A 57,671-nucleotide genomic window follows, 5' to 3' on the forward strand; every position below is an offset into this window, starting at 1 on the left:
TTTACGAATCCCTTACCTTCGGTTAATTTATTGATAAGTTGTTTACGTGGCGGCGGTGTTGTAATTAATGACGGAGATGACGAAGTGGACAATGTACAAAATACCGGACTTAATTTTATTCGCCTCGATGCCGTTGGCGCGCTAACCGCCATGCAAAACAGGTTTGCTATGTTTTTTTCGTCAAACCGAGACTTTCAAAGCAGCGAAGATTGTATTACCGAACGCGGCGGCGTTAAAACAAACTGCAATTTTGATTACACGTATCTGTTAGACGACGAGGTAGAACAAAATTAGCTGACAACAGCTACAACAATACATTAATTTAATTTACCTCGATATCTTTTTCTCTTAAAAAACAGTAAAGGGGCACCTGTGTATCAACTACAAGTGCCCCTTTGTTTTTTCCGGAATTTTGTTTCCTAAACTGACTTCAATCCGGAGCCGCAATATGGTAAACTATTGCTTGCTAACAACATTTTTTCAGGTGTTAATCTACCTCAAAAGTAATTTTTAAGGTTACGCGGTACTCGGTAATTTTGCCACTGCTTACTACTACGCTTTGGTCTTGCACGTATGCCGACTTTATGCCATGCACACTTTCACTTGCCTTTGCAATGCCCGTAGCGGTGGCATCTTCCCAACTTTTTGTAGAATTCGACAAAACTTCGATAACTTTTAAAACAGACATTTAGGTAAAATTTAAAATATCAAAAAATAGTATGTTATTATTTTTTATTAGCGGTAACAACAATATTAGAGACTAAAAACGTGCCAAAACCTGCAGCTTCACTATTGTTTAATTAACATTTAAACACCTCATCAACACAAATGTTTAGCTTATGACGACAATTATGTTTCCACGTAACAAAAAATCACCAGCAATCTTATGAAGTAAATTGTCCTATCTTTGCACAAACAAACTAAAAAACAAACAAACAATATTTGCCCGTCTGGCTTTGCTTACAACATGAAACTTATAAGCTACTATAACCAAACCGACCAATTAGAACAAGCCGCTATTTTAGTAGGTAGCATGGCCTACGATTTAAACCTTTTAGACAAAGAACTGCCCCCCACTATGGCCGAGTTTTTGTTTGGCGAAGATGAAACAATGGTGCTTGCCAAAGCCTACGATGCACAAATTAAAGCCGGCAACAAAGTTCGGGCAACACCCAAGCCCATTCAGTCGTTAGCTTTACTTGCGCCCGTACCGCACCCCCCCTCGCTGCGCGATGCCTATGCTTTCAGGCAGCATGTAGCCGCTGGCCGCCGCAACAGGGGTTTAGATATGATTCCGGAATTTGATGAGTTTCCGGTTTTTTATTTCAGCAACCACCACGCTATTAATGGTCCTGGCGATATTGCCGTAATGCCCGACCATTTGCATCAACTTGATTTTGAATTAGAAATTGCCGCCGTTATAGGATGGGCGGGGTATAATATACGCGCCGAAGAAGCCGATGATTTTATTGCCGGATTTATAGTGATGAACGATTTTAGCGCACGACTTTTACAAATGATCGAAATGAAACTTAACCTTGGACCAGCCAAAGGTAAAGATTTTGCCACCGCCTTAGGCCCCTACTTGGTTACACCCGATGAATTACAGGCCTTTGTTTGCCCCACACCTAAAGGACATATTGGCAAACAGTATAATTTAAAAATGCAATGCAAAGTAAACGGAGCGTTGGTTTCGCAGGGAAGCACTGCCGATATGAACTGGACGTTTGCCGAAATTATTGAGCGCATTAGTTATGGCACCGAAATGTATCCGGGCGAAATAATTGGCTCGGGAACTGTTGGCACCGGATGTTTCTTAGAGTTAAACGGTACTGCCAAACATCAAAACCCAAATGCGTTCGAAAATTGGCTAAAATTAGGCGACGAGGTAGAACTTTCAATCGAAGGTTTAGGCGTACTTTATAACCGCATTATTAAAAGCGAAGACGACTTTTCAATTTTAGCACAACAAAAAAAATTCCGGAAATAAAAAACCCAAAGACCAACTAATTAATAATACTACCGTTTAGAATCAGCTAAATATGTCCTATAACCCATCATTAGCCGTTAACTTTGTGTGCTGTACCAACCACTCGGCATTAATTAGCAAAGTTTCATGTGTTTCGGGGTTGGGTGATAGTTTGGCAAATTTTACCAAATCGGCGGTTTTTAATATTTCGCTTAGGTATTGGGTGGCTATGGCATCTTTAAAGTCAAGGGTGGCTGCTTGTTTTAAAATATCGGTGGTAACAGCCTCTAAGGCCGGTATTTGGTAGCGATTTTCTAAATACTCGCGGACAATAAAGCTCAATTCGCTGTAATAAGCCTTTACCTTGCCTTGTTGCCAAAGTTTAGCCTGTGCAAGTTCGTTTAGTTTTTTCAAAGCAATTTCGTGGGCAGGGCGCGGCTCAATCTGCTTATCTTGGTCAGTTATAACGGGCAGTTTATTTTTTTTGCGTTTTTTATATTTGTAATACCACCAGAACAATACCAGCAAAACAAATAAAAGTGCTAAAAATGGCCAATAAGGTATTAACTCGCGCCAGCTAAAAGCCACCTCTAAATTGCCTTTATTGGGCATAATATCTTGTTGTGGATTAACAGTTACTAAATTTACGCGCAAAGTCAACGAATCGGTATAGTAAGTTTGCGTTGCACTGCCCTGTTTTACAATAATTGGCAAAGGTGGCACTGTATAATTGCCCGAGTCCCAAGCCGTAATATATACAGTTTGATATTGCATTTTATTGGCTACTGATAAAAGGCTGTCTCTAACCGGATTTGTTTTTACTATTTCGAGGCCGTTAAGCAAAGTGGTATCAGTCCAATTAGGCCAGGTTTGCACGGCCATCTCAGGTGATCCTTGTGCTTGTTGCAATTGTACCGCCACTTGTAATTGTGCTTGTTCGCCTATGGCCAACAGGCTACGGTTTAACGAGGCTGTTGCCAATGGTTTACCTGTTATTATTTGCGTAGTTTGCGCCATAGCCAAGCCTATTGCACTGCTAACAAGATAAAAAATTCCCAAGCCCATGCTAATACTAAAAATTAACACAATATGGGTAATTATGTCAGTTGCATTCGTAATTTTTCTCAAGCACATACCTCTATTTTTTTGATTAGCTGTATTTAAGCACCATGAACCGTTTTAAAAAACTAACCGCCCTTTGCTGTTACCCATCCGGATGAACAGTAAAAGGGCGGTTGGTTGTGGGTTATCTACATATGTATATACATTAAAGTGTATGGTAAACTTAGCAATCAAAACACTTAGCTATATACAAAGTTTAGCTTATTATGCTATATCAGTTATTTTAACGGCGAACAGCAAAGCGATTGTCTGTGATGTCGGCTTTTTTAACTAAGGCGGGCAATACGCTCATATCAACCGGTTGGCGTGCCATATTGTTCAAATTAGCTTTTTGTTGAGTAATATCGCCACTTTGTGGGGCGTCAGTTAGCGAACTTAGCTCAACAACGTACACGCCTTTTTCGCCTTCAATAGGTTTTGATACTTGTTTGGGCTGTAAACCAAAAATAGTGCCTTGCAATTTGGGTTCGCGCCCAATATTTGGCAAGTTTGGCGATTTAAAGTCTAAGCCGACAGCAGTTTGCACTTGTTGGCTTGTTGCGCTGGCAACTTCATCTAGGGTAGCTGCGCTTCCAATTTTAGCGGCAATTTGTGCCATTTTCTTTTGGCGTTTTACCAAAGGTTCAACTTTTGCTCTCACATCTTCGGGGGTGGATAAACCCTTGGTTTTAACTCCGGTTAAAGCAGCAATTACATAATCCGTTTTAGCACTGCCATTTTCGTTTTTCCCGTTAATTTGGAAGACCGACTCACTAACGCTATTCAGTTTCCCTTTAAATGCCCAAGCCACTACATCATTAGCAACACCAAGTCCGGGTATATTATAATCGCTTCGTTTAAGGTCGGTTGCATCTTTTAAGGTAAGGCCGCGTTGTTGCGCTGCCGACTTAAGTTCTTCGTAGGTTTTATTTGCCGTTACTATGGCCGATGCTGTATTGTATATAGAGTCGGTAGTAGCTTGGCTGGCTTCTATATTTTTAGTTAATATAGCCAATTTTAAGGCTTGTTTGCTGGGTTTAGCATTTAAAATTTCGACAATATAAACGCCATCCTCTGCTATAATTTTAAATATATCGCCTTGTTGTTGCTTGGCAAAGATTGCATTATTTAAAACATTGCCATTAAAGCCACCGAATTTGGTATAGGGCAGTTTACCGCCTTGTGTCTTTGAGCCTTCGTCTTGCGAGAACTGTGCAGCTAAGGCAGCAAAATCGCCACCATTTTTAACAACTGCAAGAAGGCTGTCAATTATTTTTTTGTCTGCTTCAAATGCTTCCTTAGTGTTGGGGCGTCTTACAATTTGCCGGATTTGGGCAGAGTCGGCCACCATTTTTTTATCGAGTATTTTAGCAAGCCTATATGAGTTGGCTTCAAAATAAGGGCCATAAACTGTTCCGGCTTCAAAGGTAAACAAGGTGTCTTTAACCGATGTAGTCAATTGGTCTTTGGTTTTATACAACGAATCGTATGGGGTATCTGAAAACTGCACCTGCATAAAATTGTCAATATCGGTGGTCGTTTTCATTTGTTCGGCTTTTTCGCGCATTTCGTTTTCTAATTTAAGGCGGTCGGCTTGCGAGGCCTCTACCGGAAAACTAAGATACGCAATGTTGCGGGTATCAAATTTATTTTGATAAAGGTTGGCGTTTTGGCTGATATAAGATTTTAAATCGCTGTCAGTTACAGTAATATCGGCGTCGGCTACGGTTTCGTAGGGTACTAACACGTAACGAATATCGGCTTTTTGCCCTGTTTCGCGGTTGTTTTCTTGGGCAAAAAACGCGGGAGTATAAACTGCTTTTTTAATAAGCGAAGTATAACGCTTGCGAAGTTGTTCGGCATAAACCGACTCTTCAAAACTTTTCCAACGGGCGCGGCGTTCGGCGGCATCGGCAACGTTTTCGTCGTTAAATGAGTTGACGTATTCGCGCATTTTTTCGATGCTGAATTTTCCGGTTTCGTCAAAAAAAAGTGTTGCCTGCCTTAAAGACGGATGCAGGTTTTTTTCGTCGGTAAACAGTGCGCGCAACTCATCGTCTGTAATGTCGAGCCCCAACAGCTTGTACTGGCGCTGGGCAATTGATTCTTGTACCATATTATCCCACGCCGATTCGCGCATTTGTAGGCGGTCAGCTTCGGTAACATCGTTGCCGCGGTTATCAATTACCTGCTGGGCTTTGTTTTCGTAGTCTTGCATGGATATTTTTTCTCCATCTACGGTGCCCGCGTACATACCCGCACCGCTGCCAAATATACCTGTGCGCGAGTCGAAGGCATCCATTACCAAAAACATAACGATAGCAAGCGCAATAAGAAATACCAACAGACCAACCCGTTGGCGAATTTTACTAATTAAAGCCATTTTTTAATGTATTTTTGCAAATAGAGCGCAAATGTAGCAATTTTTCTCGAATTTTCACCTTGCTTTTTTTACTTGCGTAATTTGAAAGTAAATATTTTTCAAACATGCTTTATTTACGACCTATTCTAATTGGGTTAAACAATATTGTTTTATTCAATTTTTAATCGGGAATTGGGCTTGGAGGCAATAAAAAATAAGATTTTAACTATTTTAGTCTTATAAAATTAAAGGACAAGCTAAGGTTTTTCTCCGGATAATGGGAGGTTGTAATTGCCATCTTGGGCATTTTCCGGATCAATTTTTGTAATTTCTTCAAGCTATGCTTCAAAACAGCCAGCCGTATCAACTTTTATTGTTCTATTTGCATATATCTTTATTTGGCCGATGCTTTCTGTAAAGCAAACTGTAAAATTGCATCTATAAATTGGTAGGGCGTGTAGCCTGCTAAAGCGCACTGATGAAAAATAGCGGTTGCGGGGGTCATGCCGGGCAACGAGTTTATTTCTATCGGAATGGTGGTTACCTGGCCATTGGCACTTATTTTTACAAAGGCATCAATACGGGCGTAGCCGCAAACATTAGCTAATTGCGCCGCTTTTTGCAAGGTTTGCCGCACCTGTGCCGATATGCGTTGCTGCTCGTTAGGGGTTTTAGCATAGCGCGCAGGGGTTATATTTTGCCCTTCGCCAGCCAAAAATTTTTCTTCGAGCGACAGCACCTCATCGGCTGCCAAAGTTTCTGAAGGTTCAAACATTTCGAATTGCAGCGTAGTAATATTTTTCTCCTCCGGATATTTTGTGAGCAACCCGCCTGTAACTTCTAAAAAATGTAGGTCGTCGGGCTCTTTTTCTATTAATCGCTCGGCCAGAAAAACGGTTTTTTGCGGAAATTCCTCGTTAGGTTTCAGACGCAACACCTCGGCGGGTTGAGGTAGTAGTTTGAGCTCCTCTCTAAAAATTAGGCTACAATAGGCAGCCAGTTCGCGCTCATTTTTAATCTTTTTAACTGCGCTGCTACAGCCGTCGTCTGTTGGTTTGGCAATAAACGGGTAGCCGTAACGCTGCTCAAGGTCGGTATAAACGGCATTAGGGTTTTGCAGCCAAGCAGTTTTTTGTACCAAATACTGTTGCGCAATGGCAATACCATTTTTGGCTAATAGTTGGTTGGTTGCGTATTTATCAATAGTAAGTTGCGAGCTTTCGACCCCCGACCCGTTATAGGGCAGCCCTATTTTTTCGAGTTCAATTTGTAAGTAGCCATCTTCACCAGGGCGGCCATGTAGGGCAATAAATACCACATCTGTTTGTGCTTTTAGCTGGGCAAAACTTAGGCGTATAGGCGCGCCCATTTGTGCATTAGGGGCATAAGTAGCTGTTATAGCGGCGCATTCGGTTTTTATAGATTCAATAAGTGCGTTTGCCGAGTAAAAGTCAACTTTTTCTTTAATATCGTCTGCATTATCTTTAAGCATTATATTTACTGGAATCCGGAATAATTGCATGTCATCGGCACTTCCGGTTAAAAATACCGGAAAGGGGGCATATTTATCGCTCGAGGCCAATTTTTCGTAAATATTGCGGCCACTTTCTACCGAAATATGGCGTTCGCTTGACCAGCCTCCCATAATTACAGCTACGTTTATTTTTTTGGATTTTGCTGTTCTAAGGGCTTCAATTTTTGCATCTAAATGTTGTAATTGCGCGGTAAGTTGGGGTAAATTTCGGCCTAAATGCTGCCGCTCGGCCAACGAATTACGAATAATAAAAGTAATAAACTGCGAAGGGTTTAGCCCAATTTCGGCTGCCTGATGAAAAAAGAACGAGCTGGGCAACATGCCCGATGTGGTGTTGGGGTCGTTTAGGTAAATGCGCCCGTCTGTATTAATAAACCCATCAATACGTGCATACACCTCGAACCTAAAAAAGGTAAACAGTTTTACACACTCGCTGCGAATGGCATTAACCAAATGCTGCGGCAAACGAATGGGTGTTAGTTTGCGCGACATTCCGGGCAAATATTTCGAACGATAATCGTACAAATCGGTGTTTTTTACAATTTCGGTAGGGGGCAAGGCAATGGGCTGGCCGTTGTTATTGCGCACTACAATGCACGAAAACTCTTGGCCATGCAAAAACTCTTCGCAAATTATTTCGGTTTCGCGTTCAAAGCCTTGCAACAGCAGGGTTTGGGGTGGTATGGGCTGGTTAAAATACGCTTCAATATAGTTTAATAAAGTCTCGGGGTGGTATAGTATTTTTGCACTTGCGTCGGTTAGGGTTGTTTGTTGTTCTGGCGGAATTATTTGTGCGGGCAGGCCTACCCCTTCGCGAATATCGGTTTGCTGTGCTACCCATTTTATTTTATCGGTAAGGGTAAATTTTTGCCATTCTTTGTAGGTAATTTGGGCTATAAATGCGGCATCGAGCACATATTTTTTAAACAGTTCGAGGCTGTGTTGCCTTAAAAACCTTGCGCCTATACTACTGCCTTGGTTGGAGGGGCGAATGACCATTTGCTGGCCACCTACCGCCTCAAGGGCTTGTTGGTAGAGTTGCTGCCATTTTTCAGGATTTTGCAGCGCTTCGCGCATCCGGATGATATAGTGGCGCGGGGTGGCAAATCCGCCTCCGGGCATAGTTGCCTTTTGAAAAGCTTTGCTCATGCCTATCGCCGAAGGTAAAATGCCCGATGCTGTGTATGGAATGCCCGCCCATTGTAAAATGCCCTGTATGCTGCCGTCTTCGCCATTTGCGCCGTGCAGGCATAAAAAGGCAAAATCAATGTATTGTGAAAGTTGGTGGGGGTAAATGATAGTGCCTATTTGACTGGCAGCAGCAGTGGCTTGTTGGGGGTTAAGCGACTCGGCATAAATTTGAAATTTGTTGGGCGATTGGGGCAGAGTGTTGGCGGGGGGGTAAAAGTCGCGGATGCTGCCTTTATAGATGTATTGCCATTGCAACAAAATAAAATTGCCAAACGAGTCAATAAATATAGGTACGGCGGTAAACAGCGATTTGTCTAAATTATCAAAAACCGTACGGCCCCCGGCAAACGATATTTCGCGTTCGCGGCTTTGCCCTCCAAAAAAAATTCCTATGCGCATATAAAAAACTCGCTTATTAACAAGTATGTTTTGCTGAATTTAAGGCACAAAGGTACGGTTTTTTAATTTTAGTGCGATTTGATGCTTTAAGGGGGCTGTGTAAATGAAGGAAGCTAAAAAATGCAAACAAACAGTATAAATTGGCGCTTGATTATTTTAGAACAAAACAAATGCGAGGCATACAAACACCTCGCATTTATTTATTTGATTATAATTTGGTAAAACGATAGGTTTTTAGCGAATAAATACCATTTGTGACCTAACAAAATTGCCGTTTATTAACGATATTATTACCTGTTGGTTGGCAGAATTTTTTAGGTTTATGTATTCTTTGTTGCCCGTGGCTTTTCCGTTATATAATACAGCGCCTTGTATATTTGTAATTTGCAAACGCGTGTCTTGCGGGGCAGTTACCCATATTCCGGAATTTTCGGCGTGAGCGTAAAATATTGATTGAGGTATTTTGACCTCGTTTATATTTGTAATATAATTTGGATAAAAATAAAGTTTACCAATTAAATTCCATTCACCTCCGGATGATTGTTCGTAAACTTTGTAGTACCAAGGGCAAAGGCTGTTATTGAGGTAAACTATTTCAACCCTAAGTCCATCTTCAAAAACTCCCATAGGTTTTTCCACAAGTTCAACCACTTCCAATTTGCCTGAAGCATCGTAGTCGGCGAAGGCGTAAATTGTTTCAATAAGTTGTTGTGTGCTTTCGTTCCATTCGTAAACTAAGGCTGTAGTTGTATTTTCGGCTGTATTGTAGCTCAACTCTAATTTGCCGTCCATAATTCCGGTGGCAATATTTGTTGCGGTAAGGGTTTTGAGCGAATCATTGGCATCGTAAGTAGGTTTGTAGGTTGTTTCTAATACCAAGTTTGTTCCGTTCCATTCGTATTTTTCAACGCTATCAAGTTGCTCGGCGGCAGTATAATAGTAAGTCATTTTGGAGGAGGGGTGCCAACTCATATCTATTTGACTCCATTGGAAACTCTGCTCTGTTTTTAATTTTCCGGATGGCGAATATTCGAATAATTTCTTTTTGTAAGGCTCCATCAATCCGGTAACATAGCTTTTTATATGTGTTTCAAGCGAGTCGAAGGCTACGCCGTCTTTAAAGGATGGTTCGGTAAATTTTGTTATTTCTTCGGGGAAAAAAAAGTTTGGTTGTACGGTGCCGGCGTGCGGGTAACAAAAACTACGCTCTTTGAGGACAATGGCATTTGAGTCGGCAGAAAATTCGTGGTATTCGTTGTAAACCGGTTGCCCTAATCCATTAAAACTCGTACTGTCAATGCTTACTAAATCTTTAAATTCGTAAGTATAAATTGCTTTTGCATCACCATCGTATTGATGAAAAATTTTAGACCCTGCATTCATAGAGTCTATAGGTGATAGAAAAAAATAGCTAACAATAGAATCGGGTTCGCACAGACTACCCTCTTGCACCGCGTTAGTTTTAAATGCCGCAGATTTGTTTTTTTGAAATTTAGATATAATTTGAAATAAGTTTTGACCATTAGTTTCAAACAAAGTGAAACATAAAAGACAAAGAAAGAGTATCTGTTTCTTCATATTTATAGTATTAAAATAATTAACAATTTCAAATAAGTATTTATTTGGCTTACTCCAAACTATTGTGGCAAAGTTAAGTGAATTTTAGGCTATAACCAAACTATATTCGTAGGGGCAAAACTAAGAAAATGTAAATCAGTCTTGATGAAATAACAGTAGGTAGGATTTTACCTACTATAAGATAATTTTTTTAAAATTTGATAAAGTTTTAAAGTAACTTTGCAAAAAAAACACTAAACGTACTAACTTTATTGTACAAATTGCATGAGTAAAGAGGAAGGAACAAATTTTATAGCGGCGTTCAGGCAAAATAATACTGCCCTTATTGAAGCCGCCCGTAAAACATTACAGCCAAGAATGGTAGCCTACTTAACGAGGTACAAACATTTAATTAAAGGCAATATTTTTGATGAGGCCGAAGAATGGGTGGCCGAAGGAATTAATACTTTTTGGGAGCTTTGCCAAAATCCGGATTTTACTTTAACCGGCTCGCATTTAGCCTATTTATGGGTAACTTGTAAAAACAAATGGCTCGACCACCTACGGCGGAAAAAAAACTTTTTAACTTTGCCAATTGACAGTTTACCTAACCTCGAAACTATAGAACAAACCGACAATCAGATAAAATTAGAATTACCAAATATAATTGACGATTTACAGCAAAAAGTACTCGAAACTATAAACAACAAACTAAGCCTAAACTGCAAACAACTTTTTTATTGGCGATACGTTGATCATAAAAATTTTAAAACTATTGCGCAAAAACTTAACACTTCAGAAACCGCCGCCCGGCAACGATTTTTTAACTGCAAATTGAATATGGAAAAAATTTTTCCGGAAAATATACAACAAGTTATTGCCAATATAACTCCTACCACATTAGCCGAACTTTTATCGGCAACCAAATTTTTAGACGATTGGGCTTCAGAGTTTAGCATCTAATTTTAAATAAATACACTTAGCAGAATAAATTATACCGTTACCATTATTCCACTCTTCAGCAAATGAATAATTCTGACCAAATATTGATAGAAAAATATATCAACAACCAATTGACGGCAGCCGAAAAAATCAGTTTTGAACAACAACTAAGCGTTGATACCGACTTGCGCGATGCAACTTTTAAAGCCAAATTGTATTGGGCTATGCTTCAGCATCCGCTTGGGAAAAGCCTTTTAATAGACAACGTGTTAAACAATAATAATACCGTCGAAACTGCCCTTTTACAGCAAACTTACACCTTAGAAGAAATTTTAGACATGTTTACCCCCATTGATTATTTAGAGTCAGAAGCGATTACGCGAGGTGCGGCACCAAAAAACCAAGCTACTTTGGTAAACTTAGTTGTTGCCCCACCAAACAGTATTGATTGCACCAACATGCCATTGTCATTTATACTTCATAACGCACTGCCATACCCCTTGTTTATTGTTGTTTACGATAATCTTGAAGAAGAGGTTTTACGCCAAACAATACCAGCCGACAGAACTAATTTTGAAGTAGCGGTAAACAATTTAGCACCCGGACGTTATTATTGGCGCATACAACTTGACAAATCGGTTAATAACGAAACACTGCGCCGGCAATATGGCACAGCCACCGGCAGTTTTACCCGGTTTGGGCATTTATACCAGTCGTAAAAATTGAATTTATATTGGTTTAGCTCAATTATTCGCCAATTAACACATAACCCGCCCAGTTTTGTGGTAGATACCCTTGTGTAATTAAGCTAAGTTTTGCTTGCCTAAGTGCTTGGGCATAAGTTTGCCCTTTTAAAATATTTATAAACAACTGTTTTGTAAGTAAATACGATTCTTTGTCGTGAACTTTAAACAAAGTAAAAATCACATTTCTTGAGCCGGCATATAAAAACCCTCTGTTCATTGCCAAAACACCCTCGCCTTGGGTAAGTTTTCCTACGCCGCTATCGCAACAACTAAGCACCACCAAGTCGGCATTAAGTTGTAAATTATAAGCATCGGTTAAACGCAGCACATAATCGAGGTATTGGTTGTTATCGGCAGGGCTAAATAAAAAACCCGACAAATTGGGGCAGTTGGGGTCGTAGTCGCCATGCCCTGCAAGCAGTACATATTTATATTGCCCCACTTTTCGAATAAAATTTGGCAAAGTAGCCGCCTCGTGCAAAACCGACTCGGCGGGCAGTTGGTGGTGGCTAAAAATTTGATGTACTTCGGTAATTTCGAGTTCGCTGTAGGGTAAAGCAGCGCAATTTATGCCATTTATTTGCGTTGAACGATAGGTATTTTTCCGGAAAATTTGACCTATATTTTTGCGTTTTCGCCTCTTAGAGCGCAGCATTGCAATAGCTTGAGTTTGCGTTATTAGTTCGTCGGCATCTTGAGCATTATTATTAATATTTAATGCTGGAGCGGCAGCAGGCGGGGCAGCATATACGGGGGCAAAACCAATAAACCCTTGCTGGCTGATAGGTTTTTGCGCTTGTTTGTTTTGTTGGTAGTAATGCCAAAGCGTAGCTGAAAAATGGTAACTAATATTAAACAAGTTGATTAAATAGGGCATGTTCAGGTAGGGCGTGCGGCGTGCGGTAGGCTGGGTAAGTAGCGCTTCAAAGGGTAGTTTGGCTAAAAAATCATCCGGAATTATAATCAGCGAAGTATCGGCTTCTACCATAAAATGTTTAACAACCGGCTCAACTAATAATTGGTAAAGTTGGTAGCCTAAATTTTCATATTCGGTTTTGTGCTTATCTTCAATACCAAACAGCAAAAAGTTTTCAATAGCATCGTTTAATGATAAATTGCCAAATTTATTGGTGGTTGTTTGTTCAATAAAAAACACTTCGTTGCGCGAAATAGCAAAAATATACACCTCGTTGTTTTGCGCTACATGATATTCAATTAGAATTTGTTGAGGTGCTAATGCGGCTTGTATTTCCGGAATTGAGACAGTCTCCGTTTGGTATTTTAGTAAGTAATAGTCCGGATACTCGGTTTCAAAGCGGGCAATTAATTCATCGTAAGCCAATTTATGCGTAAAAAATTGCGCTTGCAAGTTTTGTAAGGTTTCATTGGCTTGTTCTAATGTGTGCTTGGTATTTCTTGTTTTTTCTTGTTGAATGCACTTTTCTAAATAGGTTAACTCGATGCGCAAATTACGCGCTTGCTCAATTAACGCTTCCGGAATATTACTGCCAAATTGTGCTGTGCGCTCTTTAACATTACCCAATAATGCTGCGGCCTTGCATTGCTCTGTGGTTCTAAAAGCCAACTCGTAGGCGTGGTTGGGCAATGTATAACCCATTTCGGCACCTGCTGGCGTTAGTTGTATTTTTTTTGAACTAATAACCTGCTGGGCGTGGTGGCAAACATGCAAAACAGGGTCCAATTCTTTTTTGACTTTTTTGGCAAAGACCATTAAATTATCGGTATCTAAAAACTGTTGCCTCATATTATCAACAATATGCCCTGCCGCCACGCCGTGCCCCAATGCAGCTAACAAATAGTTAAAATTTTGTTCTTCGTCTTCTTCATAAATTGAGTAAACCACTTTTATTTTACAGCTAATTGTTTCTAAAAATGTAATACCATCCATGTATTGATGGTATTTAGGTAGTTGGTAATAATTGGTTGATGCGGGTGCTGGGTCAAAAATTACATTGTTTTTATAAAGTGCTTGCTGCAAATAGTGTAATGCTCCGTTATAATCATCTTTAAAAAACAACATTGCCCCCAAAAAGAAATAGCTACTGGCAGTATAGGGGTGCATACTTCCAAAATGAGCATCAAAAATTTTTATTGATTGTTTAAAGTAATGCTCAGCAAGGCGATTTTTCCTTAAAAAACTAAATATTAGTCCTATCGAGCGCAAAGTACATCCCCCTAAATCGCTAACATGTTGATTAATGGCAAATAGCACCGCTAACGCTTTTTTAGCCAGTTTTAATGCCTGTTTAGGGTTAGTGCAAAAATTAGATTTTAGGTTCAAGCTATTGGCCAAATAAAAATCTTTACTGCTCAAGTGCTCTTTAATTAAGTTTATAGAATTGTCAATGCTTGCCATAGCTAATTCTTTCTCGTCTAAACCAAAATAACACGAGCCCAATATGGCATAACAATTTATCAAGGCCAAGGGGTTTTGCGAAGCCTGGTGTTTTTTATTATAGTTAAAGGCTTGATTTATATAAGAAACGGCATAACTTAATTGCATTTTCTTTTCGTAGGCAGTTGCAATATTAATATACAATGAGTAAATTAAGCCATGTTTAGCCGGCGATTGCAATTTGCATAGTTGTAACGTTTTTTTAAAATATATAATTCCCTTTTCGTAAAAACCTTTGGTGGCATAAGCAGCACCTAATAGGTTGTAGCAGTTTATTAATAACGGATAATCTTCGCCCAAATATTTTGTTATTACGGCAATTGCATTATTGGCTGTTTCAATAACTTTATTTTGCTGGTTGGTAGCGTAGTGGGCATTACCTAAAGCTATAGCTGCTGTAGCCCATGGCTCGTAAGTTTGGGCTTGTTGGTAAACAGGTAAAATTTGGGTGCAAAGCGATATAATTTCGTTGTGTTTGGCCAATGGCACCAAAGCGGTTATTTGTTCTAAAATGGCATTGGCTGCCTCAACGCTGCGTGTTGAAGTGAGTGGGGGGGTATTTTTGAGCATAGAGTTTGGTGAGTTTGGACTGATATTTTACACAATACAAAATAATATTTTGGGAAAAAATTAGACAGCTATACACCCATAATTATGAAGTTCGTTAATTTTGGGCATTTTATTTCAGTTAATGGATTTTTGCTGTAAATATTAATTAATTTATCGAACTTCTGTTTGTTGATATGTTTTGTTTTAAGGTTTGACATAAAGAAATATTCGTTGGTATGTTTTGAAAAGCAAGGTAAGAAATCGTTTTCATTCAAAAATGCTATTTTTACCGATAGGAGCAAACATAATAGGACTTTAGTCAAATAGAAAGTATTATCTTTTTTGACCAAACTATTGATAAACACTTTATATTACAATTAATTTTCCGGTTAATATTTGTTTATAATTAAGCGTCAATTGACAAAGATAAATTCCGGAGGGCAAATTATTTTGAATAATTTCATTAGGTAATACATTGTTTTGAGTATAAACAACCTCACCAAAAATATTAAATATTGTAAATGCCGATGTTTTTATTGATGTGCTACAATGGTAGTTTAGAACAAAACTTTGCCCTTGTAAAACAAGCTTAGGATATATTGTTAGCCAATTATATTTATTGGTTTGCCAATTAGTTTGCAAACCAATAGTTGTTATCGTTAGTTCTTGTTCAAAATAACTGGTGTCGTTACAAGCAATAGCTGCTAATTGAACAAGATAGGTGCCATTCTCTGCATATTGATGCGTAGGATTTATGTCGGATGATGTTTGTCCGTCTCCAAAATTCCATATATATTTTCCTAATGGGTCTGAATTAACATTTTGGCTTAAATTGGTACAAACTATCCCTCCAGTACCGTTGTCGATAACGTCAAACAAAGCAATAGGATCGGGTAAAACGCCTATTAGATACATACTATAATTACTTTGGCAACCATTGCTTGACTGCGTTGCGTAAATACTATAAAATCCGGACTTGTCCTTGTCAAAATAGTTAGGCAAGGCAATGGTGTTGCCCGAAGCAAGAAATGACGTTAAATTGACATCGCTATACCAGTTAATATTGTTGCCAACGGCGGTTATGCTTGCAGGTAAGGCATCGCCTAAACATATACTAGTATCGGCGGGTAAAATTGGTTTATTGGGAAGGTCGAGAACAATAATATTATATGCCGCAGCATTACTTTGGCAACCATTGCTTGACTGCGTTGCGTAAATACTATAAAATCCGGGCTGGTCTTTATCAAAATAGTCAGACAAGGCAATGGTGTTGCCCGAAGCAAGAAATGACGTTAAATTGACATCGCTATACCAGTTAATATTGTTGCCAACGGCGGTTATGTTTGCAGGTAAGGCATCGCCTAAACATATACTAGTATCGGCGGGTAAAATTGGTTTATCGGGAAGGTTGAGAACAATAATATTATATGCCGCAGCATTACTTTGGCAACCATTGCTTGTCTGCGTGGCGTAAATACTATAAAATCCGGACTTGTCCTTGTCAAAATAGTCAGACAAGGCAATGGTGTTGCCCGAAGCAAGAAATGACGTTAAATTGACATCGCTATACCAGTTAATATTGTTGCCAACGGCGGTTATGTTTGCAGGTAAGGCATTGCCTAAACATATACTAGTATCGGCGGGTAAAATTGGTTTATCGGGAAGGTCGAGAACAATAACATTATATGCCGCAGCATTACTTTGGCAACCATTGCTTGACTGCGTTGCGTAAATACTATAAAATCCGGGCTTGTCCTTGTCAAAATAGTTAGGCAAGGCAATGGTGTTGCCCGAAGCAAGAAATGACGTTAAATTGACATCGCTATACCAGTTAATATTGTTGCCAATGGCGGTTATGCTTGCAGGTAAGGCATCGCCTAAACATATACTAGTATCGGCGGGTAAAATTGGTTTATCAGGAAGGTCGAGAACAATAATATTATATGCCGCAGCATTACTTTGGCAACCATTGCTTGTCTGCGTGGCGTAAATACTATAAAATCCGGACTTGTCCTTGTCAAAATAGTTAGGCAAGGCAATGGTGTTGCCCGAAGCAAGAAATGACGTTAAATTGACATCGCTATACCAGTTAATATTGTTGCCAACGGCGGTTATGTTTGCAGGTAAGGCATCGCCTAAACATATACTAGTATCGGCGGGTAAAATTGGTTTATCGGGAAGGTCGAGAACAATAATATTATATGCCGCAGCATTACTTTGGCAACCATTGCTTGACTGCGTTGCGTAAATACTATAAAATCCGGGCTTGTCCTTGTCAAAATAGTTAGGCAAGGCAATGGTGTTGCCCGAAGCAAGAAATGACGTTAAATTGACATCGCTATACCAGTTAATATTATTGCCAACGGCGGTTATGCTTGCAGGTAAGGCATTGCCTAAACATATACTAGTATCGGCGGGTAAAATTGGCAACAAAACATCGTTGAAATTAGTAATGTTAATTGATAAAAATTGATTACAATTTTCAAATGTAACGTTTATCCAGTACCATCCGGGTTTTTCTATTAGTGAGTTAACCTCATTTCCAACTTCACCATTTATATTTTCAAAAAAAGTTAATTTATCGCTTAAAAACAAATTTCCATTTGAATCGTAAATTGGAATTAAATTTAAATCGTATGGAACACACAAATTTATTGCTGGTATTGGGGCCAAAGAAAAATTATCAAAAGGTTTCACCGTTATAGGTTCATAAACAGTACAACTATTTAGGCTGGCACTAATAAAATAAGTACCGCTTAGGACTGAAGTTGGATTTTGAATTGAATTTCCAACTAACCCATTATCATTAATCAAGTAATCAATAGTGGCATTTGTTAATCCAATTCCGGAAATTGGCACTTTAGTTAGGTCAAATGGAAATTCACATGATTCAATAGCCACAAATTCATCAATTGCAAGATCATCTACCACCTTAGTAGTCTGACAATATTGGTATTCACAAACCTCATCGTAGGTTAAATTATAACAAATTGTATGCACACCTATTCCGGCGGTTAAGGGGTCGAAAAATGCTGTGCCGTTGCCATTGTTATTGATACCAGCACCTGTGTACGAGGCGGTAATTACATGGTCAGGTGGACATCCTAAAAACCAAGTATTGCTAGCACCCCAGTTTCCAACCATAGGTCCGGATGGTGGCCAATACTGCCCCGATATATTATCGTAAATAATATAGGCACCCGTTCCTTCATTGAAAGAGCAATTCGCTTGGCCGTTGTTTTTATTATCGTATATCTTGAAAGTATAAGGGCATCCGGAGGCTGGTAATGAGCCAGTATTAAAAACAGCTTTGTTTTCCGGGTTTATCGGGTAGTCTTTTATTTGGTTTCCGGATATAGTATAAACAGCGGTATTATTGGCATCAATAATTTCAAAACTATTCTGATTAGGTGCGGAGTTGCGGTAAATAACTATGGTATAAGATGCGTTTGATGTTGTGGTGTCGGGCAAAGCATTAGCAATTAAGTTAATGGGTAATTCTTTTGTGCAATAAACACTATCCATTTTTGTAAAAGTCAGATTGGGTGCTTCAAAAAAATAATTTTGGTCGGGCATGGTTTGTTGGCAGCCTTGCGGGTCAGTAACTTCTATTGAAATGGTTTCGTTGTAATTAAGTCCTTCGACCAATAATTTACCGCCGTACCCTGTGGTTAAGTCCTCGGCAATGGGGTTGCCATTCGACATAAAGTCAATAGTGTATAGCCCACCGTAAAATTCGGGATAACCACCCAAAAAAGTAAGTTCTAATCCCCGGCAGGTTTGGTTGCCTATGGCAATAATGGGGTTTAGGTAGGTTATGCCCACGGCGCCGTTATAGTCGTAACAACCATCGCCGTTGGAATCTAAATTGGGGCAAGGGAAGCCACTACCTATACAGTCGTCAACAAAGGGCACATAATAAATAGTATTGTCGGGAAAATCGTTGGGGTCGCTGCTGTAGGGATATTGTTTGGTGTTTAAAAAGCAGGTTCTTATTAGGTGCATAGTATTTTGGTAGGTATTATTCAGGTAGGGGTCTGAGGTTATGGTTAGTTCTCCTGTCCAAAATACACCTGTCCATTTGGGGTCTTGGTCGAGTAGGGCTTCAACCGGGAAGCCTTCGTTTATAGAATACGACATGCCGGGGTATGGCCCTGTAGGTGGCTCTGTAAAGTCCATATTCGACATTATTTCTATGCCATCAGTGAAGCATAAGATAAAAGGTTTTGAAGTAGAAAAATAAGTATCTGAGCCATTGTAAATGCCTGCATCTTTTGTTTTTCCGGTAATTGTTACAGTTAAGGTGCCAGCATCTGAACCACAAGTATTGCCACAAAACTTACCGCCTTCTAAAATACCTGATGGCTCCATTTTTTGTAAACATCCAATAGCATCTGTAGCTGTTATTTCTAATTTACCAAGGCCTTTTGGCGTTGAATTAGGATTAGTCACATCGCCAATAGTTATTATGTCTTCGTTTTTTACGTTTGCTATATTATATATTGTTTCATTTACATTGATATCAACCGAAAAGGTTGTTCCGTTTGTTTGCGCATCGCCTCCAAAAATTTGAACACTGTACTCGAGGCAGTTTTCGCATACGTCATCATCACATTCTACTCTTAATGATTGTATGTTTATTTCTTTATTCATATAAACGAGTAAGCATTCATCACTTACATCAAAACAAGATTCTTTTAGAAAAGGTGGATTAAGTTTGCAATTAGCTAATGTAACTGCTCGTACACAATAAGTTACGCCATTGTTTTCGGGTAATATGTAGGCGGGGTTACCAATAGCAGAAAATCCAGCAAAATTAGGGTCGTTATAGGGATTATTCCCCGAGGGCTGCGCTCCAATATCTGACTTTTTAATATGGCCAGAAAAAACACCTAATGGATCATCCATAACCCAAAACCCCCAAGCTATACAGCTATATGGTTCATTGACGTTTGTGAAGCCGGATATTGAAATCATATTCAAATTGTCTTTATAGCAAACTGTTATATTGTCTGTAAAGTCAATAGTTCCGGCATTGGCGTTACAATTTTGAGCTAAACTAACGCTGGTAAAGTTCGTTATAAAAAATAAGGCTACAAAAAGATAAAGCTTCATCATAAATTTAAAAATAAATTAGTAAAATCAATGCTGAGGTAAAAATTTAGGCGGCTACGCCCTATCTTGTATGGTTAGGCACTTTTAGACTTATTTTTGGCGACTTAAAATTACAAATACAAGTAGTATATTTTGGAGCATGATAAAAAAATTGTGTTTTGTTTTCAATTCCAAAAATAACATTTTTATCTTTTTTTTAGTCTTTTTTTAGCCGAACTCTTAATTAACATGAAACTAAACATAAAGAAACATTATCATTTAACAAACTACAAAGTTAGGATAAAAATAGTTTTAATGTAGATTTTTTATTCCGGATAAATTCTTTTTCAAAAAAAAACAGCTTTTACCCTCACAAAAAAAACTAACTGCGTGAAACTGCTATACACACGTGTTTATACAATTAAAAAATCATCCAAATAATCATTACAAAATTTAATTTAAACCAATCACTACACTCAAGTTTTTTTACACCCAACTTAAAAATAAAACCGACATGAAAAAAAATCTATTAATTGCCCTTCTTGGCTTGGTAAGTTTAGTTTTTACCCAAAATGTTTTTGCCCAATACCAAAGCATGAAAATGAAAAAAACCGTTATAGATAACAACTACGACCAATTTAAGCATAAAATAGTTCCCGACTGGTCGAGGCAAATTAACGACCCTGCCATACCCACCCTTAAAGTGCGCGAAAGACATTATGTTTTGGGCGATAACCAAATTTTAGAAATAGAATTAACCGCCACAAAATACGCACAAGGCAATTTTACCGCATCAACCTGTAACGAAAACCGCACCCTAAACGGCTGGCAATTTACCGAACTAAAACCCAATCAGCCCAAAATTTTGCGTTTCGAAACTACCAATACCTGCAATAATGGCTGGTGGTGGCAAACTAACGGCTACCAAGTACTTAGCGACTGGACTGCCTGGACAGCATTTGACAATAACGGCCTAAAAGCCCGCATGTCTTATAGTTTGGATGCCGCTGGCCAAAAAATTATTAATCTACAAATCGAATCTAAAAAACGGGCAACCCTACGCTGTGCTATAAATGTATGCACTTCTAACAGCATAGAGCAAAATGGCTGGCGCAAAATACAAATTGAAGCTAATAAACCCACAAATTATCAATTTGCATACAAAAATACTTGTGCTGACGGTTGGTGGTGGCAATACAAAAATTATGAACGCCTTCCAGGCTTATTAGAAAACGATGTTGAACTAAATCCCGTTGATGACTAAATTGCAGAGCAAAAATTAGTTAAGTGAATTGAAAAGAACAGCTATTTAAAACCATTTGAATCAAAAGCTCGATAGCCATACCCCATAACGCTAACCCCAATAAAATATTCCGGATGCTTGTTTAACGGCAAGATCCGGATATTTATTTTAAAACTCAAATCCAGCATCAAACTTGTATCTATTCGTTTCCTAAACCAAAATCTAATTAAATAAAAGCACAATATTACACGCTATTTTTCATTTTTATTAAAAAACTTGTATTACCTTTGCGGCCAATTTTTTATAATTAATATGGCATATTGCCAAGCTACAACAAAAAATAATTACTGATTTAGTATTATACCGGTAGTAATATCTGTAGCTTTTGCCATTGGGTTGCTTAAAAAAAATCACATAAAAAGAACAAAATAAGCCAGCCCTATTATTTATATATTTGTTTATTTGCCGTTTGTACTATGAGTAAATACTTAATGATTGTAGAGTCGCCTGCCAAGGCCAAAACAATAGAAAAATATTTGGGCGATGATTTTAAAGTAACCTCGTGTTATGGCCACGTGCGCGATTTGCCAAAACACGAAATGGGTATTGATATTGACAATAAATACACCCCTAATTACGAAGTAACAGACGATAAAAAAGACCTTGTTAAACAACTAAAAAAATACGCCACAACCACAGACGAGGTTTGGTTAGCAACCGACGAAGACCGCGAGGGCGAAGCAATTTCGTGGCATTTATGTGCCGTTTTAGGTTTGCAGCCCGAAAAAGCAAAGCGCATTGTTTTTCATGAAATTACTAAGCCGGCTATTTTGAAAGCTGTTTCAAAACCTCGCCAGCTCGATATTAATTTGGTTAATGCGCAACAAGCCCGCCGTGTACTCGACAGGTTGGTGGGCTATAAACTATCGCCGGTGTTGCGGCGCAAAATTAGTTTGCAGGGGTCGTTGTCGGCAGGGCGCGTGCAGTCGGTTGCGGTACGCTTGGTTGTTGAGCGCGAAGCCGAAATTTTAGCTTTCGAAACCAAATCAGTTTTTAAAATAACTGCCTTCTTTACGGTAAACGATACCTCCGGAAAAGCAGTAACCTTTAAAGCCGAAAGTACTAAAAATTTTGACGATGCCCAAGGTGCCGAAGTCTTTCTGCAACAATGTATCGGAGCCAACTACACCGTAAGCGATATAAGGGTTAAACCCGGAAAAAAATCGCCGCCACCACCTTTTACAACCTCAACCTTACAACAAGATGCCAGCCGTAAATTGGGTTTTTCGGTACAGCGCACCATGAGTGTAGCGCAACGCCTGTACGAGGCCGGACATATTACCTATATGCGTACCGACAGCACAAATTTATCGGAAATAGCATTAGGCGCCGCCGCACAAACCATTGAAGACCAATACGGAAACAAATATGTGCAAATACGGCAATATGCCACCAAATCGGCATCGGCACAAGAAGCCCACGAAGCCATAAGGCCCACCTATTTTAACAACGACAGCGCCGGCAACAATAACGACGAAAAACGACTATACGAGCTAATTTATAAACGCACCTTGGCCAGCCAAATGGCCGATGCTTTGTTAGAGCGCACTAACGTTGATATTTTAATTTCGACAAAACCCGATGCACTGTTACAGGCAAAAGGAGAGGTCATAAAATTTGATGGCTTTTTAGCGCTATACCGTGAAACCGCCCTTGACGAAGAAAGCGAAGAAGAACAAAGCGCAATTTTGCCCCCACTAAAACTGCAACAAAACCTGCCTCTTAAAGAAATGTTGGCTACCGAGCGCTTTAATAGGCCGCCAGCACGCTACAACGAGGCAACCTTAGTAAAAAAATTAGAAGAACTGAGTATAGGCCGCCCCTCTACGTATGCCCCTACTATTAGCAAAATTCAAGAGCGGGGCTATGTAGTGCGCGAAGACCGCGAAGGCGTGCAACGCAATTATCAACAATTTGTTTTGTCGGGCAAAAAACCACAAATGATTGTTAAACAAACCCTCACAGAGCGAATAGGGGTAGAAAAGGCAAAACTTTTCCCAACCGATGTAGGTAAAATAATAGTTGATTTTTTAGTAACCCATTTTCAAAATGTTTTTGAATATAATTTTACGGCCAATATTGAAAAACAGTTCGACGAAATTGCACAAGGTAACAAAGAATGGACTAAAATGATTGATACATTTTACCAACCGTTCAGCAAGCAGGTTGAAGATACTTTACAAACTGCCGAACGCATGAAGGCCGAACGCGCCCTTGGCACCGACCCTAAAACAGGCAAACCAATTACCGCTAAATTAGGCAAATATGGCCCCATGATTCAAATTGGGCAGGTAGAGGATGAGGACAAACCGCTATTTGCCACCATCAGACCGCCCTACACCATACAAAATATAACCCTTGAACAAGCCCTTGACTTATTTAAGTTGCCGCGCTCCCTTGGCGATTACGAGGGTAAAGAAGTAAAAGTAAACGAAGGCCGCTTTGGGCCTTATATACAACACGACGGAAAATTTACCTCCATACCTAAATTGTACGACCTTTGGGCACTGACTTTGCAACAAGCAATTGAACTGATTAATGGCAAACGCGAATCAGATGCTAATAAAATAGTTAAAGATTTTCCGGACTTGGGCTATCAAATCTTAACTGGCCGGTGGGGAGCATACATTAAATCCGGAAAATTGAACGTAAAAATTCCAAAAGGCACCGATGCCAAGGCGCTTACCGCCCAAGATTGTCAAGCCTTAGTTAAAGCTGCCCAAACTGCCGCCGCCAGCAGCAACCCAAACTTAATTAAAGACTTTCCCGAGATTGAGGCGCAAATTTTAAAAGGCAGGTTTGGCGCTTATATTAAAGTGGGCGAAACCAATTTAAAAATGCCAAAAGGCCAAACCCCCGAAACAATAACCCAAGACGATATAGCCGAACTAATAAAAGCCAACCAAAGTAAACCCAAAAAAACGATTACTAATACTAAAAAAAGTAAAACTACACCGGCAGCAAAAGCCCCAAAGTCTAAACCAACAGTAAAACAGTAGTTGTATATATGGTAGGTTTTTAAGAAGATGCCAAAATTAGATGATTAATTGACCTTTATTGTTTTAATACCAAGTTGAGGTTTTCCTCCAGATAAAGTCTTCCGGAAAAAATAATATAAACGAGCCGTTATAATTATAAATATACGGCTCGTTTCATTTGGGAACTATAATAAAATATTACATCCAGCGAACCAAAAATCGCATAAACTCTTCTTTTAGCTCGGCATACAATTTTTTAAAGGTGGTAAACTCTTCACGCAAGTCGCTATGGTCGGTAAAGCGGGTATGCTCAATGGCAATTTCGTCGTGTGTGCGGGCAAAATCTTCAAGTTCATTCTCATGGGCTTTTATGTCGTGGCGCAACGTATCAATTACCTCTTTTTCACGGATGAATTTGTTTTGAAAACGCTCGAGTTGAATTAGCATTTCTTGGCCGGTATTTTTATTTACCAACTCGGTCAAACGTTTTTCAAAAAGTTTTACTTCTTCTTTGTAAAATTGCAACTCATTAACCCAAATTTTTTGTTCAAAGTATAGGTCTTGCAAATGAATTATTTGTTTCGATACACTCATGTCTTTAGATATTTATTTAATATTTATATAATAATGTTTAAGAGGAAAAGAGGAAAATAGTTTGTTTGGTATAGATAGGCAAAAGTAGGGCTTAGTTTTACAATTGCAACTATTATCAGCAATTTTTTTTTTACTAAGTACAAAAAAATAGTAAAAGAATTAGTTTTGTGTTTGTTTTTTATATTTCTTTAAAGGTTTTTTATGTTTAAATTGACCACTGAGTTTTACCAAAACCCTAATGTTGTTGCAGTTGCCCAGCAATTGATTGGAAAATTATTGGTTACAAACGTAAATAACCAATTAACCAGTGGTATTAACGTGAATTCGGAGCTAAGCTATAAAAAATAGGGGGATTAGTATAGTTGATAGGAATAAAAACAGGAGCATAGTTATCTTTGTAGTGTCCAAAACTGCAAACAAATACTACCCCCTGTTTTTATGAAGTCCAAAGATACAAAATTTGATGTGTCCATGTTATTTGAATTATTTTTTTGTAGATAATGCCTGTTTGCTGATGCAACAATGGGTTGCTCAGCATTGGCTTAGCGAAGGTAAAACAATGCCACGCCTCGTAGTGTGCCCAAAATTTCGGAAAGTGAGATACTTACGATTCTGATTTTCTACCACTATTCGGGCTATAAATGTTTTGAATATTACTATAAAGCATTGGTTTTGAATGACTTAAAGACCTATTTTCCTACTGCCCCATCCTACAACTATTTTATAGAGTTAATAGAACGGGTTGCTCTTCCTATGGCGATTTTAGCCAAATTAACCTGCCAGCAAGCAGAAAAAACAGGAATTTATTACATAGATGCCAAAGCGCTACCTGTTTGTGACATGCTGCGAGCCAAGCAACATAAAGTTTTTGCTCAAACCGCCTCGAAAGGAAAATCTTCTATGGGGTGGTTTTTCGGCTTTAAGCTCCACCTGATAGTCAATCACAAAGGACAAATCGTGGACTTTGCTTTGACTACAGGACAGGTGGCAGACAATAGTAAAGACCTCTTAAACAAGCTATTAGAGAAAATATCAGGCACATTGTTTGGCGATAAAGGCTATTTGACTACCTTATGGAACAACTTTTTTGAAAAAGGACTAAAAATAATTACCAAGGTCAAAAAGAATATGAAAAACAGACTAATGTCTTTAGAAGAAAGGCTCTTATTGAAAAAAAGACCTATGATTGAAGCCATTAATGATATTTTGACCTCGGTTTTTGACTTAGAACATACCAGACACAGAAAACCACAGAATGCTTTTGTCCATATAGTCGCTAGCTTGGTAGCCTATCAGTTTTACCCCAATAAACCTCAAGTAGATCTTGCTAAAATTTACTAAGTAAATCTCCGAACTCACGTTGGTATTATTGTCGAAACAGAAGCCTACCGAGGGGCCGACGACAGGGCTTGCCATGCTTACCCCAACAAACTAACACCGCGCAATGCCATAATGTTTAACAATGGTGGCGTTGCCTACGTTTATTTATGTTATGGGGTTCATTTTTTGTTTAACGTAGTTACAGGGCCAATCAACCAACCCGATGCAGTACTTATCAGAGGCATTAAACCTGTTGAAGGCTTGCCTGCTATGCTTCAGCGCCGGAAGCTAAGCCCATCGCTGCTTAATGGCGCGCCCCAAAAGAAAATAGCAAGCAAGCTGGCTTCGGGCCCCGGATCATTAGCACAAGCTTTGGGTATAAACATTAATTATAATGGCACTGATTTAACTGGCAATACTATATATATTGAAGATATTGGCTTGAACCCTCAAAGCAACCAGCTAATTGAAGTAACAACACGTGTTGGGTTGTCGGCTCGGGCGGGCAGTTGCGCCTTGCGTCCTTGGCGTTTTTATTGGTGCGGTGAAAAATGAGTCTATCAAGTTGTTTTTTATAACTTTTGATAATTTTAATTACGGTGAAAACAAATTAATAAAGTGGAATGAGGCTTAATGGACATTTTTTAGGCTAAAAACCTTCGAAAGCATTACTATTGTTAGCTTTGAGGACAATCAAAGGTTATGAATAAAAAAAATGCTTTTACTGTGGTAAAAGGTTTGTAAAGAAAAACGGACTTGTAAAAGGAGTTCAATTGTATAAGTGTGCTCATTGTGGGAAACAATTTTTAGGTGGGCAACGCATCAATAACGAGCAAATATGGGAAGAATACAAAAGTGGTAAACAGACCTATTTGCAGTTAGCTCACAAGTATAATTGTTCTGTTAAAACGATTCAAAGGCGGTTAGACAAGATTAAAATAGTGGCTACGGAAAAAACAGGTAGAGTAGTCGTTGTATTAATGGACACCACCTATTGGGAGCGGGGTTTTGGCGTAATGCTTTTTAAAGATGCCTACACCAAAGAAAACCTTTTGAAATATTATGTGAAGACAGAGACAAATGGGCTGTATATAGAAGGAATTAAGGAGTTAAAAAGGCGAGGTTTTACTATTTCGGCTATTGTTTGTGACGGAAGAAAAGGCTTAATTGCGTCGTTTAAGGGTATTCCTGTTCAAATGTGCCCAGTTTCATCAAGCAGCAATAATTCGAAGATATTTGACCCGTAAGCCAAAGCTAAAAGCTGCACAAGAGCTGATGGATGTTGTAGATTTGATGAAGCAAACAGACAAAGAAAGCTTTGTCGGAGCATTAGGGCTATGGCTTGAAAAATGGAAAGTGTTTCTAAACGAGAGAACTGTAAATCCGACTACAAACAAATCGTTTTATACGCATAAAAGGCTTAGAAGTGCTTATCGTAGTTTGAAGAATAATTTACCTTGTTTGTTTACTTGGCACGATAACAGGGAACTTCAAATACCTAACACAACCAATGCTATTGATGGACATTTCGCAGATTTAAAAAACAAATTAAGAAACCATAATGGCCTATCAATGAAACGGAAAATGAAATTTATAGATGGGTTTTTAAAGGTATAAGGGCTTTCTGAAAATATCAAAGGCTTACAATATACAGTAAGCCTTTGATAAGACATTTTCGTCAAGCATCTGTTTTATCCCTGACAAGTTGCTCCCCAGCAGAGCTTGTTTCCGTTTTTACAGACATGCAAAGAAATAAAATATTCAAGAATAATGTAAAAAAGTGAATAAAAAAACAGCATTAAAAATGTCCACTTGAACCAAGCGTCTAAAAAATAGCATTAAAAATGTCCATTACTCCTGGAATGAAGTAAACCCAAATAGCACAACATTAAAAAACTTCCGGATAAATATCAACTACCAATTCATTTATTTATCCGGAAGCTAATTTATTTTCGCTTACTTGTTCTTTTAACGGTTTATCGCAAAGTTCTGCATCCAAACATATTGGTTATTAGTTAGGCGCAAAGTATAATATCCGGTGGGCAGTTGGTCAATTTTTATTTCAAACGAGTTGTCCAACGGCATCAAGTTTTTATCCATTACCACTTGTCCGGCAATATTTGCAATAGTTAATTGGGCTTGTTGCTGGCCAAAGCCTTGTGCAAAAAACACATTTAAATTACTATTAGCAGGATTGGGGTATAACTGCAAGGGCAAAACAGGTAAAGCCACGTTATTGGCTCCGGTTGCAGGTGCCTGTGTTAAAGTGCTAACTTCGCTACAAGCTTTTAAGCCATTGGCTTCAACGCAGGCACGATTAAAATAGCTATGCGCATCGGCCAAAACAATGTCATCAACCCACCAGCCAACCGCACCTTCAAAGGCATCGTTAGCCATTCGAAAACGCAGTTTTATGGCACTGCCAACAAAACTCGATAAGTCGGCAATAGTTAAAACAAATTTACCGCTGTTGCCAGTAAAGGCAGGGCGTTCGCTGATGGCGCTTGCCGGATTTTCGCTTATAACGCCGTTATAACCATTTTGTGTCATTTTATCACCTAAATCTTGCCAGTTGCCATTATTTACCTGTATTTCTACTACGCCGCCATCCCATGCATTTTCGGTATTATACCAGTGCCAAAATTGCAACTGGGGTTTAGTACCGCTAATGGTTACAGCGTCTTTCAAAATTAAGTAGGTGTCACTTTCTGAGGCATTTTGGCCAGCAGGGTTAGCGGCAAAAAAGGCATTTTTGCCCGATGTTTGTTTATCGCTTACTACTTCCCATGGTGTGTTTCCGGTAGGGGTTTCTATGGTCCATTTATCGCTACCTAATTCAACATCGTCTGCAAAAAATGCTTTACTAAATTTGGTGGGGTCGGTACTTACTTTTATTTTACATGTTATACTTTGTTTGGCTTCTAAATCAAAACTAGGAAGCACAACTACATTTCCAATGGTAGCGGCGGTTCCGCAGGTACACGAGCCTGGCACGTAGGTTAATCCGGATGCTAAGGTGTCTGTTACAGTAACAAAACTAAGTTTATTTTCGGTATCGTTGCGCACCTCAAAAGTATATTCAATTTCTTGCCCTGCGTTTACCGTAGCGGGTGCAGTTTTAGTAATTTTAAGGGTGGGTAAGCAGGTGGGGGGTGCATCGAATGCCTCGGCCCCATCGTTAGTGCTGTCTGAGCCCCCTTGGGTAGCACTATAGCCCAAGCCCCGGCGGGCAAACACGTCCCAAATAAGGCATTGGTGTAAGCCCGAATAATTGGCTTTGTCAGCGGCTAAAATAGCATCGCGGCCATCTACAAATCCGGGACTACAGGGTTGTAGTTTCATGCCATCCATTACTAATTGCATGGCAATGCCGTTACCGCTTGTAGGGTCAAATATGTCGGCGCTAAATCCATACTTATCAACAAAAGCCCAGTACAAGTCCCAAAGCATGGCGCACCAAACTTCGCCTACAAAATGCACTTCGCTGCTTTCTTTTAGGCTGTTGTAAGTGTGCGGGTTAATGCCCATATCTGTACTATATGGGTAGTTGCGAATGCCCGAGCCGTTGGGCAATTGGCCAAGCACATAGGTGCCTATACCGCGTGCATCGGTGCTTTTGTGTTTACTGGTAGTTGTTAGTGCTAAGCCAAAAAAGTCGCTCCAGCCTTCACCCATTTGTTCGCCATTGTTCAAACATCCGGCATTATCGGGGCCGCCCGTTAAACGGTTCGATACGCCATGGCCGTATTCATGGCAAATAACGCCATTATCAAAATCGCCGTCAATTTCATTGCTTCCGGTAGCTGATAAATCAACAAAAACCTCCGAGCCTGTGGTTAGTTGAGCTTTAATAATTTCACAGTCGGCTTTGCTAATCATCACCGAAGGTATATTAATAGCCGGGTCAGAGCCACCCATTGCAAAGGGTCCCAAATCATCGTTTTGGCAAACAATTACGGCAATGGCTCCGGCATCTTGGGCATTCATTACTTTTACGGTAAAATTGCAGGTACCTCGGTCAATTAGGGCAATATTGTCTTTTACTTGGTTGGCATTAACAAACGGAGCTTCGCATCCTAAGGTTGGGTTTGCCGAGTCGTCGTCAACTAATATAAGTTCTCCTGTTAATTTATCGGGCGCAAATGGTAAAGATGGGCCAAACGAAGCCAAAACACAAGTATAATCGTTTGCTATGGGTTGGGGCTCGGTAATTTTCATAACTGCTCCACCGCCGGCACCCCATAAAAACATTTGCATCCGGGGGTTTTCGCCATCGGGTCCCGTTGCGAAATTAGCATTATTTGTACCACTTCCGTCAAGGCCGTCAGCGTTTACGTAGTCGCTTCCGATGCCGCCTTTTCCGTAGTTATTCTCTTGAAAATTACCACTTACTTCGTCAAAACCAAATAGGTAGCAAAAATCGTGCATAGTATTATTCCAATAAAAAAGATTAGTAAGCGCCGGATCCATATTGTCTTTGGGGGCTTTGCTAAAATCAACCGGATAATTGAAATCAAGGGTAGTATCTCCAGGTGAATAGCCGCCTTGGTCATCGCCGTTTTGGTCATCGCGGGCGCGTACATTATTGCCGCGTGTAATGTAATAATCGGGGTCAATATCGCCGTCTGTATCGTGCCAGCCAAATGGCGAGGCATTAGGTGCTAACAACCACGGGCTATTGACTACTTGTCGGTCGCCGTGTGTTGGGCTTTCGACCGGCACGGCATAAACGTTATAATCATATTCGCCCATTTGTTTAAAAGTTTCCGATGATGTTGTTATCTCGTCCGTTTCAGTATGGCCGTGTTCACAATTTTCATGGGTTTGGGTACTGCAAGTGTTATCCATGGGAGGGCAAGCAGTTTCATTGGCTTCGCAGTGTTGCCAATTACAGCGCACTACCCAGTCTATTTTATGTACAATTTGGCCATTTTCAGCATCAATACGCACGCTCCACCAATGCTGGCCATCGGGTTGATACATGGCTAAATCCCATGTCAATCTTATTTCGCTCTTACTTTGGTCAGCTGCTGTTATTGGGGTAAACATTAGCTTACATGGAATAGGCAACTGGTTGGGGTATTTTGGAAACACAAACTCGTAGTTGTTTTTATCCGGATTAAACCGCCATCCAATAGTTAACTTATCCGGAAGCGGGAATTTAAGCTGTGAAATAGCTGCGTTTAAGGCATCTATTTCCGACAAAACCGGTTTAACGGTATTTATACGCTGGGCAATATTGGCTTGTAACCGGTTACCTACCGATAATATTTCATTATTGGCGGTAATATTTACATTTGCAACACCATTATAAATTGGTATTCCTTTAACCACTTGCTGCATGTATATATGACTAACTCCGTTATGTTTTGTAGTGTAGGCATCGGTAATAATCAAATCTGCTACATCGGCGGGAGTTACGCCAAATTTGGCATAGTTTTTTTGTATATGTATAAGTGCTTTTTCAATGGTTTGCTGCGGGGGCAAACCGTTAAACTGCGTTTGGGCTTGTACTAAACCCGAGTATTGCAAGCTACTGCTACAAAGAGCAAGCAACAACAGTAAGAAGGTAGGTAATGACTTAGGCATAAATAATAATAAATAAGTGTTGGAAATAGAAAAGCTTATAGGATGATATTAACAAAAATTACGGCAAAACTTATTTAATAAAGCCTTGCCGTAATTCGGTAATCTAATTCTCAGAGCGCAAATAATTTTGCATTTGTATTCAATAAAATATAGGCAAAGGTAACAAAAGCACAGTCAAGTTGTTCAATAAATACTTTTTTTAACGCAGCAATGTAAGATTGCCGCTAATATTGCCCGTTGTACCGTCAAAATAGTACACCTTGGCATTAAAAACATAGACGCCAACGGCAGCGGGTTGGTTTTTATGGTTGCCATCCCAGCCCTGTAAATAAGGCATTTTCATACCTTCAAACACTTGGTTGCCCCAACGGTCAAATACTATTAAATCAACGCTTTCAATATTTGCGCCGTTCACATTAAAAATATCGTTTAGGCCATCATTATTAGGTGAAAAAGCATTGGGAGCTAAAACAGCGTTTTTTAGCAAAACCGTTATTTTAACGGTATCCATTGCCTTGCATCCATATTCATCCACAACTTCAACCAGATAAAATCCGGTGGCCGAGGGCTTAATCTCTGGGCTTTGCGCTGTACTGCCCGAAATATCTACGTTGATGGGCAACAATGGGTTTTGTAGTGGCTCATAAGTGGCATTCCATAAAAACTCAAGGCTACCATTAAGCATCGAGTTGGCGTCAGTGGTTAACGTTAAACTTTCTCCATAAAAAATACTCGTGTCATCAAGCGTAGAAACGGTAACTGCCGATACGCCAATTTCACTTTCAACTGTATTAGTACAACCATGTACATCAACAGTTAATACGACTGGCACCATGCCTGATTGGGGCAATATTACCTCGTGAGGACCTATGCCTGTATATTCAATTCCGGATATAGACCAATTAAACGTGGCATCAGCGGCAGCACTACCCGTAAAGGTAAAGGTAGCGGCATCGCCCAAACAAATTATATCCGGATGCGTAAACGCGGCAACAGGCTGTTCGTAAACTGTAATTTCGATAGTTGTACTGTAAGGACAATTTATAGCACTTGTGTAATTATACGTTATTGTATGAACGCCCGCCCCGGCTTGTGCAGGGTCAAACCATCCGGATGCGTTTACGCCCGCACCAGTAAATATACCTCCGTTTGGTGTAGGTATTAGCTGCACACCTGCCTCTGCCGAGCAATATTCGGGCTTCCATCCTTCAACAGTCAAGTCTAAAGGAGGGCAGTCAAGGGTAGTACAAGTTACTGTTTGCGTAATACCTGCCTCGCATGTGGCTGGCATTATGGGTAAAACGGTGCAAACAACACTCGTTTGTGTAGCCAAGCCCGTTACCAAATATGATAACGTAGCTGCCGAAACTTTAAATGGGGCGCCGCCATCAATGGTTATTTCGTACTCTAACGCCCCCGATACAGCCGTCCAAACAAACTCAACAGTAGTTTCGGTAATATTGCCACAACTTAAAACGGTTTCAGGACTTAGGCCATCAACCACCACGTTAGCTATAACGGTACAGCCATTGGCATCGGTAACAGTAACGCTATAATTGCCGGGCAGCAAGTTGGTAGCTGTTGCTGTTGTTTGCGGTGGCGCAGTGTTCCATAAATAACTCATTGGGTTGGTACCGTCAATAATGGTAACAGTTGCTGCACCTTCGGTAGTGCCGCAGGTGGCCGGGGTAGCCGTTATGGTATTAAGTTTAGGGCCGTTTAAATTAGGCACATCTACTGTTAGGGTAACCGTGCAGCCTTTTGAGTCGGTAACGGTAACGGTATAACTTCCTTCAGCAAGGTCAGTAGCACTTGGACTGTTTAAGCTGTTATTCTGGCTCCAAGCATAAGTATAACTTCCAGTGCCGCCCGTAGCAATAACAGAAGCCATGCCATCGGCCTGATTGCAGTTAGCCGGCGTAATATTGTCAATAGAAAGTGCGGGGCCATCAATATTAGCCAATAATTGGGTAGCAGTTGCCGTACAATTATTGGCATCGGTTACTGATACCGTGTAATTTCCGGCCAAAAGATTAGCAGCATTGGCATTATTAAGGGTGGCATCCTGGCTCCAAGCATAGGTATAGCCGCCAGTTCCGCCAGTCGCTAAGGTATTTATAGTGCCTATGCCTTGTACACAATAATCGTCGGTAAAGGTATTAATAAGAATATTTGGGCCATCAACAAATAAAACATCTGTAGCAATCACATCTTTACAGCCGTTTCCATCGGTTACGGTAACACTATAATTACCTGTTGTTAGCCCTGTTGCTGTTGCACTATTAAGGCTTGCATCATGACTCCAAGTAAAAGTATAATTGCCATCGCCACCAATAGCATTAACGGTAATATCGCCATTAGCTTTGTTGCAAATTTCGGGATTAGTGCTGGTTATGCTAAGTTCGGGGGCATTATCATCTTTTACGGTTATTTGAATAGTAGCTTCACAGCCAGCCTGGTCGGTTACCGTTAAATTGTATAAACCCGATGCTAAATTATTGGCAATGGCGGTATTGCTTACATTTGGAGACCAAGTGTAAATAAGTGCACCTGTTCCTCCGGATGCTGTTACCGAAGCCGAGCCATCACTTTGGCCACAACTTGAGTTAGTTACGGTATTTAATACCACACTTGGGCCCGGAATATCAGCTACCGGAATATTGAGTATAAATTCACAGGCATTTTGGTCAGAGATGGTAACGGTATAATTTCCGGATTTTATACCCGTTGGGTTATTTCCGGATAAAGCAGCATCTGACCAAGTGTAAACAATGGGGTTGGTCCCTCCATTTGTAACAATATTAATACTTCCGTCGGTTTTACCACAATGTGCGTCAATAACTGTAAATGTAGCAGTTGGGCCCGGTTGGTCGGTTAGGGTAACATTTATTGTAGCGGTACAATTATTTTCGTCGGTGGCGGTAATTGTGTAGTTGCCCGGTGCTAAATTAGTTGCCACGCTATTACTGCTTACGTTGGGCAACCAAGATAAACTAACTGTTCCAGTACCGCCGCTAACCGCTACTTCAATAGCGCCGTTATTAGTTGTACAGGTTGGGTCGGTTTTGGTTACCAAGCTTAAAACGGGGCTTGGCTGTTGCATTATATCAAACGACTGTGAAACCGTGCAGTTTTTGCTATCGGTAATAGTTACGCTATACGTCCCAGCAGCTAAACCCGACGCTGTTGCGTTGTTTAACGTTGCATCATGACTCCAAGTAAAAGTAAAAGGACTGGTTCCGTTAGTAAAGTTTACTGTGGCGGTGCCATTGTCGTTACCACAAATAGCAGCGGCAATATCAATGCTGGTAATAGCAGGTCCATCTAAGGTGTTTACCGTAAGAGCTACTGTTGCCGTACAGCCTTTTGCATCGGTAACGGTAACAGTATAATTACCGGCTGCTATATTATTGGCAGTAGTACTGTTTAAAGTTAAGTCGTGGCTCCAAGCATAAGTAAGAGGCGCAGTGCCACCCAAACCCTGAACGGTGGCACTACCGTCTGCAGTAGCACATCCGGCAGGCGTTGTACCTACTACGTTTATAGTGGGGGCGTTATCTTCTTCAATAGTAAAATCAATCGAGGCAGTGCATCCATTCTCGTCGGTAACAACTACGTTGTAATTGCCTTGCGGCAACGAATTTGACGAGTTGCCACTCGAAACTGAAGGTGTCCATGTATAGGTTAGCGCGCCTGTACCGCCTAAAGCAGTTAAAGTAGCTGAGCCATTTGCTTGTCCACAAGCTGCTTTTGTAATATTAGTAAGGGTTAAGGTGGGGCTTGGTTGGTCAATAAGGTCAATTGTGGTAGCATCTTTGCAGCCATTATCATCGGTAACCGTTACGCTGTATGTACCGGCTGGCTGGCCGCTCATTATATTTCCAACGCCACCAATAGACCACTCAATTATTAAAGTACCTACCCCACCGCTTGCAGTTACTTCAGCCGAGCCGTTCGATTGTTGGCAAGTTGGGTTGGTAACATTTAAAACGGTAAGTGTTGGTGCGTTTAGGTCTGATATATTGGCATTACCAACTGTTTGGCAGCCATTGCTATCGGTTACAGTTACGGTATAAGCACCAGCTTTTAATCCGGTTACTACATCAGTATTAGCGCCGTTCGACCAATTGTAAACAAACGGAGGTGTTCCGCCTGTCATTAATACCGAAGCTGCGCCATCACTTTGCCCACAACTTGAGGGGGCAGTACTAACTAAAGCTGTAGCGGGGGGCGAATTGGTAATAGTGTAGGTTTCAGTGGCAATACAGTTAAAAGCGTCTGTAACGGTAACGGTATAAGACCCCGCCGATAAATTGGTGCGGAGAGCTGTATTTTTTAAAGCGTCATCTGCCCATTTATAGGTATATGGCATTACTCCACCAGTTGCCTGAATACTAATTTCGCCGTTAGCTTTTGAGCAAGTCTCATTTATAGTGCTTACAAGGTTAAGTGAAGGGCCTGCAATATCGTTTACAGTAGCAGTTAGGGTGTCGGTACAGCCGTTAGCATCGGTAACGGTAACGGTATAATTTCCGGCTTGTATATTTAAGGCATCGGCAGCGTTTAATGCAGGATTGTGCGACCATTTAAAGGTAAGCGGTGCCAGCCCTCCGGATGCTAATACCTTAACAGCGCCAATTGCCTGACCACAATGCGCATCGGTTGTTCCGGATAAAGTTAATTGTGGACCTGGTGCATCTGTAATAGTGTAAGTTTCAGTAGCGGTACAGCCTTTTGCATCGGTAACAGTAACGCTATAAGTCCCTGCCGGCAAGGAATTTAATATACCGGTATTACCTATATTTGGGTCCCAAACATAGGTAGGTGTACCCGTACCTCCGGCAACATTTATTTCGAGGCTGCCATTGCTTGCCGAACAAGTTTCGTTTGTTTTACTTTTGAGGGTAATTACTGGCCCGGCAATATCGCCAATTGTAAAACTTTGGGTGGCAATACAGCCAAAATTGTCTAAAACAGATACCGTATAATTGCCGTCAATTAATCCGGATGCTACGAGGCCGTTTAAATTGCCATCATGCGACCATTGAAAAGTAAGCTCGCTTAAATTGGTATTGCCTAAAGGGCTAAGGGTAACTGTTGCAGTACCTAAACCTTGCCCGCAGTAATCGGGATCAAGGGCAATATCTTCAATAATGGGTGCGGGTTCGTCTATTAAATCAAATGTTACAACATCAAAACAGCCGCGCTGGTCGGTTACAGTTACGGTGTAAGTGCCGGCGGTTAGGTTGTTGTATTCGTTAAAGCCATAGCCATTATCATTAGACCAAGCGTAGAACAAATTACCCGTTCCGCCCGTAGCTACCACTAATGCCGAGCCGTCGGGTTGCCCGCAATGTGGTTGTATAGTAGCCACTTCGTCAACGGTGGGGCCGGGGTCGTTGTTTATAGTAATGCTTTGCACCACTTCGCAACCTATTTCATCGGTTACGGTAACTGTATAGTTGCCCCACGGAAGGTTGTCGGCATAATTATCGCCATCTTGGAATGGGTCGGAGAAATTGTATGTAAGTAAACCCGTACCACCTGAGGCATAAACGGTTAAAGCACCAATACCTTGGTCGCAGGCATCGTTTAGCACCGTTATACTGTCAATAGCCGGTGCGCCAAAATTATTTATGGTAGCGGTTATGTAAACAGGGCAATTATTTTGGTCGGTAACGGTAATGTCATAAATACCTGAAGGCAAGTCGCTGGCATAGTCGCCGGTTACGGTTGGCAGCCCGGCCCAATTATACGTATAAGGCGACAGGCCTCCGTTTATTACTAACTGTACTGAACCGGTTGCCTGGCCGCAGGCAGCATCTATAACAAGGGGAGCGTCAGCGGTTGGGCCTGCTACAAAATCAACAGTAAAACTTTGAATGATATTACAGCCGTTGGCATCGGTAACAGTAACAGTATAATTGCCTTGAGTTAAATTAGTAATATAGTTGCTATTACCTGCATTGGGCGACCAAGCAAAAGATAAGGCTCCGGTACCGCCGGTAGTTGTTAACATAATCTCGCCATTGGCTTGGTCACAAAACTCCGGATTAATTGCTGCGTTTGTAATAGCCAATGCTGGTGGCTCGTTAATAGTGGCGCTACCTGAAGCGGTGCATCCTTTTGCATCTGTAACAGTAACGCTGTAAGTGCCAGCTGTGGCTGTAATTTGGTCGGTAGTTTGGTTACCGGGCGACCATAAATAGGTATGGGGTGCAGTTCCGCCTTGTACTTGCGTTTGTATCGTACCATTGCCACCATTACAAAGTGGGTCAGCAATATTAAAACTAACAGTTAAAAGAGCAGGTTCGTTGATGGTAATAGTTGTACTAATATTGCAATTATTTGCGTCGGTTATGTTAGCGGTGTAGTTACCGGCCAACAAACTATCCGGATTTAATTCGTTGTTGGGTATAGCGCTAGGGCCAGACCAAACTATTACAACGGGTGCAACTCCTCCGGTTAAATTTAAATTAATACTGCCTGATGCCTGACCATTACAGGCCGCATCGGTAGTGGTGGGTGCCACTGCCATTGGGTTTGAGGTATCAAACAAATCAACAGTTATTGTAGCAGTGCAAAGATTGGCATCGGTTACAACAATGGTATATTGGCCGGGCATAATATTTGATGCGTTTGCCTGGTCGCCAACCGGCGAGGGGCCTGTCCATAAATAGGTATAAGGGCTTGCGCCGCCAGTTGCGTTTACTGTAATACTGCCTACATCGCCGGGGCATAATATATTGGTGGCCGTAGCCGAGGCAGCTAAATTATTTAAAGTAACGGTGTGGGTGGCCACAGCACTACAGTTATTGCCATCGGTTACGGTTACGGTATAGGTGCCGGCGGTTGTAATGCTTATAGTAGGTGTTGTTTGAGTAGTTGACCAAAGGTAGGTGCTGCCACCCGATGCAGTAAGGTCAATACTATCATTTTGACAGATAATAGCTTGGCCTGTAATTTGTGGGCTGGGGAGGGTATTTACTGTAATAGTTGCCGAATTGGTATTGCTGCATCCAGAAGTGGTATCAGTAAATACGGTATAATAAGTAGTAGTAGTTGCCGGGCTAATATTTCCGGAAACTATATTGCCGCCGGGCAAAGGGGCATCGTACCATACATAAACGCCGGAGCCGCCGCCATTAAGCGCATCAATGGCAACAGAGTCGTTTTGGCAAATAGCTATATTATTAACGGGTACAACTGGCAAGGGTAAAATTGTAACGGTTACCAGCACTGAGTTGCTAATACAACCAGTTGGAGCTAAACTTGTTACCCAGAAATTGTAGGTTCCGGGGGTATTATTATTTATTTGAGTTGCGGGGTCAAAAGGGTCTCCGGTAAAAATTGGCGGGGTGCCGGGGTTTGTCCAAGGGTCAAGCAAATACCAAGCGGGTTGTGTGCCCAATGGAGTAGTTGCGCTAATAGTTGCCAGCGAATCGCTCTGGCAATAATTAGGCGGGTTGCTCACCAAAGGAGTATTGGGTAGTAATGGGTTGTTAAGGGTATAACTTGCCGAATCGAAGCAGCCGTTACTGTCGGTAACTGTAATATAATAAGTGCCGGCAAGCAAATTTGTTGCATTGGGGGTGTTGCCTATGGTGGTGTCGCTCCAAGCATAGTTATAGGGAGTTTGGCCACCCGAAGCGGTAGCATTTATAGTTCCGTTGGCATCGTTGTTACAAATGGGGTCGGTAGCCGAAAAAGCAATGCTAATATCAACTAAAACAACATTGGCATTACCCCCCGTATTTGAACAGGGTAGTGCATCGGTTACGTTGGTAATAGTATAGGTGTCGGCGGCGTTTACCGTAAGGGTATAAGGCGAGGTTAAAATTGTAATGGTAGTTGCTCCGTTTACAGGGTCGTTATAGGTTAGGTTCCAAGGTGCAACTCCGGTTAAATTAATAGTTAGGTCGGCGGTTGCTCCTGCGTTATCACAAATGGTAATATCTCCGGAAAAATTAGCGGTAGGCAAGTTTGCAACATTTAAGTCAATTACATCGTTTGAAACAATGCCGCACATATTGGTATAAGTATAGGTAATGGTATAAGGTGGGGAGGATAAGGTGGGGTCGAAGAGGCCTTGCGCAGCGTCGGTAATTCCGGCACCCGACCATACCCCGCCGGATGAATCTGCTTCGAGGTCAATGATGCTTGGCATCAAGCATATTAATCCGGGATCAATAATGTTTACGGGTGTTGGGTTGTCGAGTACGGTAATGGTTATAGTATCGGTATCGGTATTAAGGCAAAGGTCGGTAACGGTTACCATATAGGTTGTAGTGGTTGCCGGTGCTATATTTATAGAGGGTACGTTGCCATCGCCGGTACTCCACGATAATATTTTTTCGGTGCTAATGCCCGCGCCGCCGGTTATAGTTGCTGTTAAGGTAACGGGGTCGTTGGGGCAAATGGGATTTACAGACGCCGTTACTTCAACATCAACCGGGTCGGCATCTTTTATCAGCATTATTTTGGTGATGGTGCTAGCTGCACAGGGGCATCCGGTAGGAAAGTTTAAGATAAGGCTTTCGATGCCTTCGGTATTGGTATCAAAATAGGCGTCAATCCAAAGGGTGTCGCGTACTAAACCGGCCGGAATGGTAAAATCGGTAGGAATAGTATTGCAATCAACACCGGGGGTAGCCGAACTGCCAGTATCTACATTAATACCCGTAATGGTGTACGGGGCTGAGGTATCGGTAGTGTCTTCGCGCGTGAATACAAAATAGCCTGTTTGGCAGCCTTCGTACATAAGATTAATACCACTCGATTGGCCTACACCAGTGTTAACATCAAAACCGTCTCCGGCATCAAAACTGCCTTCTTCTAAAAACACTCCCGAGTCGAGCACCGTATCTGAGCAATCGCTTATAGCCAATTTAATATGGTAGGTTTGGCAGGGGGTCAATTCGGGGGTTGTGGCTTGTAACACAATGGTAAGGCCATCGTATTCAACGTTTAAGCCATTATTAGAAGGGCACGAGCTTGAGTTGCCAATAAAATAAGTTGTATTTGTAATTTCATTAACGTTGTTGATAGACACTGCTGTGCTGGTACCCGGAATTAAGGCAATATTTACAGCACTATTACTAAATGGCCCCGAAATGCCGGGTCCGGATATAAAAAAGCCAAATACATCGCTAAAACTACTTGGCGAATACTCGCAATATTCTTCTGAACCAAAAACGTAGTTAAAGGTAGCCACATTGGTAGTTGGCACAAAATCGAATTCTAAAATAGCTGCATCAAAAGTGGAGTACGAGCTGGTTTGTAATATATTAAGGTCGCCATCGCCACTACCGCCAAATGATGATCCGGTGCCGCCATTATTATTAGGGCCGTTGGCATTGGCTACATCGCCCGAAGCCAATATTACGCCCGACTCAAAGCCAAGGGGGGCTTGCCCGCCTGAAAAATAACCGCGGGCAGTGCCGTTGCCAACATAAGTAATATTACTTACTGCCACACATTCTGAGCCGCCCATTAGCACGTCTTCAACTAATTCGGTGGGTGTGTAACCCGATGAGGTGGCGGTTACTTGGGCATACGTATAGCTATTAAAACTAATAAATAAAAGAACAAAAAAAACCGCAATAAATACGGTTAAAGTGTAGCATTTTGCCATAAGCAAAGGAAGTTTAAATTAATATTCATAAAATTAAAGTTCCGGCTCACCATAATAAAATAAACAAAACAAAGGATAGGAAGGAGAAAAATCAAGATACGCCATCTATCTAATAGTAAGTATCTAAAGATAATTATAAAAACTCCTGATATAGCTGTTTTTGGTGAGAAAGTTGATAAAATTATTGAAAATATTATTGAGCCGGATTAAAAATTTCCACTAAGGTAACGAGTTTTTGATTTATAAGTTGCTTTTAGTCATCTTTTTTACCAAATCGTATAATTTTGGATGTTTTTTTGCTGTTTTTGACAAAAAGACAACTTGTTTTTGTAGCCTATTCTGTTTAAGTCTCGTTTTAACCATAAAACCAATAACTTTGCCCTTTTAGAGTTCTCTTTTTCCTTTACCTAATAAATAAGATTTTAATTTAAAATTGTTTTCACCCAGCATATTAACATAAAAACACCCAACAAAAATGAAAAAATTTATTATTCCGGCGCTTATTTTAGTAGTACTTATAGCTTGGTACGGCCTCAACCAGTATAACCGCAAGCCCGCCGACCTTGCCACCTCAAAAGCCGATATTGCGCTTGCCGCTGCCGACCTTGCCAACGCCTATGCTACCAACGAAACCACCGCCGACAAAGAATACCTCAACAAAATAATTGCAGTAAAAGGTAAAATAACCAGCATTAAACAAGACGGCACGGGCAAATATGTAGTTCAATTAGAGGGAAATACCGATATTGGCATAAGTTGCCAAATAGACGACCGACATATTGAGCCTGTGAAAAATTTAGCCTCCGGAGTTGAAGTAACCTTAAAAGGCAGTTGTGCCGGAGTTTTAGACGACGTTGTATTAACTCGGTGCGTACTTGACAAATAAAGTTAACAACAGTCTTTAAACCTTAGAAAATTTACACCGTCCTAAGAAAATAACAACCAAACAAACCAATAACTGAACAAACAGGCATCTTTGTACATTTATTTAAGTTCTTGTTAAATTAAATTTAAAAACACCCATGAAACAATTATTTGTAATTTTTAGCCTAATGGCCTGTTCAGCGTTTTTTGCCCCTCAGATAACCCAGGCGCAAGTTTATAAAACCAAAACCGGAATAATTGCTTTTTATTCCGAGTCGCCGCTTGAAAATATTACCGCCGTTAATTCTACGGTAAGGGCTGCCGTCAATGCCGGTACCGGCGACGTACAATTTAGCGCCTTAATGAAAGCTTTTGAATTTGAAAAGGCACTTATGCAAGAGCATTTTAACGAAAACTACGTTGAGAGCGATAAATTCCCAAAATCAACTTTTAAAGGTAGTATTACCAACCTCTCGGACATTAACTTTTCGCAAGATGGTTCTTACGATGCCAATGTATCCGGTAGTTTAACGCTACACGGCGTAACGCAAGCAATAAGTACTTCCGGAAAAATTATTATAACCAACGGTCAGCCTCAAGTTGAATGTACTTTCACTATTTTATTATCTGATTACGGCATTAGCATACCGGCTGTAGTTAAAAACAATATATCAAATATAATTGGCATTAGTATTATTGCTCCTTTGCAATTACAACAAGCAATCGAATAAAGCACCTTGCTTGGATTGGCAAGCATCTACCGCCAATTTTAAATAAAATTGTCGGCTTTGCTTTCGACAAAAAGCATTACCTAAATAGCACACACGAGTTAGAGACTGTCTAAAAATTAAAAATTGGCATGCCAGTCCTAAAAATTGATAGGAAAAAAGTTATTAAAAGAGATGTGAATAAAAGACTATCAGTTTGACGTTTAAATAATAATTCATAGCTTTATGAAAATCAAACACATAAAGTAAAATGAAAACCTACCCAAGCAGTCTCACCGATAGTCAATGGAGTGCAATATTAGGCATTTTAGACGACAAACGGAAACGAAAACACAGTTTAAGAGAAATTTTAATGCGCTGTTCTATTTGCTTAAAATGACTGTCAATGGCGCATGCTGCCGTTCCATTTTCCGTCATGGAAGCTTGTTTACTACTATTTTACCAAGTGGAAGAAGGATGGGACGATAGAACTCATCCATGAAATACTCAGGGATAAGACTCGAAAGCAAGCAGGCAGGGCTTCATCGCCAAGTGTTGGTATAATTGATAGCCAGAGCGTAAAGACAACAAGCGTCGGAGGCTTGTGCAGAGGGATTGACGGGGGTAAAAAAGTTAAAGGCAGAAAGCGGCATATTATTGTAGATACAATGGGACTACTTTTAGCGGTTGTGGTTCATGCGGCAAATGAGCATGACAGTAAATCAGCCCCAATGGTTATAGCTGACCTCAGAGGCAGGTTTTGCAGATTGGTAAAGATAGTAGCTGATGGCGGGTATAGAGGCGAGTTAATTGAAAATACCCGCAAAACGTTTGGGTGGGTGGTTGAGGTTGTAAGTAGATCGAATACAGCCTCGAAATTCGAAGTATTGCCAAAAGATGGATTGTTGAAAGAACTTTTGCATGGCTCGAAAGCTATCGAAGATTGAGTAAAGACTTTGAGTTCCAAACCGAAACGAGCCAGACAATGATCCAACTTGCCATGATAAAATTGATGCTTAATAGAATTAGAAAATAAAATTTAGACAGGCTCTTACTATTTGCCAATAGTTGTTAAATATTGGTTTATATATGGTAATTCGTGTGTTTGTTTTTTATTTATGAGGTAAAAATTTGCGCCTTTGCACTATACAACCTAATTTTGTGGCCTTAAATTTGCATATTTACTTACATGCTACCTATTACCTATAAGTCAAAAAAGGATGCCGCTTTGTGGATTGTAATATCAATACCATTGTTTATAAATACATTTTTAATGATAGTATTAAAAGAATGGCTCGGTTTGGCAATTGTAGGTTTGGTGGGCTTGTTTATTGTCAGCCTTTTTAAAAGTACCTATTACACCATTTACCCTAACGGAAAATTAAAAATAGTGTGTTCGTTTTTTCGTAAAACAATAGATATTAAGCAAATAACCGTGGCAAAGCGAAGTAACTCTTTATTATCGGGGCCAGCTTTATCGCTCGACAGGATGGAAATAGTGTATAATTTGGGCAAACGAATAATTATTTCGCCCGAGAACCCCGAAAAATTTGTTGCCGACCTAAAAAAACACCATCCGCAAATTGTTTATCCGGATGAAAAAGCGCTCTAAAAAAGATATCCCTCCTTTATTGGCCTTTGCCAACCCCCACCCTGCTGTTATTGAAGCCGGATGCGACGAGGCCGGGCGCGGCTGTTTGGCTGGCCCCGTATATGCCGCTGCAGTAGTTTTGCCTAAAAATTTTTTTCATGCCCAGTTAGCCGACTCCAAAACGCTATTGCCCGCCGTGCGGCAAACCTTGCGCAACTATATTCAAGCAAACGCCATTGCTTGGGCAGTAGCCAGTTGTACCCCCGCCGAAATTGACCAACACAATATATTATGGGCATCGGTTTTGGCTATGCACCGCGCCATCGATGCCTTGCCACAGCAACACCGCCCCAGCCATTTGCTTATAGATGGCAACAAGTTTAAGCCCTACCCTTACACACCACATACCTGTATTATTGGCGGCGATGCTACTTATGCTGCCATTGCCGCCGCTGCTGTTTTGGCTAAAACCTACCGCGACGATTACATGCTGCAACTACACGAGCAATACCCACAATACAACTTTAATACCAATATGGGTTACCCCACAAAAGCGCACCGGCAAGCTATAGCACAATTTGGAATTACACCACACCACCGATTGACGTTTACTTTGCTGCCCAAATAAAAATAAAATATTTAAAGTACCCGCTTGGGGGCAAAAGCTTTAAAATACAACAGGTTTTTTTTAGGACAAACTACCTCTTCTAAAAATAATTTGTTTAATTTTGTCCTGCTATTTTATTATAGCCAAGCCTTTTTTTAATTTCAGATTGATACCAATACAAACATCAATTAGTTGAACTCAATTAATTTTTACCGGAGAAGTTTTTCTCTGAACAACATCATTTTTCCGGAAATAACATGCTTCTAGTTCCGGATATTTTAAGGCAAATACAAACAACCCATCAACCACATCTTATTTATAAATAACAAACAAAGCCCTTTTTATTTTGGCAAATCCAAACAAAGAAAACAAAAATAATAATAGTAATACCCCTACCCCCAATAAAGGCGGCGCAAAACGCAAAGAGGCCTTGGGTATGGGTATCAGAGCCTTGCTCGATAATTTTAACGCCCACAACACCGACGAGCAACAAGCACCTTTTACCGAAAAACAGGTGCTTAATACTATTATAAATATCAACATATCGGCAATTGAGGTCAATCCTTTCCAACCGCGCACCAATTTTGACGAGGCGGCCTTGGCTGAGCTTGCACAATCGTTGCTAACACATGGCGTAGTGCAACCCATTACCGTAAGAGCTATGGAAAATGGCAAATACCAACTTATATCGGGCGAGCGGCGTTTTAGGGCTGCCCAGTTAGCCGGCCTCAGCCAATTACCCGCCTATATACGCGCCGCCAACGACCAAGAACTGCTCGAAATTGCCTTGATAGAAAATATTCAGCGCCAAGACCTTAACCCGCTTGAAATTGCCCGCTCGTATCAACGCCTTTTAGACGAGTGTAATTTGGTACAAGAAGAATTGGCCGCGCGCGTAAGCAAACCCCGCCCAACAGTAGCACATTACCTAAATTTGCTAAAACTGCCCCCCGAAATTCAGCGCGGTATTGCTGACAGTAAAATTTCGATGGGCCATGCCAAAGCACTTAGCGGTGTTTCGCAGGTTGAATTGGTTTTAGACATGTATCATCGGATTATAAAGCAAGGGCTATCGGTGCGGCAAGTAGAGGCGTGGAAGCAAAGCTTAGCTGGAGCAAACTCCGGAAATGAAAACCAAGTAAAAACATCCGGAAAAAAACCAAACTTATCTGTCCATTTCCAAAAACTACAAACCGATTTATCAAAACGTTGGGAAACAAAAGTTGAGTTTAAATGCGAAAAATCAGGCAAAGGCCAAATGGTGATTCATTTTACCGACGACAACGATTTTAACCGGATTTTAGATGCCATTAATAGTTAGTAAAAACTTAAAAAAACAAAACGGCGAATGTTAGTTGTATGATGAACCGCTGCCTTTACTGCTGTTACAATTGTAAATTAGCATTTAACCACCTAACTGTCATTATTACTATTGGCTGTGTTTTTTGGCTCATGGGGTCAAATACAGCAATAGGCCAAAATAATACCATAAAAGGGGCTGTTATAACCCGCGATACAACTGGCGTGGCAACAACCGATTCAATTAGAGTTGCCAAACAACAAAAAAAATCAAAACCTTTTTTTTCCCCTGCACTAAAGGCTGCCACTTGGGCATTATTGCCCGGCGCCGGCCATATTTACAACAAACAATACCTAAAAGCGGGTATTTACTCGGTTGGTACGGTTACAATGGCGGGCTATACCGTGCAAAAATGGAATAATTATGCAGCCGCCCGCAACAATTATTTAGCCGCTTATTACGCTGGTGCCGATGCCGCCACATTGCAACCCCTCTTTGTCCAAAAAGTTGAGGCCAAAAAGCCTTATAGCACCGCCTTAGGTTTAACTATTGCCCTGCATAGTGTTAATGTTTTAGATGCCTACATTAGCCAATTAGCCAAAAAAGATACCAAAAAGCACTCGCCTACCCGCGCAGGCTATTACTCGGGTATTTTGCCCGGATTAGGTCAGGCTTACAATAGGCAGTATGTAAAAATTCCGTTTATTTATATTGGCTTAGCTGCCGGTGGGTATTGGTTTTACGAAAGCAAACGGCAGTTTTTACGCTATACCGATGCCTATCTTTACAAAACCTACGGTTATAGTTATGACTCCCCCGACCCCTTGCTTCTTCAATACTACGATGCACAAAGTTTGCTCATATACCGCCGTGCTTACCAACAACAAATTGAACTCTCAATAATTATAACATCAGTTTGGTATATGTTAAACATTGCCGATGCCGTTGTATTTGCCCACTTGAAAGATTTTGATATAAGCAACGATTTAAGTTTTACTGTGCGGCCTACCTTGTTGCCTCTGTCTGAAAATTATAATAGAAAGAACCATAGTATTGCCAATAACAGTGGAGCGTTTTTTGCCTCAGTAACACCTGGTTTGCAAGTTCATTTGAATATACGTTAAACCCAAACAGTAGTTTTACATTTTAGGCTCAAGCAGGGTGTAAAGTTATGGCAACAATGACCCAAGTATATTTTTTATTCTTACTTATTTGTATTTTGATGCAAGTTTACTGAATGATTTGTAATTTGCAGCCTAAATAGTTAGAAGCACCCCTTTTGTTTTACTTTTTATTTTTAAATGTATGCAGTTTTTGCATTTATTTGTTTTTTGGCTTTGGCAAAATGGCAGCCCTGTAACCCCACCAGCTACTAATTTACCACCTGTATCTACTACTCAAGTGGCACTGCCCGCCGCCACCGAAACGGTAGCCGAGCTATCGGTTTTAGATTTGCTTTGGAAAGGTGGAATTGTAATGATTCCTATTGTGTTGCTATCAATATGGGCTATTTATTTAATTGTCGAACGTTTTATTTACATTAATAAAAATGCCAGCATAAACCACAATTTAGTGCCAACCCTGCGCAACCATTTACAACAAGGGCATTTGGCCGAGGCACGGCAAGCCTGCGAAAATCAAAATTCGAGCTTAGGTCGTATTTTAAACCAAGGTTTAGGCTTAATAGGATTTAAATTTTCGGACATTGAAAACTCAATAACCGACCAGGCCGATATTGAAGTGGCAAAAATGGAGCAAAACTTAGGCTATTTGGGTGTTATTGCCGGAATTGCCCCTATGCTGGGCTTTGTGGGCACAATTTCAGGTATCATCCGGATTTTTTACGATATTTCGCTGCAAGATAATATTAGTATTGGCATTATAGCCGGAGGTTTATATGAAAAAATGATTACCTCGGGCGCGGGCTTAATAGTTGGCTTAATGGCCTATGCCGGATATCACCTGCTACAAGCTAAAATTGACCGCTTCGCTTTACACATTCAAGAAAAAACGCTGCAATTTAAATCTATTCTTCAACAGCGGGTATAGTATAGTTATACCGTTCATTTTAGTGCACCCACCTCATCAACTAAAAATTACGATACCCATACAACAACACCCATGAAACTTAAACGCCGACATAAATTCAGGGCCGAAGTAGCAACTGCATCGTTAAACGACATTATGTTTTTTTTGCTGTTGTTTTTTCTAATTATTGCTACTGTTGTAAACCCAAATGTAATTAAAATATTACTGCCAAAATCAGACAGTAACCAAACACTTAGCAAAAAACAGATATCGCTAACTATTACCGCCGATAAAACCTATTTTTTAGACAAAGAGCCTGTTAGTTTTCAACAACTTGAACCCAAATTAATGGAAGCCACCAAAGGTATTACCGACCCTACCGTAGTATTGCGCTTAGACCGCAACTTAACTATGCAAGACTTAGTTGATGTGATGTCGTTGGGTAGCCGCTTAAAAATTAAAATGGTGTTGGCAACAGGTAAAACGTAAACAATTTACTGCATTTAAAATTTAGATATATAACAAACCCTCCAGAGTTTATAACTTAAAATAAGTTTAAATTCCGGAGGGTTTATTTGTTAATCCAAGAAACTGGGAAAAACAAAACAAGAACTAAATCATTAGATCGGTCTTATCCGGATATATAAAATTTGACTACCCTTGTATAGTTTGTAGTTTTATATTATATTTTAGCTTTATAAGCATTAGTATTCGTCTTCATTAAACATGAAGTCCTCGTGGGTGGGGTAATCGGGCCATATATCTTCAATAGATTCGTAAAGTTCGCCTTCTTCTTCTAACTCTTGCAGGTTTTCAATTACCTCAATAGGAGAACCCGAACGGATGGCGTAGTCTATTAGTTCATCTTTGGTGGCAGGCCAGGGGGCTTCTTCAAGGTGCGAGGCAAGTTCGAGAGTCCAAAACATAGTAATAAATAATAATTGTTTTTTAAATAAAGATGGTTGTTTGTTTGTTTAAGATAGTTGTTTGAAGCAGCAATTCAAGTATTTAATTGCGCTAAAGCTTATGCAAGGCCTAAACATTGTTAGATTTAAAAAAGTTCAATCAAATGGGTAAATTTTAAATAATTACAATAAAATTACATTTGTTTGTACAAGGCGCAAAGATAGTTTTATTTTGGCTTAGCAAAAAGAAAATTTATCTTATCCGGAAAAATTTATGCCGGTGGTTGTTTACTGCAGCAGCAGTTCGGTCATAGCAGTTCTAATATCCGGCAATTTTGCTTTCATAATAACAGGTTGGGCAATTTTTTGCAGTAAAACCATATTGATATTTTCGGTTCTCTCTATTCCGGCAGAATCATTTTTTTTATCGTTGTGCATCCATGCCATAACGTCATTTATATTTTGTTCAATTAATTGCCGCGCTACAGAAAAAGCATTGGGGTATAGTTGTCGCAACGCCGTTATGGCGTTATTTGCCACTGTTTGATTTAAACCCGCTAACTGTACCGACAGTTTTAAGGCTATAGCCATACCTACCGCAACGGCTTCGCCGTGTAATAGGCTATTTGGGGGCAGTTGAGTTAAAGCCGCACTTTCTAAAGCGTGGCCTGCTGTGTGGCCAAAATTCAGCACTCTACGCTGATGATTTTCGTAGGGGTCGGCACTAACAATTTGTTGTTTTATAGCCACCGACAATTGAATTAGCTGCGTCCACTCCTCCGGATTTTCTGTTGTTGCCTCTAAAAATTTGGGCTGTACAAGCATTTGCCAATAATTTTGGTTGGCAATGAGGGCGTGTTTTAACATTTCGGCATAACCATTAAAAAGGTGGCGTTTGGGCAATGTTTTTAAAAAAACAGGGTCAATATAAATGCCTTGTGGTTGCCCAAACAGGCCAACAGCATTTTTTACGCCTTCAAAATCAATTCCTAATTTGCCGCCCACCGAGGCATCTACCATAGCCAGTAAAGAGGTTGGTATTTGCACGTAGTTAAGGCCGCGTTTATAGGTTGCTGCAACAAAGCCGCCCAAATCGCCCACCACACCGCCGCCCAATAATAGGGCAATAGTTTGCCTGCTTACCGATTTTTGAAGTAATTGATGCCACAGGCTTTGGCAGGTTTCGAGGGTTTTATGGGCTTCGCCATCCGGAAAAATGAGTAGTGGGGCAGATTTTAAGTCTGCAATTGTTTGGCTTAAAACCGGCCAGCAAAATGCTGCTGTTTGGGTATCGGCCAAAATAATAAACTGGTGCGTAGCTAAGTTTTTTTGTATATACTGGTTAAGCGCAGGCAAAGCATGGTTGCCAATTTCGGTTATTACTGTTATTGGTAGGGTATTTATAGGCAAGGGCGGCATATTGCAAAATTACAACAAACCCAATAATAAATGCCGCAAGAACACTAAACCATTTAAAACGGCCATTTTAGTATTTGTTTCGCGGTCGCGGGCGAACCTGTGCTTTATGGCATAACTGCCCTTTGGGCCTGCTACGGCTATCCAAACAGTGCCTACGGGGTTTGTGGGAGTGCCGCCATCGGGGCCTGCAACACCTGTTGTGGCAATGGCATAGGTGGTTTGCATAACCTTGCGAGCGCCGGTTGCCATGGCAAGGGCTGTTTCTTCGCTTACCGCGCCATATTTGTCGAGGGTGGTTTGGGGTACGTTTAAAAATTGTTGTTTTACCTCGTTGGCATACGCTACTATACTGCCTTTAAAATAGGCCGAACTGCCCGAAACATTAGTAATATAGGCTGCCACTTGTCCTCCGGTGCAGCTTTCGGCGGTGCAAATGGTGGCTTTTGGGTCCAATAACAGTTGGCCGATGGTCGCTTCTAAGGTGTCGTTGTTGGTGCCAAATTGCCATTTGGGGGCAAGAATGTCAGAGATTTTTTTGGCAAAACCATCCATCTCTTGCTGAAGTGCGGCGGCGTCGGTTCCCCATCCCGAGAGGCGCAGCCGTACAATGGCCAGCGAGGGCAAATAAGCTAATTTTATATGGTTTGGCAGGCTCTTTTCAACACCTTTTATTTCATCGGCAAGTAGCGATTCGCCTAATCCTGCGCACTGCAAAGTTTTATGTATTATAGTGGGCAGCTTAAATAACTTGGGCAGGCGCGGCAGCACTTCGTCAGTCATAATAGCTTTCATTTCGGAGGGCACACCCGGCATAGAAACGACTATTTTATTTTCTTTCTGAAAAAGCATGCCCACACACAAACCTTTGGTATTGTTGAGGATAGTACAATTATTTGGCAACCATGCTAATTGTTCTACCGAAGGTAATTTGCGGAATTGGCGTTTGGCAAAATAAGCCTTCATTTGGGCTAAAACATCCGGATAAAGTATTAATTCGCTGCCAAAATAGTCGGCTAAAGCATTTTTGGTTAAATCGTCTTTGGTGGGGCCAAGTCCGCCAGTAATTAATACCACCTGGCTTTTTTTTAAAGCGCGGTCAACGGTGGTTTTAATATCCTCGTGGTTGTCGCCGATGGCAATAATTTCGGCAACTTTAAAGCCTAAGATGCTTAGCTGTTCGGCCATCCACGAGGCGTTTGTGTTTACAACTTGGCCAATAAGCAGCTCATCGCCAATACAAATGAGAGTAGCTTCCATAAAAAAACAAAAAAACCATACAAACACAGAAAGGTTTACTTTGAAACCTCTATAAATTACGATAGGCTATCCGGCAAATTTTCGACAATCTTCAGTTAACAGAAGCACGCACTATATAATTGCCGCAATGGTGCCAATATGTATCATGTTAGGTTCAACAAACGTGAATGTGCCTGTATGGTTGTGTAAAAGTAGGGTGTTTGTTTGAAACGGCCAAAAAAAATGACATTTTTTTTAAAATAATTCTGGCTTCACTATTTATCCCTTCAACTAACTCGCAGAGAGGTAAAAAATTCGTTTTTCCGGAAACGGTTTAAACAGTTTTTAAGTCAATTTCAAGTTTGCGTCAGCGGGTAAAGTTCGGCGGGCAATGCGCAAATTAATGATTTTAAGGCTAACTACCTGTCTGCATTTGTTTGGCTATTTTTTTAGTCATTCCAATTCTTTACCAATTCAATAAATTCTTTTCTGTATCCGTTAGGGTCGAAAGTGGTAGCTTTTTCGCCCAAATCTAACACCATTTGTTTGGTCAACCCCCTTTTATATTTAGACTGCTTCATTAACAATCCCAATCCGGTTACTGATGCTGCAAATCTCATGTTTTCAGAACAAGAATTTATTTCCTTTGGAATCATGCTAATATCGTGTGTAATTAGTTGACTTTGGGTTTCATTTGGTTTTTTATACCTAAATTCAAACTGGGCATATTTCTCTTTGTTCGAAGCATCTAATAGAACCACTTCATATAAGGCGGTTATTGTTTGCGCTGAGCCAATTTCTCCGGCATCTGTCGAGTCATTTTCAAATTCTTCGCTATCTAATTTGCGGTTTTCATACCCAATTAACCTATACGATTCAATCATGTTCTGATTAAATGTAAGCTGTATTTTGGAGTCTTTGGCTATGGTATAAAACTTTGTTAGTTCGTAGGTAAAAACTTTTTGAATTTGTTTAGCATTGTCAATGTATTCATAATTTCCATTTCCTTTATTTGCAATTTGTTCCATCATGTGGTCGTTAAGGTTTCCTTCGCCAACCCCAAGTACAGTTAAGTAAATACCGGTTTGACGTTTTTCTTCAATTAATTTAACCAACTCATCTGTTGTAGATGGTCCAACATTAAAATCGCCGTCTGTGCCTAATATTACCCTGTTATTTCCGTTCACAATAAAATTCTTCTGTGCTATTTCATAAGCTGTAGTTATGCCGGCAGCACCCGCTGTTGAGCCACCTGCTCCTAATTTATCTATTGCCGATTTTATTTTGTCTTTTTCGCTTCCATAAGCCGACTCCAATAAAATACCAGCATCGCCGGCGTAAGTAACAATTGAAATTCTGTCTTGGTCTCTTAAATTGTCAGTGAGGGTTTTAAAACCAATTTTTAAAATCCCCAGTTTATCTGGTGAATTCATTGACCCTGAAACGTCAATTAGAAAAACATAGTTCGAGTTAGGCAAATCATTGGCAGGTATGGTCAAACCTTTTATACCAAGCCTAAGCAAATAATTTTTTGCGTTCCATGGGCAAGTTGATATTTCAGACTCCAAAGAAACATTTTCTCCGGAGGTAGGCTCTTGATAATCAAATGTAAAATAATTAATATACTCTTCAATTCTTACTGAGGCTTTGGGCGGAGTTTGCCCCAAATAAAGATATCGCCTCATATTAGCATAAGAGCCGCCATCTGCATCTACAGAAAATGTAGAAACTGGCTCGGTTGTTACTTTTACGAAGGGGTTCTCTTCGTAACCTTTATATTTCTCATCATAGACAACTGGCGGAAATTCCCCTAAATCAAAATCATACTGTTTATCACAACCAGTTAAAGCCAATATTATGAGGCAATACGTTAAAAGTACAGGTTTAATTTTCATCGTATTTATTTTATGTTTTATTTAGATGATTACCTGCTTATTATGGTTGCATACATAGATTTTTTTTGCCGGATAAGTTTTTGCCTTATTGGTAACCGGCCTTATTTTAAACCAATTTTCAAATTCATTTCATTTTTCATATAAAGCAGTGCTTCTGCCACTCCTTTAGCATCATCTACCGGGTTATGTGTGTGTTTGGTTGTTCTTAAATGTCGCCACTGGGCAAAACTATCTTTAACCAAGCCACAATATAAGTCCGAAAGCCTTCTTGAAGAATAGCCAAAGGGGTTTCGTTTTAAAAAATGATGAAAATACCAGCAAATAAACATCCAGTCAAAACCATTATTATCGCTTATAAATATTGGCTTGCCTTTGGAATTTTCTTTTATCCAGTTTTCAAAATTCTGCATTACTTCAACCGGATGGTCAAAACTCAAAGTTTCTTCTCTGCTAAATCCGGAAATAGCCAACGCTTCAGGAATATAATTTTCCGAAATTGGTTTTATCCTTCCATAAAAACTTTTATTAAGCGCTTCATCAACCAATACAGCGCCAAAGCATATCATTGAATAATCGCCTGGAATTGGCCCATCTGATTCGATATCTACTACAATATAACTCATTATTTTATTTATTTGATTTTTTTTAGTTAGACTGTTACCCACTGCGCTTCAGCATCCGGATATAGATAGTTAATAACAGCGCAAATATAGTTTCTAACTTCCGGAAAAAATTAGCGGCTATTTGCGTCTTCCTATTTAATTTGCCCTTTAAAAAATGGTAGTTGTGATAAAAAAATTGCTATTACTGCATCTATTCCGGAACTTTGTGCACCTTCAAACAGTTTACTTACGGGTTTTAGCAATTTATGCCTGCTGTTAAAAATAGCAGGCCGCAGCTTAAACAGACCCAATTTTCATTTTTAGAACTTAATTTTTTTTTATTTGAAAGGTAGAGTTTTACGCTCAACAGGTAGCTGGTACACCCTGCTTACCAACGACAACCAAATAGTAGAAGGTCGTTTAAAGGGCAAATTGCGCTTAGATGCGGCTAAGGCTACTAACCCAATTACCGTAGGCGATATTGTATTGCTTGAGCCCGAGCAAGGCAGCACTAATAAGGTGCTAATTGTAGGCTTTGAGCCGCGCAACAACTACATTATGCGAGCATCGCCCCGCAAAAAACACCACGACCACGTTATTGCCGCCAACCTTGACCAAGCCGCATTAGTTGTTACTTTGTCGCAGCCGCGCACCTCAACGGGGTTTATTGACCGCTTTTTGGTCACCGCCGAGATGTACCATATACCCACTGTTTTGGTATTTAACAAACATGATTTGCTAACAAGCGAAGAGGCACAGCTATTAGACGATTTTACGCTTTTGTACAAGTATTTAGGCTATACTTGTTTGGTTACATCGGCCAGCACGCAGCACGGCTTAGACCTACTTGCGCAACAGCTTGAAGGTAAAACCACTTTATTATCCGGACATTCGGGGGTGGGTAAGTCTTCGTTAATTAATAGTTTATTTCCCAATTTAAACTTGCGCACCAACGAGTTGTCGGGGTTTAGTGGCAAAGGTATGCACACCACCACTTTTGCCGAAATGCACCCACTGCCGGCAGCTAACGGCGGCGGCTTTATTGTTGACACCCCGGGCATTAAAGAGTTTGGCATCGTACACCTTGAACCCGAAGAACTAAGCCATTATTTTGTAGAAATGCGCCAGCTATTGCTCAACTGCCGCTATAATAACTGCTTACACCGCAACGAGCCGGGCTGCGCCGTAAAACAAGCCCTTGAGGAGGGGCAAATTGCCGACTCAAGGTACTTGAACTATGTTAATATATTAGACGACATTGAAGAGCAAAACTACTGGGAACGGTAAAAACCTTAAATTGAGTTGAATTGAGTTGAGTTGGGTTAAGTTGAGTTTGTTTGGCAATTTAATTATCCGGATTAGCACGCCATATTATAATTTGGCGTATATAGTACCCAACAAACAATAACAATGCTACATAGCTAAGCCAATACAAGTTAGCTTCTGTCCATGTTAGCCAATTACTGCTGTTTAAACTGCTGCCGCGGTATTCATCGTACAGGTAATATACCCACATTAAAATAAATGGTACAAACCCCACCAAAGATAATATATGCGCCACAGCAGATACGGTTTTGTTTATAACCGTATTATTGCCTATAACCGAAGTTATGACTAATGCCAAATAGGTAACAGTAAATACAAAAAGGTAAACCCCATCATTATAGTTGCTTCCAATTGCAATTACAAGCAACAATAAGGCTATTAAAACTAATAAAATACTGGCGGTAACAACACTAAAAATAATACTGCGCAAATTGGTTGTACGGTATATAAAAATTAAGAGGGCCATAGCTGCGGCAATCCACAAAAATACAAACCATTCGTATATATTAAACATGTCTTTATATGCGTATCCTATATTATTAAAAACGTTATCAATACTGTTTGTATCAATAAAATAGGGTGTATAGAGGTATTTATTATCGCCGTCATCCCCATCATAATAGTTGGGGTAAGCAGTATTTTGGGGATTATAATTTTTTATCAACCCAGCTATTTCAAAATTGACGGGGTTTTTAAAGACGATAGCTAACCAAGCTTGTGCCGAGGGTAAATTATGTTCTATTTTATATTTTTTGGCTAAAAGGAAAAATCATCCATTTTTTTTAAAATAGCCGCCTTATTTTGCTTCGTTAATTCGGTATGCCAAATTTGGGCTAATTGGCTGGTTGTTCGTTCGTCAAAAACGTCAATTGCCTTATGGGCGTAGTTTAAATACGAAGGCTCAAACGAAGTATAGTAATCTTTGGGATTTACATAACTGCGATATTTAAACATATCTACCCCCAATGTGGCGGGTAAAAATAAAATCTCGGGCTGCCCGTTTACTAAATACTCATATTCGCTGTATAATTGTCTTCGTGTGTAGTAGTCATACTCATTAGTATCATTCAACCAATCGCTGCCAATTTTAAAATCAATGCCATCTGCTTTTAATTTGTCTATGTTCCAAGTGTAAAAATAATGTTCATTTACAGACGGCAATCCATCAACAAATTTTTCAAATTCATCATACGGCCATTTTGCCGAATCGAGGTTTGTCCAAAAATGATAAAAATAGCCATCCTCATTATGCAACAATGGCAGTGGGGGCGGGTAAGATTTGTTGTAAAAGGCATAATTGTTGAAACTGTTCGAAAAATAGGGGGCTATTTCGTTGTAAAGGGCTATATCTTTTTTAACTTCGGTTAAGGGATAGGCACTTCTGACGCGCAAACTTAGGGCTATTTTATAGCTTAAATAGTACGAGGTAGAAGCAAAAATTACCAAAACTATACATGCGAATTGTGCATATAAAAATCCGGATTTTAAAGGGTAAAAATCTTTAAAGGCATTGTGTTTAAAAAAATGAACAAGCCAATATACTAACAACAAAATAGATACAATAACCGAAAACAGCATCATTCCGCTACGGTAAAAAAGTTCGTCAAACAAGTATGATGGCTGTCGTAAAATATCCGGATTGGCAACCTGAACAAAGCCAATTAAAAAAAATATCAAATGAAAAACCAAGGCTGCCGGAAGTATCCACACTAATTTAGTATTCCATAAAAGTGGGTAGTTTTCTAACAAAAACGTATCAATTTGTTTAAGGGTGCGGCTTATCATAAACAGGCAAGTAAAGAAAAACTAATAAAAGAAGAAAAAATTAAACAATATTTGACTGATAGAAACAAATTAGCGCACAAAATACCGGCGTGTCGATTTTGATATATCGCGGACATATATTACCGGAA

At 40.2% G+C, this 57,671-nt stretch carries 35 protein-coding genes and 2 pseudogenes (2 of these 37 only partly in view); 19 read left to right on the forward strand and 18 right to left on the reverse strand.

Annotated elements, in window-relative coordinates; all coding sequences use genetic code 11:
- On the forward strand, window positions 1-294 hold the 3' end of the coding sequence (locus IPI59_05980) for a S8 family serine peptidase (GenBank protein ID MBK7527094.1). It extends 951 nt beyond the left edge of the window; only the last 294 of its 1,245 coding nucleotides appear in the window; its start codon lies off the left edge, out of view; its stop codon occupies window positions 292-294.
- 193 nt (window positions 295-487) lie between these two features.
- Here the strand turns inward: IPI59_05980 and IPI59_05985 are convergent, their stop codons facing one another.
- A complete protein-coding gene (locus tag IPI59_05985; GenBank protein ID MBK7527095.1) occupies window positions 488-688 on the reverse strand; it encodes a dodecin domain-containing protein in 201 nt (66 codons plus the stop codon).
- Between the two features lie 279 nt (window positions 689-967).
- On the opposite strand from IPI59_05985, the gene IPI59_05990 reads away from it, so the two are divergent.
- Window positions 968-1,990: a fumarylacetoacetate hydrolase family protein gene (locus IPI59_05990; protein ID MBK7527096.1), complete on the forward strand. Its 1,023-nt coding sequence runs from the start codon at window positions 968-970 to the stop codon at window positions 1,988-1,990.
- 57 nt (window positions 1,991-2,047) lie between these two features.
- Here IPI59_05990 and IPI59_05995 read toward each other — a convergent pair whose 3' ends face one another.
- From IPI59_05995 to IPI59_06010, 4 genes are all read right to left on the reverse strand, one after another.
- Window positions 2,048-3,103: a hypothetical protein gene (locus IPI59_05995; protein ID MBK7527097.1), complete on the reverse strand. Its 1,056-nt coding sequence runs from the start codon at window positions 3,101-3,103 to the stop codon at window positions 2,048-2,050.
- Window positions 3,104-3,314: 211 nt separating this feature from the next.
- Window positions 3,315-5,453: a SurA N-terminal domain-containing protein gene (locus IPI59_06000; protein MBK7527098.1), complete on the reverse strand. Its 2,139-nt coding sequence runs from the start codon at window positions 5,451-5,453 to the stop codon at window positions 3,315-3,317.
- A gap of 373 nt (window positions 5,454-5,826) precedes the next feature.
- On the reverse strand, window positions 5,827-8,556 hold the full coding sequence (locus IPI59_06005; GenBank protein ID MBK7527099.1) for a D-alanine--D-alanine ligase: 2,730 nt from the start codon (window positions 8,554-8,556) through the stop codon (window positions 5,827-5,829).
- Between the two features lie 234 nt (window positions 8,557-8,790).
- Complete coding sequence (locus IPI59_06010; GenBank protein MBK7527100.1) at window positions 8,791-9,939, reverse strand: hypothetical protein; 1,149 nt, start codon at window positions 9,937-9,939, stop codon at window positions 8,791-8,793.
- Between the two features lie 459 nt (window positions 9,940-10,398).
- On the opposite strand from IPI59_06010, the gene IPI59_06015 reads away from it, so the two are divergent.
- Together IPI59_06015 and IPI59_06020 are read left to right on the forward strand one after the other, a co-directional pair.
- Window positions 10,399-11,076, forward strand: a complete 678-nt coding sequence (locus IPI59_06015; protein MBK7527101.1) for a sigma-70 family RNA polymerase sigma factor — start codon at window positions 10,399-10,401, stop codon at window positions 11,074-11,076.
- Window positions 11,077-11,138: 62 nt separating this feature from the next.
- Window positions 11,139-11,774, forward strand: coding sequence for a hypothetical protein (locus IPI59_06020; GenBank protein ID MBK7527102.1), 636 nt, complete (start codon window positions 11,139-11,141; stop codon window positions 11,772-11,774).
- 28 nt (window positions 11,775-11,802) lie between these two features.
- On the opposite strand, the gene IPI59_06025 is transcribed toward IPI59_06020, so the two are convergent.
- Window positions 11,803-14,787 carry a CHAT domain-containing protein gene (locus IPI59_06025; GenBank protein ID MBK7527103.1) on the reverse strand — a complete coding sequence of 995 codons (2,985 nt, stop codon included), beginning with the start codon at window positions 14,785-14,787 and terminating at the stop codon, window positions 11,803-11,805.
- Between the two features lie 345 nt (window positions 14,788-15,132).
- Complete coding sequence (locus IPI59_06030) at window positions 15,133-19,884, reverse strand: T9SS type A sorting domain-containing protein (protein MBK7527104.1); 4,752 nt, start codon at window positions 19,882-19,884, stop codon at window positions 15,133-15,135.
- Between the two features lie 490 nt (window positions 19,885-20,374).
- On the opposite strand from IPI59_06030, the gene IPI59_06035 reads away from it, so the two are divergent.
- Window positions 20,375-21,124, forward strand: a complete 750-nt coding sequence (locus IPI59_06035; protein ID MBK7527105.1) for a hypothetical protein — start codon at window positions 20,375-20,377, stop codon at window positions 21,122-21,124.
- Window positions 21,125-21,579: 455 nt separating this feature from the next.
- Entirely contained in the window at window positions 21,580-24,162 is a 2,583-nt protein-coding gene (gene topA / locus IPI59_06040; protein ID MBK7527106.1) for a type I DNA topoisomerase, read from the forward strand.
- Between the two features lie 177 nt (window positions 24,163-24,339).
- Here the strand turns inward: topA and IPI59_06045 are convergent, their stop codons facing one another.
- The gene (locus IPI59_06045) at window positions 24,340-24,735 is read right to left on the reverse strand and encodes a hypothetical protein (GenBank protein ID MBK7527107.1); all 396 of its coding nucleotides are present in this window, start codon (window positions 24,733-24,735) and stop codon (window positions 24,340-24,342) included.
- A gap of 576 nt (window positions 24,736-25,311) precedes the next feature.
- Between IPI59_06045 and IPI59_06050 the strand changes: the two genes are divergently transcribed.
- The 3 genes and pseudogenes from IPI59_06050 (at window position 25,312) to IPI59_06060 (ending at window position 27,672) form a co-directional block, all read left to right on the forward strand.
- On the forward strand, window positions 25,312-26,076 hold the full coding sequence (locus IPI59_06050; GenBank protein ID MBK7527108.1) for an IS982 family transposase: 765 nt from the start codon (window positions 25,312-25,314) through the stop codon (window positions 26,074-26,076).
- A gap of 24 nt (window positions 26,077-26,100) precedes the next feature.
- Entirely contained in the window at window positions 26,101-26,610 is a 510-nt protein-coding gene (locus IPI59_06055) for a DNA-3-methyladenine glycosylase (protein MBK7527109.1), read from the forward strand.
- A 266-nt stretch (window positions 26,611-26,876) separates the two neighbouring features.
- A pseudogene (locus IPI59_06060) lies at window positions 26,877-27,672 on the forward strand (hypothetical protein).
- 351 nt (window positions 27,673-28,023) lie between these two features.
- Here the strand turns inward: IPI59_06060 and IPI59_06065 are convergent.
- Together IPI59_06065 and IPI59_06070 are read right to left on the reverse strand one after the other, a co-directional pair.
- The gene (locus IPI59_06065; protein MBK7527110.1) at window positions 28,024-31,644 is read right to left on the reverse strand and encodes a T9SS-dependent M36 family metallopeptidase; all 3,621 of its coding nucleotides are present in this window, start codon (window positions 31,642-31,644) and stop codon (window positions 28,024-28,026) included.
- Between the two features lie 199 nt (window positions 31,645-31,843).
- Window positions 31,844-41,278, reverse strand: coding sequence for a choice-of-anchor L domain-containing protein (locus IPI59_06070; protein ID MBK7527111.1), 9,435 nt, complete (start codon window positions 41,276-41,278; stop codon window positions 31,844-31,846).
- A 475-nt stretch (window positions 41,279-41,753) separates the two neighbouring features.
- Between IPI59_06070 and IPI59_06075 the strand changes: the two genes are divergently transcribed.
- The 9 genes and pseudogenes from IPI59_06075 (at window position 41,754) to IPI59_06115 (ending at window position 48,864) form a co-directional block, all read left to right on the forward strand.
- The gene (locus tag IPI59_06075; GenBank protein MBK7527112.1) at window positions 41,754-42,164 is read left to right on the forward strand and encodes a hypothetical protein; all 411 of its coding nucleotides are present in this window, start codon (window positions 41,754-41,756) and stop codon (window positions 42,162-42,164) included.
- A 136-nt stretch (window positions 42,165-42,300) separates the two neighbouring features.
- On the forward strand, window positions 42,301-42,873 hold the full coding sequence (locus tag IPI59_06080; protein MBK7527113.1) for a YceI family protein: 573 nt from the start codon (window positions 42,301-42,303) through the stop codon (window positions 42,871-42,873).
- 247 nt (window positions 42,874-43,120) lie between these two features.
- Window positions 43,121-43,885, forward strand: a pseudogene (locus IPI59_06085) (IS5 family transposase).
- 153 nt (window positions 43,886-44,038) lie between these two features.
- Complete coding sequence (locus IPI59_06090) at window positions 44,039-44,461, forward strand: PH domain-containing protein (protein MBK7527114.1); 423 nt, start codon at window positions 44,039-44,041, stop codon at window positions 44,459-44,461.
- Window positions 44,445-45,068 carry a ribonuclease HII gene (locus IPI59_06095; protein MBK7527115.1) on the forward strand — a complete coding sequence of 208 codons (624 nt, stop codon included), beginning with the start codon at window positions 44,445-44,447 and terminating at the stop codon, window positions 45,066-45,068. The genes IPI59_06090 and IPI59_06095 overlap by 17 nt, the downstream gene beginning before the upstream one ends.
- Window positions 45,069-45,483: 415 nt before the next feature.
- Window positions 45,484-46,368, forward strand: coding sequence for a ParB/RepB/Spo0J family partition protein (locus IPI59_06100; GenBank protein ID MBK7527116.1), 885 nt, complete (start codon window positions 45,484-45,486; stop codon window positions 46,366-46,368).
- 38 nt (window positions 46,369-46,406) lie between these two features.
- Entirely contained in the window at window positions 46,407-47,471 is a 1,065-nt protein-coding gene (locus IPI59_06105; protein MBK7527117.1) for a hypothetical protein, read from the forward strand.
- A gap of 181 nt (window positions 47,472-47,652) precedes the next feature.
- Window positions 47,653-48,396, forward strand: a complete 744-nt coding sequence (locus IPI59_06110; protein ID MBK7527118.1) for a MotA/TolQ/ExbB proton channel family protein — start codon at window positions 47,653-47,655, stop codon at window positions 48,394-48,396.
- A 72-nt stretch (window positions 48,397-48,468) separates the two neighbouring features.
- A complete protein-coding gene (locus tag IPI59_06115) occupies window positions 48,469-48,864 on the forward strand; it encodes a biopolymer transporter ExbD (protein ID MBK7527119.1) in 396 nt (131 codons plus the stop codon).
- A gap of 215 nt (window positions 48,865-49,079) precedes the next feature.
- On the opposite strand, the gene IPI59_06120 is transcribed toward IPI59_06115, so the two are convergent.
- From IPI59_06120 to IPI59_06140, 5 genes are all read right to left on the reverse strand, one after another.
- Complete coding sequence (locus IPI59_06120) at window positions 49,080-49,301, reverse strand: DUF2795 domain-containing protein (GenBank protein MBK7527120.1); 222 nt, start codon at window positions 49,299-49,301, stop codon at window positions 49,080-49,082.
- 267 nt (window positions 49,302-49,568) lie between these two features.
- Window positions 49,569-50,699 (reverse strand): 3-dehydroquinate synthase, encoded by a 1,131-nt coding sequence (gene aroB, locus IPI59_06125; GenBank protein ID MBK7527121.1) that lies wholly within the window; start codon window positions 50,697-50,699, stop codon window positions 49,569-49,571.
- 9 nt (window positions 50,700-50,708) lie between these two features.
- Window positions 50,709-51,956 (reverse strand): competence/damage-inducible protein A, encoded by a 1,248-nt coding sequence (locus IPI59_06130; protein MBK7527122.1) that lies wholly within the window; start codon window positions 51,954-51,956, stop codon window positions 50,709-50,711.
- Window positions 51,957-52,384: 428 nt separating this feature from the next.
- Window positions 52,385-53,830, reverse strand: a complete 1,446-nt coding sequence (locus IPI59_06135) for a von Willebrand factor type A domain-containing protein (GenBank protein ID MBK7527123.1) — start codon at window positions 53,828-53,830, stop codon at window positions 52,385-52,387.
- Between the two features lie 101 nt (window positions 53,831-53,931).
- Complete coding sequence (locus IPI59_06140; GenBank protein ID MBK7527124.1) at window positions 53,932-54,453, reverse strand: exonuclease; 522 nt, start codon at window positions 54,451-54,453, stop codon at window positions 53,932-53,934.
- Window positions 54,454-54,774: 321 nt separating this feature from the next.
- Between IPI59_06140 and rsgA the strand changes: the two genes are divergently transcribed.
- Window positions 54,775-55,719 carry a ribosome small subunit-dependent GTPase A gene (rsgA, locus tag IPI59_06145; GenBank protein MBK7527125.1) on the forward strand — a complete coding sequence of 315 codons (945 nt, stop codon included), beginning with the start codon at window positions 54,775-54,777 and terminating at the stop codon, window positions 55,717-55,719.
- 58 nt (window positions 55,720-55,777) lie between these two features.
- On the opposite strand, the gene IPI59_06150 is transcribed toward rsgA, so the two are convergent.
- The 3 genes from IPI59_06150 to IPI59_06160 all read right to left on the reverse strand — a co-directional run.
- On the reverse strand, window positions 55,778-56,422 hold the full coding sequence (locus tag IPI59_06150) for a hypothetical protein (protein ID MBK7527126.1): 645 nt from the start codon (window positions 56,420-56,422) through the stop codon (window positions 55,778-55,780).
- A 92-nt stretch (window positions 56,423-56,514) separates the two neighbouring features.
- Entirely contained in the window at window positions 56,515-57,543 is a 1,029-nt protein-coding gene (locus IPI59_06155) for a hypothetical protein (protein MBK7527127.1), read from the reverse strand.
- Window positions 57,544-57,612: 69 nt separating this feature from the next.
- Window positions 57,613-57,671 carry the 3' end of an ABC transporter ATP-binding protein gene (locus IPI59_06160; GenBank protein ID MBK7527128.1) on the reverse strand. The gene runs 1,084 nt beyond the window's last position, so 59 of the gene's 1,143 nt are visible here — the last part of the coding sequence; its start codon lies off the right edge, out of view — the gene reads right to left on this strand; its stop codon occupies window positions 57,613-57,615.

The sequence above is a fragment of the Sphingobacteriales bacterium genome (assembly GCA_016706405.1).
Lineage (GTDB): Bacteria > Bacteroidota > Bacteroidia > Chitinophagales > UBA2359 > BJ6.

What these genes read in the sequence shown, in the direction of transcription:
- IPI59_05985 (MBK7527095.1), bottom strand. Translation starts at nt 688, where the DNA reads ATGTCTGTTTTAAAAGTTATCGAAGTTTTGTCGAATTCTACAAAAAGT.
- IPI59_05990 (MBK7527096.1), top strand. Translation starts at nt 968, where the DNA reads ATGAAACTTATAAGCTACTATAACCAAACCGACCAATTAGAACAAGCC.
- IPI59_05995 (MBK7527097.1), bottom strand. Translation starts at nt 3,103, where the DNA reads ATGTGCTTGAGAAAAATTACGAATGCAACTGACATAATTACCCATATT.
- IPI59_06000 (MBK7527098.1), bottom strand. Translation starts at nt 5,453, where the DNA reads ATGGCTTTAATTAGTAAAATTCGCCAACGGGTTGGTCTGTTGGTATTT.
- IPI59_06005 (MBK7527099.1), bottom strand. Translation starts at nt 8,556, where the DNA reads ATGCGCATAGGAATTTTTTTTGGAGGGCAAAGCCGCGAACGCGAAATA.
- IPI59_06010 (MBK7527100.1), bottom strand. Translation starts at nt 9,939, where the DNA reads ATGAATGCAGGGTCTAAAATTTTTCATCAATACGATGGTGATGCAAAA.
- IPI59_06015 (MBK7527101.1), top strand. Translation starts at nt 10,399, where the DNA reads ATGAGTAAAGAGGAAGGAACAAATTTTATAGCGGCGTTCAGGCAAAAT.
- IPI59_06020 (MBK7527102.1), top strand. Translation starts at nt 11,139, where the DNA reads ATGAATAATTCTGACCAAATATTGATAGAAAAATATATCAACAACCAA.
- IPI59_06025 (MBK7527103.1), bottom strand. Translation starts at nt 14,787, where the DNA reads ATGCTCAAAAATACCCCCCCACTCACTTCAACACGCAGCGTTGAGGCA.
- IPI59_06030 (MBK7527104.1), bottom strand. Translation starts at nt 19,884, where the DNA reads ATGATGAAGCTTTATCTTTTTGTAGCCTTATTTTTTATAACGAACTTT.
- IPI59_06035 (MBK7527105.1), top strand. Translation starts at nt 20,375, where the DNA reads ATGAAAAAAAATCTATTAATTGCCCTTCTTGGCTTGGTAAGTTTAGTT.
- topA (MBK7527106.1), top strand. Translation starts at nt 21,580, where the DNA reads ATGAGTAAATACTTAATGATTGTAGAGTCGCCTGCCAAGGCCAAAACA.
- IPI59_06045 (MBK7527107.1), bottom strand. Translation starts at nt 24,735, where the DNA reads ATGAGTGTATCGAAACAAATAATTCATTTGCAAGACCTATACTTTGAA.
- IPI59_06065 (MBK7527110.1), bottom strand. Translation starts at nt 31,644, where the DNA reads ATGCCTAAGTCATTACCTACCTTCTTACTGTTGTTGCTTGCTCTTTGT.
- IPI59_06070 (MBK7527111.1), bottom strand. Translation starts at nt 41,278, where the DNA reads ATGGCAAAATGCTACACTTTAACCGTATTTATTGCGGTTTTTTTTGTT.
- IPI59_06075 (MBK7527112.1), top strand. Translation starts at nt 41,754, where the DNA reads ATGAAAAAATTTATTATTCCGGCGCTTATTTTAGTAGTACTTATAGCT.
- IPI59_06080 (MBK7527113.1), top strand. Translation starts at nt 42,301, where the DNA reads ATGAAACAATTATTTGTAATTTTTAGCCTAATGGCCTGTTCAGCGTTT.
- IPI59_06090 (MBK7527114.1), top strand. Translation starts at nt 44,039, where the DNA reads ATGCTACCTATTACCTATAAGTCAAAAAAGGATGCCGCTTTGTGGATT.
- IPI59_06095 (MBK7527115.1), top strand. Translation starts at nt 44,445, where the DNA reads ATGAAAAAGCGCTCTAAAAAAGATATCCCTCCTTTATTGGCCTTTGCC.
- IPI59_06100 (MBK7527116.1), top strand. Translation starts at nt 45,484, where the DNA reads ATGGGTATCAGAGCCTTGCTCGATAATTTTAACGCCCACAACACCGAC.
- IPI59_06105 (MBK7527117.1), top strand. Translation starts at nt 46,407, where the DNA reads ATGATGAACCGCTGCCTTTACTGCTGTTACAATTGTAAATTAGCATTT.
- IPI59_06110 (MBK7527118.1), top strand. Translation starts at nt 47,653, where the DNA reads ATGCAGTTTTTGCATTTATTTGTTTTTTGGCTTTGGCAAAATGGCAGC.
- IPI59_06115 (MBK7527119.1), top strand. Translation starts at nt 48,469, where the DNA reads ATGAAACTTAAACGCCGACATAAATTCAGGGCCGAAGTAGCAACTGCA.
- IPI59_06120 (MBK7527120.1), bottom strand. Translation starts at nt 49,301, where the DNA reads ATGTTTTGGACTCTCGAACTTGCCTCGCACCTTGAAGAAGCCCCCTGG.
- aroB (MBK7527121.1), bottom strand. Translation starts at nt 50,699, where the DNA reads ATGCCGCCCTTGCCTATAAATACCCTACCAATAACAGTAATAACCGAA.
- IPI59_06130 (MBK7527122.1), bottom strand. Translation starts at nt 51,956, where the DNA reads ATGGAAGCTACTCTCATTTGTATTGGCGATGAGCTGCTTATTGGCCAA.
- IPI59_06135 (MBK7527123.1), bottom strand. Translation starts at nt 53,830, where the DNA reads ATGAAAATTAAACCTGTACTTTTAACGTATTGCCTCATAATATTGGCT.
- IPI59_06140 (MBK7527124.1), bottom strand. Translation starts at nt 54,453, where the DNA reads ATGAGTTATATTGTAGTAGATATCGAATCAGATGGGCCAATTCCAGGC.
- IPI59_06155 (MBK7527127.1), bottom strand. Translation starts at nt 57,543, where the DNA reads ATGATAAGCCGCACCCTTAAACAAATTGATACGTTTTTGTTAGAAAAC.